The following is a 44,847-nucleotide window of genomic DNA, read 5'->3' on the forward strand; positions in this document are numbered from 1 at the left end:
TTGCGGTCGACGTAGCGTTTCCAGTTGCTGTCGGCGCCGAGCCCTCCGACTGGAACCCGGCGGTCGCCACGCCCCAGGAAAAGGGTTCGCCCGCCGCCGCGGGCTGGACGCCCACCAGCATCGTCCCCAGTACGAGCGCTACGCCCGCGAAGCGACGCCACCAGCGTTGTGTTCGCATCCGACACCCCGGGCAATCGTGAATGAGATTCAGATTTCCGGGGAGAGTAGCAGGAAAGCCACGCCCGACGCACACGCAGTCACGGAGAGTCAGCGAAATCGGGCGTAAAAGCCGTGAAGGACTCCTTACCAGCGCTGAGTGCCGGCAAGGAGTCCTTCACGGACTTGGGCGAATTCGGGAGACGAACCCTGGGTCAGTCGGCCTTCGCGGCCTTGTCGGGAACCTTCTCCTGCACGACAGAATCGGCGGGCGCGGCGGCCTCCACCTGCTGCTCCGCAGCGGCGGGCTGCTCGTCCTTCGCCCCGGGCTCGGCGGTGTCCTGCTGCTCGGCGGGCTCGTCGAAGCTCTTCGGGAGACGCTTGAGGTGCTTCGTCATCGACCGGACCAGCAACGCCACCGCGATCAGGAAAAGGATCAGCACCAGCAGACCGAGCGGGGACGACTTGCCGAAGTCCTCGCCCTGACCGCCGTTGTCCCCGTTGCCGGGCTGCTGCTGTGCCAGCACCAGCGCCGTCGCCGGGACGACGGCGATCGAGGGCAGGGGAAAGCTCATGACCTCACCTTACTCCGTGACCCCCGCGAACAGATCGTCCTCCGGCAGTGTGCTGTCCACCAGCGACCTGACCAGCTCGTACTCCTCGGTCGGCCAGATCTCCCGCTGCAACTCCAGCGGGACGGCGAACCAGCGGCTGGTCGGGTCGATCTGCGTCGCGTGGGCCTTGAGCGCTTCGTCACGCTGCTCGAAGTAGTCGGCGCATTCGACGCGGGTGGTGACGCGTTCCATGACGTCCGCCTTGTCGGGGTCCCAGGACTTGAGCCACTCGGTGTAGGGCGACTCCAGCCCCGCCTCCTCCAGCGCGGAGTGGAAGGCCAGCATCCGGGCCCGGGAGAACCCGTGCACGTAGTACAGCTTCAGCGGCTGCCACGGCTCGCCCGCGTCCGGGAAACGCTCCGCGTCGCCCGCGGCATCGAAGGCCGCCATCGAGACCTCGTGCGTGCGGATGTGGTCGGGGTGCGGATAGCCGCCGTTCTCGTCGTAGGTGACCACGACGTGCGGACGGAACTCGCGCACGACCTCGACCAGCGCTTTGGTCGACTCCTCCAGCGGGACCACCGCGAAGGACCCTTCGGGCACCGGCGGCAGCGGGTCGCCCTCGGGCAGGCCGGAGTCGATGAAGCCGAGCCAGCGGTGGCTCACGCCCAGGATCTTGGCCGCGCGAGCCATCTCGTCGCGCCGGATGTCGGCCATGTTGGCCAGCACCTCCGGCCGGTCCATCGCCGGGTTGAGGATGCTGCCCGCCTCGCCGCCCGTGCAGGTCACGACCATGACCTCGTGCCCCTCGGCGGAGTACTTCGCCAGTGTCGCCGCGCCCTTGCTGGACTCGTCGTCCGGGTGCGCGTGCACCGTCATCAGGCGCAGGCGTGGCTTGTGACCGTCGTCTGTCAGTTCGTCAGCTCGCACCATGCTCCGAACGACCCCTTCTCATTCCTTATTCCCGCCCCCAGTTCCGTGCCCCGGAACGGGTTCACGGATACTCGACCACAGACGCGCCCGCGATCGTCCCTCCATTGTCCTCGCGGGTACGACAAGACCGACCGGGAGGCCCGGGTTGTGCGCACAGACGAGGTAACGGCCGACGCCGGTGCCGTGGCGCCGCCCCCGGACCGCTACGGCAAGTCCCGGCAGACCAGGTCCCGGCCGTGGCGCCGGTGGCTCTATCTCGTGCTCGCGCTGGTCGTCGGCGGCGTGGTCGCGTATGTGGCGTACCTCAACCTCGGCTCGGCGCCGATCGAGGCCGAGCGGATCGGCTTCGTCCTCAAGCCGGACAGCGCGGAGATCACCATCAACGTGACCCGTGACGACGACAACCGCGCGGGCGTCTGCATCGTGCGGGTCCGCGACAAGTCGGGCGCCGAGAGCGGCCGCAAGGAGGTCCTGGTTCCCGCCGGGGCCAAGCACAGCAGGCTCACCACCGAGGTGAAGAGCATCGGGCAACCGGTCACCGCGGATGTCTACGGCTGCTCGTACGACGTACCACGCTATCTGTCAAGCCCCTAGCGGCCAACGGAGTGAAACGCGCGTCCAGCGCCCGCGCTGCGTGGAAAAACCGGCGTCGACTCGTCATGCCGTGATACCCTGAACCACCAGCACGGCCCCGGACGGGCCGTGTTTTTCCTTTATCTCAGCCACGCGGTAAGTGGAATTCCGCGTGGTGGCCGGCTTGTATACCCAAGCCTGGCAGGCCCGACGAGGAGATGGTGACCGTGAGTGACACGAAGGTGACCTGGCTGACCCAGGATGCCTACGACAGGCTCAAGCACGAGCTCGACGAAATGATCGAGAATCGGCCGGTCATCGCAGCGCGCATCAACGACAGCCGCGAGGAGGGTGACCTCAAGGAAAACGGCGGTTACCACGCGGCGCGCGAGGAGCAGGGGCAGGCCGAGGCCCGTATCCGCCACCTGCAGGAGCTGCTGCGGTCGGCGAAGGTGGGCGAAGCGCCCGCCAACGACGGCACCGCCGGCCCCGGCAAGGTGCTGACCGTGCGTTACGACGGCGACGACGAGCCGGAGAAGTTCCTGCTCGCGACCCGCGAGGAAGGCGCCGAAGGCGACCTCGACGTGTACTCCCCCGAGTCGCCGCTGGGCAGGGCCCTGCTCGGCGCCAAGGAGGGCGAGGAGCGCGAGTACGAGCTGCCCAACGGCAAGACCATGAAGGTCACGCTGGTGAAGGCCGTTCCGTACAGCGAGAGCTGACGAGACCGGCGCGCCCGGCCGGTCGCATGGCCGGGCGCGCATGGGTTCCGGCTAGTGTTCCCCCGGTACGTCTTACTGGGAGGGCTCACCATGAGTAGCGAACCGATGTGCGCGACCTGCGGGATGCAGTACGCGCAGCCGCGGGCGGACTGCCCCATCTGCGAGGACGAGCGTCAGTACGTCCCCATCGCGACGGGCCAGCGCTGGACCGATCTGGACACCGTCCGCGCGAGCGGCGACTACGTGCCGCGGATCGAGGAGCAAGGGCCGGGGCTCATCGGCGTCGGCTCGACGCCGAACTTCGCGATCGGCGAACGCGCGCTGCTGGTGAAGGCCGCGTCCGGCAACTTCCTGTGGGACTGCGCCGGATACCTCGACGACGAGCTGGTCCGCCAGGTCGGCGAACTCGGCGGCATCACCGGCATCGCGATCAGCCACCCGCACTACTACACGACGATGGTCGAGTGGTCCCGTGCCTTCGACGCGCCGATCTACCTGCACGAAAAGGATCAGCAGTGGATCGGGCGGCCGGATCCGGCCATCCGCCTGTGGTCCGGGACGACGCTCGACGTCGCGCCGGGCCTGCGGCTGATCAACCTCGGCGTGCACTTCGCGGGCGGCACGGTCCTGCACTGGCCCGACGGCGAGCACGGCCGCGGTGCGCTGCTGTCCGGCGACATCGTGCAGGTCGTCCCCGACCGCACGCATGTGGGCTTCATGTACAGCTACCCGAACCTGATCCCGGAGCGGCCCAGCGTCGTCCGGCGCGCGGCGGAGCTGCTCGAGCCCTACGCGTTCGAGGCGATCTACGGCGCCTGGTGGGACGCGATCGTCCGCTCCGACGGGCACGACGTCGTGCAGCGCTCGGCGAAGCGTTACCTGGCCTACGCGCTCGAAGCCTGATTCACGACCGCGCGGTGCGTTCCAGCAAGGGACGCACCCGCGGCGCCACCGGCGTCGACAGGGCGATCGACGTCGAGGTGCGCAGGACGTCCGGGACGCTGACGACCTCGTCGATGACGCGTTGCAGGTCGTCGTTGCCGCGCGCCACCATCCGGACGAACAGGTCGCCCTGTCCGGTGGTGGCGTGCACCTCGCAGACCTCGTCGATCGCGGCGAGCGCCTCGGCCACCCCGGCGCGTTTGCCCTGCGCGATCTCCAGCACGGCGAACGCGGTGAGCCCGTAGCCCATCGCGGCGAGGTCGACCTCGGGCGGGAAACCGCCGAGGATGCCGCGTTCGGTGAGCCGGTCGAGCCGCGCCTGCACCGTCCCGCGCGCGACGCCGAGGCGCCGTGCGCATTCGAGCACCCCGAGCCGGGGTGCGTCGGTGAGCAACAGCAACAGCCGCGCGTCGAGCGCGTCCAGGGTTTCCGACACTGCCGTTCCTCCTGCGCAGGTTGTCCAAGATGTCGCCACGTCACGGCGTTCAACTAGGCAGATTGTCCAGTCAAAACAACAACCATTGCACATCTTGCCGCATAAACGGATGCTTCGACCATGACCACAGTCGATTCCCCCGGTGCCCTCGACGACGTTTCCTACGACCAGCTCCGCCAGCTCGTCGGCCTCGTCGACCACGACGCCTCGACCGACCCGTTCCCGGTCAAGTCCATGGACGCGGTGGTGTTCATCGCGGGTAACGCCACCCAGACGGCCTGGTTCTACCAGGTCGCCTTCGGAATGCAGCTGGTCGCCTACTCCGGCCCGGAAACCGGCGACTTCGAGCGCAAGTCCTTCGTGCTGAAGTCCGGCTCGGCGCGCTTCGTGATCACCGGCGGGGTCAAGCCGGACTCCCCGCTGCTGGACCACCACCGCAAGCACGGCGACGGCGTCATCGACCTGGCGCTGGAGACCGACGACGTCGACAAGTGTGTCGAGCACGCCCGCGCGCAGGGCGCGACGATCCTCGAGGAACCGCACGACGTCTCCGACGAGCACGGCACCGTGCGCGTCGCCGCGATCGCGACCTACGGCGAAACCCGTCACTCGCTGATCGACCGCTCGCGCTACAACGGCGTCTACCTGCCCGGCTTCGAGCCGCGCGAGAGCACGGTGAAGCGGCCAGAGGGCGCGCCGAAGCGGCTGTTCCAGGCGGTCGACCACTGCGTCGGCAACGTCGAGCTCGGCAAGATGGACTACTGGGTCGACTGGTACCACCGCGTCATGGGCTTCGTGAACATGGCGGAGTTCGTCGGCGACGACATCGCGACCGAGTACTCGGCGCTGATGAGCAAGGTCGTCTCGAACGGCAACCACCGCGTCAAGTTCCCGCTCAACGAGCCGGCGGTGGCGAAGAAGAAGTCGCAGATCGACGAGTACCTGGAGTTCTACGACGGCGCGGGCTGCCAGCACATCGCCTTGGCCACCAACGACATCGTGGCCACGGTGACCGCGATGCGCGCGGCGGGCGTCGAGTTCCTGGACACCCCGGACTCCTACTACGAGGACCCGGAGCTGCGGGCGCGGATCGGCGAGGTGCGGGTGCCGATCGAAACGTTGCAGGAGCACAAGATTCTGGTCGACCGCGACGAGGACGGCTATCTGCTGCAGATCTTCACCAAGCCCATCGGCGACCGGCCGACGGTGTTCTACGAGATGATCGAGCGGCACGGCTCGCTCGGCTTCGGCAAGGGGAACTTCAAGGCGCTGTTCGAGGCCATCGAGCGCGAGCAGGAGCGCCGCGGCAACCTCTGACGCGTCATGCCGTTAAGGCCACCTTACGGGCGTCTGACGCCCGTAAGGTGGCCTTAACGGCATTACGCCGCGGGGGTCTTGAAGGGGTCGTGTTCGGCGAGCAGTTTGTCGAGCCGCGCCTGGTCGACCCGGGTGACCACGGAGTTCTCGTCCTGCCGGTCACGCACGCATTTGGCCAGCGTGAACGCCGAGGTGACCAGGTACAGCATGCCCAGCGCGAGGAAACCACGGACCCAGCCGTTCACCGGCAGGAACACGATCCCGGCGCTGACCGCGACCAGCGCGAGACCGAACGACAGCGCCGCCTGGGCGAAGAACGCCGCAGTGGTGGACGACGCGGAGGAGACGGTTTTTGTCATGTCCTCACGGTCGCCGACCGGCCCCGCGAAGTCTTGAGTACGACTACTCGACCACCGGTCTCGAACCGGACACGGCTCAGAGCTCGTAGACGTCCAGCACCGTCGGCGCCACCGGGCTCAGGTGGGTGTCGGGGCGCTCGTTCACCAGCCCGCGCGCCATCCGGAACACGCGGAACTCGTTGTCGTGCTCGGTGTCCTGGTCGTCCCAGACGTGGAGCAGGCCGTACGAGCCCGCCGCCAGCTCGCCGACCCGGGTGAACAGCTCAAGCAGCCGCGGCCCGATCGTGCCGCCGTGCTTGTCGAGCCCGCCGAGGTGCAGCATCGGCATCCCCGCGCTCCAGCGCAGGTCCACCAGATCGACCATGTCGGCATCACGGACGGCGCGATGTACTCGCTCGACGAGGCGCTCGAGCAGCGCGGCGTCGTCGTCCCCGCTCGCGGTCGCTTGGATCGTCACCCAGCCGTGGTATTCGAACACGCCGATGAAGGTAGCAGCGGACCTGCGCTTTCCGGGGCGCGGGCGGTCAGCTGGCCAGTGCGATCGGGGAACCGTTGCGGCGCAACACGTTCTTGAACACGCCCTCGCCGTGCCGCCCGAACGCGGTCAGCAGCGGCTCGCCGAACACGCACAGCGTCCGCTCCCACGGATGCCCGAGCGTGCCGAAGCGGAAGTCCTCGGCGAGGAACATGTGGTAGTCGACGCGGGGGAAGACCGGCACGGTCCAGTTGTCGGCGGCGGCCATCCGGTGCGGCCAGAACCGGTAGGACTGGTGCTGCCAGTGGAGCACCCACACCCACTCGTCGGGTCGCACGGACTCCTTCAACGCCGCGAGCGCGACATCGGCGACTTCGCGCTCCTCGACGGCGTACGGGCCTAGACGGAACTCGGGGGACGCGCGGTCGAGGTCGCCTGGCGAGAGGTCCCAGGTCTTGGACGGCGAGGGCTCGCGAAAGCCCGGCCAGGCGTGGGAGAACACGCTCGGCGCGAACCCGAGCTCGTCGTAGACCCAGTACCAGGCGGGCTCGTCGGCAACGCGGGAGAGGGGTTCCCAGGCAGCGTTCACATTCGACCTCGAAGCTTTCGGCCGGTTCAAGACTGCGGAAAGCTTCGTGTTCGTCGCCGAGATTGTCCAGTCCGGCTCCCGTCCCGCGCGAAATCCGTCACCCGTCCGGGTGCACCTCGCACGGTGACGGCCATGCCCTGATCGGGTCGTCGTACGAGTAAATCTCCAGCCAGGACAGGTAGCCGCCCTCGACGAACAGCACGATGCCGCCGCGAGGTGTCCCGTCCGCGGCTTCGATCCGCGCGGACGCGAACTCCCGCCGCGGCGCCTCGACCGGCGCCACCGCACCCTTGGCGACGTGCAGGTGCACGGTCGCGCAGCCGCATTCGCAGCCCGGCGACATGCCGGTGTGCGGCAGCTGCGCGCGGAGCCCTGCCGCGACCGGGTCGTCCGCGGGCAGCAGCCGGTCGAGGACGGCGAGTACCGCGCCACTCAGCGGGACCGGCACGGCACCTCCAGGTCTACGCGGCGTTCCACAGGGTCATGAACGCCGTGGCCTCGCTCTGCGCCCACGGCCGCAGCCGGGCGCGATCGCGGGGACTCAGCATGAACTCCTTCGCCCGCCGGACGTCGATGACCAGTGCTTCACCGCCCGGCAGCAGATCCGGCATGGCCTTCTCCATCAGCCAGAGTGCCAGCAGCGCGGCGTCCCTGGTGAGCGGCTCCTCCTTGAAGTACAGCCAGGTCGCGAACCGGCGGCCGTTGCTCTTGCGCAGGCCGAGCTGCGGGCTGATGCCGATCTCCAGCTCGCCGAGCACGCAGCGGGCCCGGCCGACCTCCACCAGCCGTGGGTTGCGCCGCCCCAGGTACCGCAGCCACCCCTCGGCGATGGCGGCGTAGTGCGGCTTCGTCCGGTCGTCGGCGGAATTGACCAGCGCGCGCAGGGCCACCTCGTCCTGCCCGGCCGCGCGCCCGGCGCGGACGGCGTTCGCCGCGCGGCGGTAGTAGTTGAACGCGGCCCGCGCCGGGTCCTCGTACAACCGGCGCTGACGGCGGACGAACGAAGATCGCGCCGGACCCGAGCTCGCGCTGTAGCCCACGAAAGTGGGCAGGGTGATGTAAGCCATGAGGCCGCCTTTCGCCGCTTCGCCACCCGGCGCCCTGGTTGACCGCCGAGCGACATCTCCCCTGGACAACGCCAATTTTAGAACATACGTACGACAGTTTCGGCGGCCTTGCGGGTGACGCGGGAGAGGTCTTGCGGGCGTCACTCCTCGGCGATCCAGCGGAGGATCTCGCGGGCGGTGCGGGCCGGGGCTTCCCGCGGGACGAAGTGGCCGACGCCGTCGATCACGAGGCGCTGATAACGCTCGCCGAACAGCTCGGCCTTGCCCTCGCTGGTGGCGGGCAGGTTGTCGCGATCGTCGGCGCCGTGCAGCACCAGCGTGCGTACCCGGACGGCCGGGACCTCGGCGAGCCGCTCCTCGATGTCGTCGTACGCCGGGTCTCCGGCGATCTCGCCCCAACGGTGCAGGTACGCGGTGACCGTGATGTCCGGCCAGTCGTCGTTGTCCCAGGCGCTGGCGGCCGTGTCGAACTCGGCGTCGGTGAAGTCCCAGCCCGGCGACCAGCTCTCCCAGAGATACCGGCTGAACCCGCGCCGGTCCGTGCGCACGGTTTCCCTGCCCCGGCGCGTCGCGACGAACCACTCGTACCAATAGGCGTGGCCGAGCGGATAGGGCAACGGCGCGTGCGGGCCGCTCGCCCCGTGGCCCGCCGACATCGCGACCAGCGACCGGACCCGATCGGGGAACAAGGCGCCCACCACGTACCCGGCCCGCGCGCCCCAGTCGTGTCCGGCGATGACGACGTCGTCGAGTTCGAGGGCGTCGAGGAAGTCACGAAGGTCAGCGCCGAGCGCGCCGGCCTGCCCACTGCGGGGTTTGCCGGCCGAGTGGAACCGGGTCGGCCCGAAGCCGCGCAGATGCGGCCGGTACACGCGGAAACCCGCGGCGGTCAGCACCGGCACGACCCCGTCCCAGCAGTGCACGTCGTCCGGCCAGCCGTGTACCGCCACTACGGCCTGACCGTCGGCGGGACCGTCCACTTCGTACCCGATCGCCAGATCGGCCGTCGTCACGAACTCCGTCATGTCGTCGGCCTACCCGACGGGAAAACGGCGCAAACCGGCGGTCAGGCGCCGCGCGGCGGCCACGTTCCGGCGAGCAGGGACCGGGCCTGCTGGAGCAGCTGGTCCTCACAGAACGACGTCGGCGTGACGTCGGTCGGGATCCACGTTTCGAGCATCGCCGCCCAGCGGACCAGCTCGCGCAGCGCGGCCGGGTCACCGAGCCGTTCGCTCGACACGCGCAGCAGCCTGCCGCCCGGCAGCGGGGCGAGCCCACCCTGGACGAGGTCGTGCAGATGGTCACGGACGAGCGCCCACTCGTCGGCGTTCGCCGAGGTCATGGGTACAGCTTGTCAGTGCACGGTGAACGTCACGAGATCCGCGGTCTCGGTCCTGGTGAGACGCAGGAGGTCGACGGGGCGCCTGAGAACCTCGGCGGACGGGCCCGCCGCCTTCAGCACGACGACCTTCCGGATGCCGTACTTCTGCAGCACCGCGATGCTGTGCGCGTCCGGGAAGGTCTTCGAGGCCGCGACGATTTCCTCGTACTGCGGCGGAAAGTTGCCGGAGTAGCCGTTGGCCAGCTTCGGGAAGCCGTCGGTGGACCACAGCAGGTAGGTGTACTCGCTGAACGTGTCGGGCGACAGGCTCACCGGCAGAACGAGCATCGGCTCCCGCGACTGGGTGAAGGCCTGATGGAGATCCGGGGGCATCTCGGGCGGCGTCACGTGGGGCTGGCTCGGGACGCCTTCGAGCAACGCCCCCAGCGCGGGCAGGAGCAGCAGGAACGCGACCAGGCGCTTTCGCCAGGCGGACGGCGTCGGCGAGCGCTCGGCCCACAACTGGCCGAAGCGGGTGACCGCACCCGCCGCGAGCAGCGCGAGCAGGAGACTCACCCAGAGGATCAGCCGTCCGGGAGTGCGGAGTGCCTCCCAGCCCGGAAAGTGCTTCCACAGCAGGAGATAGGTGAACTCGCCGCCGAAGAACGTCGTGCCGAGCGAGAGGATCGTCAGGACCGCCGTCGCGATGCCGAGACCGACCCGCACCCGGACCGGCCAGGCGCTCACCACCAGGCCCACCATCGCGAGCACCAGCACGACCAGCCCGGGGAACAGCAGTTTCTCCGCCGCGCCCGGCTCGGCGATCCAGGAGTGGTCGATCACGCCTTCGTGCCACATGTTGAACGGGGTGCCACGCCACACCGAGGTCTGGTTGGACGCGGTGAGCAGTCCCTCCGGCGGCGGGGAAAGCAGTTCGAGATCGTGCGCCGACCGTGTGAACCGGTAGCTGTCGACGACCCGTAGGTACGGTCGCGTCAGGAGGTAGGTGACGACGAGGAAGACCACGATCCCGACGCCGTTGGCGAGGTGGGTGCGGCGGCCGAGCTCGCGCCGCTTCACCACCCCGGCCACGACGATCACCAGGCCCACCAGCCCCATCACGTAGACGAACGGGATGCCGATGGTGAACCCGAGGGTGACCTGCCAGGTGGCCAGCAACCAGCCGGCGAGCACCCACCACGGCCGGGCCCGCTCCGGCCGCAGCCCGGTCCGGAACGAGAACCCGTGGCCACGGGCCAGCGCGAAGAGCGCCAGCGCGATCCCGCCGGTGGAGAGGATGTTGAGGTGGCTGGCGTGGGCGAGCCGCCATGGCGCCCACGCGAACACCACCCCGGCCAGCGCCGATGCCTGCCAGCTTCCCCCCAGCTGCCGCGTCAGCAGGTAGCAGCCGATGAACGCGAGCGCGTAGGCGAAGACGTACGCGAGGTTGTAGCGCATGACCGCGGCGTCCGGGCCGTCGCCGAAGACGCTGAGCGGCAGGTAGCCGAGCAGGGTGTCGGAGAAGGCGAAGTTGTCCGGCGCCGGGAAGAACATGTTGGCGGTCCAGAAATCGCCGCCCCCGGTGAGGAAACGGTGCTGCCACGCCATTTCCCAGATCTGCAGGAACGGGTCGCCGATCCCGCCGAGGACCGCGGACGCCGGGCGCACGACGATCGGCCAGTTGAACACCACCGAGATCGCCAGCCCGGCGAGGACGACGAGCGTCCCTTCCCGCGAAAACCACCGGCCGACGGCGGTGAGCCGGGAGCCACGGCCCGAACCGCGCTCGACCGGAAGCGTGTCGGTGGTCAAGGGCCCCCCTGCGCGTCCTGGCGGTCCCCGCGCCGCGACAAGGAAAGACGTGACCGTGCGCCGACCGCGCAGACGGACCTTAGTGGCTGTCCCGGTCAGCACTCCAGCCGGTCATCGCCCTACCGATTCAGCCCTGTGTGACCGATGCCCCACGCCGCATCCCTTGCTGCCCGGCCACACTCGACGTACAGTATTTTGTACGTCGAAGGGAGGGTGCTGATGAAGACCATGAGCTACTCCGAGTCTCGCGCGAATTACGCCGAGACGCTCGACTCCGTGGTGAACGACCGCGAAGAGGTCGTGATCACTCGCGCAGGACACGAGCCGGTCGTGATCGTGTCGCTCGAGGACTACCAATCACTCAAAGAGACCGCTTACCTGCTCCGCAGTCCCGAGAACGCGCGACGCCTGATCACCGCCATCGAGCGACTGGAATCCGGCGGCGGGACACAGCACGACCTCGTTGAATGAAACTGGTCTGGGACGAACTCGCCTGGAACGACTACCTCTGGTGGCAGACCGAGGACCGGAAGGTCCTCAAGCGAGTCAACGAGCTGCTCAAGGACATCCAGCGCAACGGCAACGAAGGAATCGGCAAGCCGGAGCGGTTGAAGGAAGGCCTCAGCGGCTACTGGTCGCGTCGCATCACCGACGAGCATCGGCTGGTCTACAAGATCGTCGGCGACGAGATCCGTGTGGCGCAGTGTCGCTACCACTACGGCAAGTAGCGGTAGCGACGCACCAGGCTAGGAACCCTGAATGTCGAGGCCGATCGGGCAGCTCACACCGGTGCCGCCGAGGCCGCAGTAGCCGTTCGGGTTCTTGGCGTCCGAGAGGTACTGCTGGTGGTACTCCTCGGCGTAGTAGAACTCGCCCAGCGGCGCCAGCTCGGTGGTGATCGTGCCGTGCCCGGACGCGGTCAGCGCCGCCTGGAACGCCTCGCGGGAAGCCTCGGCCGTCGCCTTTTGCTCGTCGTCGGTGTAGTAGAGCGCCGAGCGGTACTGGGTGCCGAGGTCGTTGCCCTGGCGCATGCCCTGCGTCGGGTCGTGGCCCTCCCAGAAGATCTTCAGCAACGTCTCGTAGGACACCTGGACCGGGTCGAACACGACGAGAACGACCTCGGCGTGCCCGGTCTGTCCACTGCAGACCTCCTCGTACGTCGGGTTCGGCGTGTGGCCGCCCGCGTAGCCGACGGCGGTGGAGTACACGCCCGGCGTCTGCCAGAAGATCCGCTCGGCGCCCCAGAAGCAGCCGAGCCCGAACACCGCCGTGCGCAGCCCTTCCGGGAACGGCGGGGTGATCCGCCGGTCGGTGAAGACCGCGTGCACGCCGGACACCGTGATCGGCTCCGCCCGACCGGGCAGGGCCTCGTCCGCACCCACGATTTGCGTCTTGTCTCGCCCGAACCACGACATACCTCAACTGTACGCAGTTCGCCGGGCACGGGCCGGTGCCGGAAAGCGTCCATTCCCGGCGACCCGCAGGTGTGCGGACAGTACGCATGTCACACTGGTGCCCCATACGGGTGGCAGGGGGTGCGGGATGAGCTGGCAGGACGAGCTGCGCAGGCTGGACGCGGAGCTGGCCGCCGGTCGCCTCGGTCAGGCCGAACACCGCAGGCTGCGCGACGATCTGCTCGCCGAGGCCTCCGGGCGCACCGTGCCGTCACCGGTCGCGTCGCCGCTGCGGCATCCGGGGAACACCTGGCACAGCACCAATCCGGCCGCCCCGCCGCCCGAGGCCCGGCCGTGGCCACCGGCGCCGGTGCACCAGCAGCCACCGTCCCAGCCCACGCCGGCGCAGCCGCATCCGTCCCAGCCCACGCCCGCCCAGCAGCCGCCGTCGCAGCCGACCCCCGCACAGCCAGGCCTGACCCGTCCGGTGCCCGCCCAGTCGGTCCCGCCGATGACGATGCCGCTGCGGTCCTCCGGCCACAACGGCATGGCCTACAGCACCGACCGGCCGACCACCGCGCCCAGCCCTGCCGACGTCAACCCGACCCAGTACCTCCGCGTCGACGGCACTCCCGCGCAGGTCAGGCCGGACACCAGCCCGCTGCCGAGCCGGTTCCCGCCGCTGGTTCCCGAGCCGGTCGACGCCGGGAACGAGAACCGCTGGGACGACGAGCCGGCGACGCCGGAGCGGTCACGCAAGCTGCCGACGTGGTTGTTCCTCGCCGCCGGTGTGCTGCTGGTGCTCGCGCTGATCATCGGCGGCACGTGGTGGCTCGGCAGGCCCACCGGCACCGATACGGCGTCGAGCACCGCGCCGACCGGAACGAACGCCAACGCCGCGACGGGCAGCAGCATCGAGGACAGGCTCCCCGTGCTGCCCGGCACGCCGAACCCGAACAACTCGACGATGTCGGTCGCGAAGGGGCTCGAGACGGGCCTCTACCCGAACCAGACCGCCGACACCCTGACGAAGAACGGCGCGAGCGAGGTCATCTTCCGCGGCTCGGCCGACGGTCAGTCCAGCTACCTGCTGCTGGTGATCCCGACCAGCGGCCCGACCGGGGCCAAGGCGGTCGTCGACACGCTGCTCCAGAACGCCGTCGCGGGCGGGTTCACCCAGGTGCCCTCCGAGCAGCTGAAGATCGTCACCGGGTTCGACGGCAAGAGCACGCTCAAGACGACGTGGTACGCCTCGGGCGGCACCGTCGTCTACTTCGGCGCCGGTTACCCGAAGACGTCGGACTCGCCCGAGATCACCGCACGTCAGGACCGGATCCTGGACGCGGTGAAGAAGGTCCTGCCCCCGGGCTGAGACGTCGTCACCCGGGCAGGTCACGATTCGACCCTCTGGGAGGGGCCCGAGGACGCTGAGTGCACAATGTGGGGGGTCTGTGCGGCTCAGGGCGCCGGCTCGAGGCGCTTCGTGAGAGAAGGGGGCCGGGTTTGTCCTGGCAAGAAGAACTTCGCCGGTTGGACGAAGAGCTGGCCGCTGGCCAGATCTCGGCCGATGACTACCGGGTCCGGCGGGACAACGTGCTGTCCTCGGCGGTCAGCTACGACCCCCAGGGTACCCCGCAGCAGGCGCCGGGGCAGGCGGACAGCACCCAGATCATCGCCCCGGTCGGCGGGCAGCCGCAGCAGGGCGCGCCCCAGGCCGGCCCGCCGCAGCAGCCTCAGCAACCGCAGCAGCAGGGGTCCACCGCGGACCGGACCCAGATCGTCAACGTGCCGGACAGCGCCGAGCGCACCCAGGCCGTCGGCCAGGGCACCTGGCAGGCCAACGCCGGTGAGGCGGAGCGGACCCAGGTCGTCCCGGGCGTCCCCTCCCCGCAGGGCGGCTTCCCCGCCCCGAACTCCGGTGGCTTCCCCGCGCAGCAGCAGCAACAGCCGCCGTACCAGCAGCAACAGCACCCGCAGCAGCCACCGCAGGCGCCGTGGAACGCGCCGAGCGGCGACAGCGTCCCGCCGTGGGGCGGCTCGGACTTCCCACCGCTCGCCTCGACCGACCACAGCTGGGTCGGCCAGGGCCCGGAGCCGTTCGAGACGACGCCGTCGAAGGGCAAGGGCAAGATCATCGGCATCGCGGTCGCGGTGGTCGTGGTCATCGCGCTCGGTGTCGGCGCCTTCTTCGTCTTCGGCAACAACGGCGACAACACCGCCCAGCCGCCCGCCAGCACCAGCCAGACCGCACCTCCGGCCCCGCCTGCGCCGAAGGACGATCTGGAGATCGCGAAGCTGCCCGGCACGCTCAAGGAGAAGACGGACTTCCCGTCGTTCGGCGACCTCGCGCCGCGGAAGGTCCTGACCGACGACGAGAGCGACGCGTACAAGGCCGCGGACGCCAGCAAGGCCCGGCTCGCCGTCTCGAACCTCCCGTCCGAGGTCCACGCGGTCGTGCTGACCGCCCAGACCTCGTCGCCGGCCGCCGCCCGCACCGCCGCCGACAAGCTCGCGCAGCTGCAGATCAAGTTCAAGATGCAGACCTACAGCGGCACCGTGCCGCCGGGCGTCGACGTCGTGCAGCTGGCCGGGCAGAACGGCGGCGCGTCCCTGATCCGGGCGCACTACGTCTACCGGAACACCGTCGTCCGCGTGCAAGTCGACGGCGCCGACCTCGCGTCGATCAGCAGCGTGTTCGACGAGATCCTCGCCGGGCAGCTGAAGGTGCTGCCGGCCAACACCTGACGTGTCCGGTAGCAAGCTCGGGGGGAAAAGCTTGCCGGACCGTCCGTATCGGAGCGCGGCCTGCACCGTGCTCACCCGGAGCCGGCTGGCCGCCGGTCGTGTGCTCGCCGAGAGCTATCTCGAGCACCATCCGGGCCACGAGTTCGTCGTCCTCGTGGTCGACGGCCCGTCGGACGGGACCTCGGGTCCCGCCGGGCTGCGGGTCGTCGGCCACGAGTGGCTCGACCTCGATTCCGACGAGTACCTGCGGCTCGCGACGTCCCACGCGGCCGACGGCCTGCTCGACGTGGTCAAGCCGCTGGCGCTGCGGAAACTCCTCGAAGACTTCGACGTCGCCGTGCTGCTCGCGCCGGAGATCGACGTCCACGCCTCCTTCGCCGACATCACCGCGCTCGCCGTCGAACACGGTCTCGTCGTGACGCCCTCAGTGCTCACCCCGTTTCCGCAGGACGAGCGCAAACCCGGCGACGTGCCGGGGATCTTCGACGGGTTCCTCGCGGCGGGCCGTGACGCCCGTGGATTCCTCGACCTGTGGGCCGAGCGGGCCCGGTGCCGGAAACCCCGCGCGCGGGTCCGGCACTGGTTCGACCTGGTCGCCGGGCTGTTCCCGCACACCATCGTCCGCGATCCCGGCCTCGCCCTCGGCTACTGGAATCTGCACGAGCGAGCCCTGGACGACGCTCCACCGAAGTTCGTGGCGTTCCGCGGTTACGACCCCGAAACCCCGTGGCTGCTGAGCGCGGACACTCCCGAGCGACCCCGCGTGACACTGTCCGCGAATCCGTCACTCAGGCACCTTTGCGACGCTTACCGCGAGAAGCTGCTGGCTGCCGGACACGGCGAAGAGGTCCCGTACGGCTTCGCGGAACTGCCGGACGGGACCCCGATCACCCCGCAGATGCGCCAGCTCTTCCACGCGGCGTGGGTGAAGACGGACGAGGACCCGTTCGGTCAGTCCGCCGAGGAAGCACCGCCGCATCCCTTCGGTGACGACGGTGGAAAAGCGTTCCAGGACTGGCTTTCCGCGCCCGCCACCCCGCTCGAAAAGACCGCCGGGTTCAGCAGGCTGACCATGCGGGTGTGGGCGACGCGTGTCGATCTGCAGGCCGTGTTCGCGCACCCGACGGGCCGGGACGCGCCGGGGTTCCGGCAGTGGTGCTCGACCCACGGCGTCGACGAGGGTCTCGTGCCGTCCTGGGCGGTGCCCACCGAACCGGCCGCGCCCACCGCCCCGGTCGACGAGTTCGGCGTCAACGTCGCCGGGTACCTGACCGCGGAACTCGGCCTCGGCGAGATGGGCCGGATCGTGCACCGCGTCGTGCGGGACTCCGGCATCCCGATGGTGTCCGTTGTCGAGAAGCGGTCGCTGGCGCGTTCGGTCCGGACCACGGCGCTGGCCGATCCGGACACCGTCGGCGACCCGAAGTTCCCGCTGAGCCTCCTCGCGGTGAACTCCGATTTCGCCGAGCTGCTGCTGAACAGCCACCCCGACATCGGCCACGAGCGGTATCGGATCGGCCTGTGGGCGTGGGAGCTGGAGGACTTCCCGGAGTCCATGCGGGACGGTTTCGCGTTCGTCGACGAGGTGTGGACGCCGAGCGAGTTCGCCACGAAGGCGATCGCCGAGCACGCCCCGGTCCCGGTGAAGACCATCCCGCTGCCCGTCCCCGACCCCGGCCCGGTATCCCGCGCGGCACGCGAACCCGGCGCGCCCGTCCGGTTCCTGTTCGCCTTCGACTTCAACAGCACGGGCGGCCGCAAGAACCCGTGGGGCGTGGTGACCGCGTTCCAGCGCGCGTTCCCCGGCCGCGACGACGTCCAGCTGGTCATCAAGGCCACCAACGGACATCTGCACGCGGCCACGGTGGAACGGCTGCGCTACGCGATCGGCGACGACACGCGGATCGAGCTGTGGGAGCGCTACCTCAGCGTCGAAGAACTCAACGCGCTGTACGCCGAAAGCGATGCGTACGTCTCCCTGCACCGCAGCGAGGGATTCGGGCTGACAGTCGCGGAGGCGATGATCCGGGGACTCCCGGTGATCGCGACGGACTACTCGAGCACGACGGAGTTCTTCGGCGCCGACGTCGGCTGGCCGATCCCGTACGAGCTGGTCGAGGTCGGCCCCGGCTGGGTGCCCTACCAGGAGGACGGCCACTGGGCCGATCCCGATCTGGACGCGGCGGCCGCGGCGATGTGTGAGGTCGCCGACAATCCGGCCGAAGCCCGGCGGCGCGGCGCGGCGGCACGCGACCATCTCCTGCGCACCCGGTCGATGGACATCGCGACGACGTGGGTGCGCGGGCAACTGGAGGAGGCGTACCGCACCTGGCGTGCCCGCCGGGAGCCCGCACCGGCACCACCGCCGCCTCCGCCGAGCCCGCTGCGCAGGGCGCTGCGCCCGGTGGCCCGGATCGTCCGCCGCGCGGGCGTGTTCGCGAACCGCAGACACGACACGGGAGCGACGGCATGACGACGAAGAACGACAAGCCGTCGCCGCTGCCCCCGGTGTACGAGGCCTGGCTGCCCCGCGAGCACTCGCTCTACCGGCCAAGACACGCGCGCAGACAGACCATCGCGCTGGCGTGCGCGGTCATCTTCTTCGCGACCCCGCTGATCACGGTCGCTTTCGGCGCCCGGCCGAGCGAGTTCGAAAACCGGGCACTGACCCCCTTCCCCAGCCCCGGCCAGGGCTGGTCGTTCTTCACCCAGCTGTCCGCGTGGGCCACCGATCACCTGATGTTCCGCGAGCAGGCGGTGCACGCCGCCGACGGCATCAGCCGCGGCGTCTTCGGCGAACCGCCGCCGCTGAACCACGAGAACCAGCAGGGCCCGCTGCAGTCCCCGCCGGTCAAGACCGATCCCCGCCAGTTCCCCCCGATCATCGAGGGCAAGAACGGCTGGCTCTACCTCGGCGACGAGGTGTCGAGCCACTGCGCGCAGGCGCATCCGCTGGCCGACACGTTCGGCAAGCTGCAGCGGCTCAAGGAGGGCATCGAGGCCTCCGGCCGTCAGCTCGTGGTGGTCGTCGCGCCGGACAAGGCGACCGTGGTGCCCGAGAACCTGCCCGACGCCTACATCGGCAAGGACTGCCACACCGCGATGGCCGCCGAGTTCTGGCGGATGGTCGACGCCCGGCAGGACTACATCCTCGACCTGCGCGGCCAGATCACGAGCTGGGGCGCCGGCAAGGGCCAGCCGATCTACGGACCCCAGGACGCGCACTGGTCGGACGAGGGCTCGGTGATCATGGCGCGCTCGGTGGCGGAGAAGCTACGGCCCGGCATCAGCGCGACGTGGAAGGTCACGCCCACCGCGGGCTGGCAGGTCCCCGCCGATCTGCCGCCACTCATCGGCCGGTCCGGTACGACCAGCGGCACCCACTACGCGCTCATGCCCGACGGCACCCAGGACATGACGCGCCCGACGCCGCCGGACTACACGACGCCGCTGCACCTCAACACCGCGTCCGGCCCGGGAACCTACGGGCTGAACGTCGCCCTGCTGGGCGACTCCTTCACCATCCGGACGCTGCCGTACCTGGCCGCGTCGTTCCGCAACCTCACCGCACTGCACGCCAGCACCGCCGACCGCGACCAGGGCGCTGCCGCGAGCGCGGTGCTGGCCCCCAGTAATGTCGTGGTCCTCGAACTGGCCGAACGCTCGCTGGTACGGGGAACCGTGGCACTCCTCGACAAACCGGGCCTGGACAACATCCTCGGCAGGCTCCCCCGCTGATCGATCCGGAAAGAACACCACATGCCTGAACATCGCGTGGCACAGGCGCTGGCCCGCCTCGGCGAGCACCAGCAGCTGCACCTGCCGCTGAAGCGGACCGATCTGCTCGGCAGGCTGGCCCTGCGGTTCCTCTGGCGCCGCCAGCTCAAATGGCAGATCGAATCCAACCTCGCGATCCACGACGCGCTGGCGGGCCTCGACGAGGCGGGCCGCGTCCAGCGTGCCCGGGTCGACCAGCTGGAAGGCGCCGACAGGGTGAGCCACGAGGAGCTGGCCCACGAGGTCGAGCTGCTCAAGCACAGCGATCAGAACCTGATGGCCGGGCTCAACCAGCGGCTTTTCTCCTCGCTGGGCCGGATCGAGTCGCAGCTGGGCGATCTCCGGCTCCGGCTGGCCGAGACGGCGGAGCACGGCGAGGACGCGGAACAGCGGATCAAGGCTCTCGAAGCGCAGATCGCCGCGCTGACCGGGGCGGCCCGCGACGTCCGGCTCCGGCACGCGCAGCTCGACGGCTTCCTCGACCAGGTCCGCGCGAACCGTCCCGAAACCGCGCCCACGACAGACGTCGCCGAGCGCGATTCGTTCCTGGAACTCGCCCTGTCCGAGCTGCTGGACGGGCCCGCCGATCACGTCCGCGCCGAACGCGGGCGGTACGTGCCCGCGGTGCGGAAGGCACACGAGAACGGCGCGAACGGCCCGGTCTTCGACGTCGCGCCCGCGCGCGGCGAATGGCTGGAAGTCCTCCGCGCCGAGAACCTGCCCTACCGTGCTGCGTCCGCGAACTCCTTGGTGCGGCGGCACATTGAAGGCCTCGGCCTGCGGGTAGAGGACGCCGACGCGTTCGAAACGCTGGCCACCGCACCCGCGCGTTCGCTCGGCGCCGTGACTGCGTTCCGCTACGCCGAGCGGCTCGAGCCGAGCGCGCTCGCCCGGTTCGTCGACGCCGCCGCGACGGCGTTGCAGCCGGGTGGCGCGCTGATCATCGAAACCCCGGCAGCGGACGACAACGCGAGCGGCGACTTCCGGGTCGACCCATACGCACGCAAGCCGCTGCACCCGGTTTTCCTCCGCTTCCTCGCGGAGTCCGCGGGGTTGACCGACGTCGAAATCGTCGGCGCGGGCGATCGCTACAGCCTGATCGCGTGGCGATGACCCGGTACGCGATGTGGACCCCGCTGCCGCCCCAGCGCAGCGGGATCGCCGACTACAGCTTCGAACTGCTCGAAGCGCTGTCCGGCCGGATCGAGATCGCCGCGGTCGACGACGACGACAACGCCGAGACTCCGGCAGGGATCCCGCTTCTCGCGCCGGATTCGTCCGAAGTGGACGATGCGCTGAACATCTACCACATGGGCAACCACGCCGGGATCCACGCGAAGATCTACCGGCGGGCGCTGGAAGTCCCCGGTGTCGTGGTGCTGCACGACCCGTCGCTGCTCGACTTCCACTCTGGCCTGTTCGGCGGCACGTCGACCGACGCGTTCCGGGAAGAAGTCCGGTACGCGCACGGCCCGATCTGGGGTCATCCCACCGATCCCGCGCTGCTCGACTGCTGGCCCGCGATCGAGGTCGACGGCGTCCGGACCATCGACTACGGCACGCTGACCCTGGAACGCCGTCTGGCGACCGCCAGCAAGGGCGTGCTCGTCCACGATCCGCACACCGCCGAGTTCCTGCGCGGCCGGTATCCCCAGATGCCGGTGCACGTCGTCCCGTCCGGGGCGCCGATCCGCGATGACTCCGGCCGCGCCGAGACCCGCGCGCGGCACGGCTGGCACGACGAGCACGTGGTGTTCGGGGTGTTCGGCGGGCTGGTCGGCATCAAGCGGGTGACCGTGGCGGTGCTGGTGTTCGCCGAGCTCCGCCGCCGCTGGCCGAACGCGCGTCTGGTGATCGCGGGCCACCCCGGCCAACCGGGCCTGCTGGACGACATCCGCCGCACGATCGCCGAACTCGGTGTCAGCGACTCCGTCCACTTTGTCCTGTCGCCGGAGAAGACCGAGTTCGAGGAGCTGATCAGCGCCACCGACGCGGTCGTCAACCTGCGCTGGCCGACAGCGGGGGAAACAAGTGCGACGATGATGCGCGCGTTCGGCGCCGGACGCCCGGTCATCACCAGCGATCTGCCGCAGCACCGCCATTTCGACGAGGCGTTCTGCTGGACGATTCCCACGGACGCGGCGCCGGAGGCCCAGGAGCTGTACAACGCGCTCGAACGCGCCGTGTGCTGGCCGGACGAACTCCGTGCAGCGGGGGCGAAAGCCCGCGAATACATGCGGCGCCACGCGTCGCTTCCGGTCGCCGCACAGTCCTATGTGGACGCACTCGCGGCGATCGAGCAGCACCGCCCGACGACCATCGAACGAACCCGGCCGGGTGTGAACGTCTTCGCCGACGCGCGGGCGACGACCGGGCTTTCCGAATCGGCCCGCCGCCACGTTCAGGCGCTCGCGTTGCCGAGCACCGGCGTCGAGGCGACCTTCACCGAGTTCAACTCGCAGGCCCCGTACCGCACGGTGCCGATCCCGCCGGACATCGCGGCGTTGCGCCGGGGCAAGGAATTCCCGCTCGACTTCTGGCTCGTCAACGTCAACGAGTTCCAGCTGATCCCGGAGCACGCCCTCGACCGCTACACGATCGCGATGTGGGCGTGGGAACTCCCGGACATGCCGAAGTACGCGCTGGCGCAGCTCCCCCGCATCGACGAGCTGTGGGTGCTTTCCACGTACGTCGCCGACGCCTGCCGCACGGCGACCGACATCCCGATCACCGTCGTGCCGAGCGTGGTCCCGCAACGACCCGGCATCCCGGGAGACAAGGCGCGGTTCGGGATTCCGGACGACAGGCTGATGGTGCTGTACACCTTCAGCGCCTCCTCCAGCGACGCGCGGAAGAACCCGTGGGGCGTCATCGAGGCGTTCCGTCGCGCCTTCCCGCCGGAAGAGCAGGGCACCAAGGCACAACTGGTCATCAAGGCCAACGACCTCGACCGCTTCCCCGAGCTGGCAACGCATCTGGCGCAGGCCGTCGCGAGCGTGAACGGGACGTTGTTGTCGCGGCAGATGTCGCGCGCGGACATGGACTGCCTGCTCGCCAGCTGCGACATCTACATGTCCCTGCACCGGTCCGAGGGTTTCGGGCTCGGCATGGCCGAGGCGATGGCCATGGAGAAGCCGGTGATCGCGACCGGTTACGGCGGCAACGTCGACTTCATGCCGCCCGGCGCCGCGGCCGTCGTCGGGTACGACATCCGGCCCATCACCGCGCGGGATCACCGGTTCGGCGCGGAGTTCGGCGACTGGTACACCGAGGGCCAGCTGTGGGCGGAGCCCGACGTCGACCAGGCCGCCCGCTGGCTGCGGTGGCTCGCCGAGTCCGAATCGCGACGGCGCGCGATGGGTGTCCGCGGCGCGGAAGCCGTTGCGGCGCGGTGCAGTCCGGAGGCCGTCGGGGCGACGATGGCGCGCCGGCTCACCGAACTCCAGCGGAACCTGTCACGGCCCGATCGGGCATTGGCTACCGTGTCGGACCATGACCGCCTTGAGCGCACAAGCACGGCAGGAAGCCGTTGACGCCGTTCCCTTCTGGTTCCATTCCGTCGACGTCGGCGAGGGCGTCGTCACGCCGGGCGCGAAGCCCGCGGACTTCAGCGTCAAGGAGTGGAACAGCTGGCAGGTCCCGGACCTGACCGGCCGTACCGTGCTGGACATCGGCGCGTGGGACGGCCGTTACTCCTTCGCCGCCGAAGAAGCGGGCGCGGAGAAGGTCGTCGCGCTCGACCACTACACCTGGTCGATCGACTTCCCGACCTACTACGCCGCCATCCACGGGATGCGGGAGCGCGGCGAGCACGTCCCCGACGCCATCGACGTCCCCGGCGCGTGGCGGCCGGACACGTTGCCGGGCAAGACCGGGTTCGACACCGCGCGGCGCCTGCGGGACAGCAAGGTCGAGGACATCGTGCTCGACTTCTCGCACGACGACGTGACTTCGGTCGGGCAGTACGACGTGGTGTTCTTCGCGGGCGTGCTGTACCACCTCGTCGACCCGATCGGCGCGCTGCGGCAGCTGTACAAGGTGACCGGTGAGATGGCGATCGTCTCGACGCACGGTGTGCAGATCGCCGGTTTCGAGGACCGCGAGTTCGCGCAGTTCTACCCCTTCGACGGCTTCCGCGGCGACCCGACGAACTGGTGGGTACCGAACATGAAGTGCCTGACCGGCTGGTGCCAGGCCGCCGGTTTCGACCGGATCGAGGTCGCGCTCGGCCCCGACGAGGGCAAGCAGATGGCGCCCGGCGAGGCGGAGACCTACACCGCGATCGTGCACGCCTACCGCTGAGCGCGCGCGGCCCGCAGTTCGGCTTCCAGTTCGGCGATGCGCCATTCGAGCGCGGCGGCCCGCCGCTGCGCCCGGGTGGCGTCCCGCTGGCTGTCGGCCAGCGCGGTCTCCACCTTCCGCACGTACTCCTCGCGGTCGGCGCGGGACTGCTGCGCTTCCTGCACCGCTTCTTCCAGACGCCGGATGTAGCCGACCTCGCCGGGCCGATTCGCCTGTGCCGCCCGCAACTGCGCGACGTCGTAGCGCTCGAAATCGTCGAAGACGTTGGCAGGGACGGCGAGGCGGCTCAGCGCCTCCTCGTCGTCCGCCGGAGCGTAGAACCGGTTGAGCCCGTCGAAAAGCGCGCACCGGTATCCGGCGTCGAGCAGGATCGGTTCCCATTCGCCGTGCGACGGCTGGGGCGAGCCGGGTTCGGTGGCCTCGACGACGACCACTCGCGGGCGGTGCCGGGTCCAGTCGGCGCCCTCGATCACGTCGCGTTCGGCGCCCTCGACGTCGATCTTGACGAAGTCGAGCGGGCCGGGGTGCTCGTCGAGCAGGTCGGCGAGCGTGACGACGTCGACCTCGACGTCGTGGGTCGGCCAGTCCTCGTCCGCGCGGTAGTGCGCGGCGAGGTCGTCGTCGAGCGTCGCCCGCCCCCACTGGCCCTCGACCACGTGCAGCACGGTCTTGCCCGGCTTCGCGCCGACGGCGATCGCGAGGTTGAGGTCCTCGGGCCGTTCGCACCGCAGCTGATCGAACAACGACGGCTCGGGTTCGACGTTGATCCCGCGCCAGCCGAGGTCGTAGAAGTGCTTGGTGACCGAGTCCTGGAGCGGGTATCCCGCCCCGATGTCGACATAGCGACCGGTGGCTCTGCCCGCGAACACCCTGGCGAGAACCACGTCCTCCGCGTTTTGCGCGTAGGAGATCATGGGAGATCTATTCCGGCCTTTCTGGCTTCGAGCTGCAGGTCGTTGTCCACCATCATGGACACCAGCGTTTCGAAGTCGACCTCCGGCTTCCAGCCCAGCTCCTCACGCGCCTTGGTGGCGTCGCCGACGAGCAGGTCGACCTCGGCAGGGCGGAAGAACCGCGGGTCCTGGGTGACGAAACGCTCCCAGTCTTCGAGGCCGACGTGCCCGAAGGCCGCGTTCAGGAAGTCGCGCACGCTGTGCGTCCGGCCGGTCGCGACGACGTAGTCGCCCGGCTCGTCCTGCTGCAGCATCCGCCACATCGCGTCGACGTAGTCCCCGGCGAAGCCCCAGTCGCGGCGTGGTTCGAGATTGCCCAGCGCGACCGTTTCCTGGAGGCCGAGCTTGATGCGCGCCACCGCGTTGGTGATCTTGCGGGTGACGAACTCGATGCCGCGGCGCGGGCTCTCGTGGTTGAACAGGATCCCGGAGCAGGCGAACAGGCCGTAGCTGTCCCGGTGATTGACGGTGATGTCGTGGCCGAAGACCTTCGCGCAGCCATACGGCGAACGCGGGTAGAACGGCGTCTCCTCGGTCTGCGGCGATTCGCGGACCTTGCCGAACATCTCCGAGCTGGACGCCTGGTAGAAGCGGATCTTGTGGTCCGGCCCGCCGACCATGCGGATGGCCTCGAGCAGCCGGAGCACCCCGAGCCCGGTGACGTTCGCGGTCAGCTCGGCCTGCTTGAAGCTCAGCGCCACGAACGAAATCGCGCCGAGGTTGTACACCTCGTCCGGCTGCACCTGCTCCAGCGCGCCGACCAGGCTGGAGAGGTCCTGCAGGTCCGCCGACACCAGCTCGACGTAGGGGTACTCCGCGCGGATCATGTCGATCCGCGGGTTGTTCTGCCCCTTGACCAGGCCGAACACCTCGTAGTTCTTCGAATGCAGCAGCTCTGCGAGATATTGGCCATCCTGACCGGTGATACCGGTGATCAACGCACGACGCACCCGAGCAGGATAGCCGTCCCGGCCCCGCCCCGAGCCGTTACGTGGTGTTTTGCGGGGAACTATGCGCCGTCGTCGTCATCGCGCAGGGAATGGATCATGCTCCGCAGGATCCGGAACGCGTTCGCCTGCTCGGCCTCGGTCAGGCCGGCCAGCATTCTGACCTCGACGGACCGGACCGCCGCACTCGCCTTCTCCAGGCTCCGCCGGCCGCGAGGTGTGAGCCGCGTCGGGAGAACCTTCCCGACGGGCGCCTCCGCGGGCCTGGTCACGTAGCCCTCTCGTTCCAGGGCCTGGAGCAGCACGTTCATCGACTGCCGGGTCACGAACGCGCCCCGCGCGAGCTCGGAGTTCGACAAACCCGGCCGTTGCGCCAGCAGTTCGAGGCAGGCGTAGCGCGTCACGTTCATCCCGAGCGGCCGCAGCACCTCCTCCATGGCCGCGCGCAGGGCGCTCGACGCCTCCTTCAGCAGGTAGCCCAGTGACTTCTCCAGGTCGACGCCGTCTTGACTCATGTCAGCATTCTGACATAGATTGGTGCATGTCAGAAGACTGACACGAAAGAAGGAGCATCATCTTGTCCGCCATCGGCCCCGACTTCATCTCGCTGCAAGCGCGTGACCTCGCCGCTTCGCAGGCGTTCTACGAGCAGTACCTCGGCCTCGTCCGCTCGCAGGCCGGGCCTCCGCACGCCGTCGTCTTCGAGACGAAGCCGATCGCGTTCGCACTCCGCGAGATCGTTCCCGGCACCGATCTCGCATCCGTTGCCCAGCCCGGCATCGGTGTCGCGATCTGGCTCCACGCCACAGACGTCCAGGCCATTCACGACGCTCTCGTCGCCGACGGTCACACCATCGTCTCCGCACCGATCGACGGCCCGTTCGGCCGGACATTCACCTTCGCCGACCCCGACGGCTACCAGGTCACCCTCCATGACCGCGCCTGAGGCGAGCACGCTGGTCTTCGGGGCTACCGGGGCACTCGGCGGCCACGTCCTGGACGCGCTGGCCGCCCGGGGAATCCGCCCCGAAACGATCACCGCGGCGGGCCGGAATCCCTCGCGCCTCGGGGAACTCGCTTCCGCCGGGTTCGGCACCGCCGCCGTCGATCTGTCGGATTCGGCCGGCGTCGCGGAACTGGTCGCCAGGCACTCCGACATCGTGTTGATCTCGGGCGGCGACCCGAATCGCCTTGCACAGCACGAGTCGGTGATCGAGGCCGCGAAGAACGCGAATGTCCGACACGTCTACTACACCAGCGGAGTCCGGGCCGACGATGACCGGTTCGAGATCAATGCCGACCACAGGGCGACAGAGAATGCTCTCACCGCTTCCGGTGTGACGTACACGATCCTGCGGAACACCTGGTACATCGAGAACTACATTCAGGCGCTGGCAGGCCCCCGCTACACCGGCGTTCTCGCCGCGGCGGCCGGTGACGCCGTCGTCGCGGCAGCCAGCCGGAAGGACCTGGCTGAGGCGTTGGCCGTCGTCGTCACCACAGAGGGGCACGACAACGTCACCTACAACCTCTCCGGCGACACGAACTTCACCTACGCCGACATTGCCGAAGCGATGTCGGTCGTGCTGGAGCGAGAGGTCACTTACCGGCCTGTCACTTCCGAAGAGTTGCAGGTGGCGTTCGTCAATTCGGGCATGGAGAGCGAGCTGGCCGGTTTCTTGGCAAGTCTCGACGAAACCATCGCCGCCGGGGTTTTCGCGCGGGTCGGTGACGATCTTTCCCGGCTCATCGGCAGGCCGACGACCGGTCTCGTCGAGGGCCTGACGGCAGCGTGAGCAGCGGGGCGGGCGAGCCGGCGATCTCGGCTCGCACCGCCCTTCTCCCGATCAGCGATTCTTAGCCCGAAAGTGTGAGCTGAGTCGTGTCGGCCAACGTCCTCCCACCCTCGGACGCCTTCTGATCGGAGCATCGGTTCGATGCGTCCATGAGAGGAGCCGAGATGGCCTGGCAGATCGTCGTGGTCGCCGCGGTGGCCGTGGTGTTCCTGGTCCGCCTCGTCCTGCAGTTCAAACGCGGCTAGCCACGTTTCGGGGTGACCAGGCCGGATTCGTAGGCGAGGACGACGAGCTGCGCCCGGTCCCGCGCGCCGATCTTGGTCATGATGCGGCTGACGTGCGTGCGCGCGGTGGCCGTCGAGATCACCAGGTGCGCGGCGATCTCGTCGTTCGACAGGCCGCCCGCGACCAGGCCGAGCACCTCGCGTTCGCGGTCGGTGATCTCGCGGACGGCGCTCGTGTCGATCCGCCGGTTCTCCGGGCGGCCGACGAACTCCGCGATCAGCCTGCGGGTCACGGTCGGCGCGAGCAGCGCCTCCCCGGCGGCGACCACGCGCAGCGCGCGCAGCAACTCGACCGGGTCGGTGTCCTTCAGCAGAAAGCCGCTCGCCCCGGACCGCAGCGCCTCGTAGACGTACTCGTCGACGTCGAACGTCGTCAGCACCAGCACCTTGACCCCGGCCAGTTCCGGGTTCGCGGTGATCCGCCGGGTCGCTTCGAGGCCGTCGGTGCCGGGCATCCGGACGTCCATCACCACGATGTCCGGTTTGTGCTCGACGGCCAGTGCCACGGCCTCCTCGCCGTCGCCCGCCTCGCCGCAGACCTCGAAGCCGTCCTCGGTCTCCAGCAGCACCCGGAATCCGGCGCGCACCAGGGCCTGGTCGTCGGCGAGAACCACCCGGATCGTCATGCTTCACCTTCCACAGGCAGTTCCGCGCGGACTTCGAAGCCTCCGGCGACAACGCCCGCGGTCACCTGGCCGCCGAGCGCGGCAGCCCGCTCACACATGCCCCGCAGTCCGTGTCCCGGCGTCGGTTCCGCCGTGGTCCGGCCATCATCCCGCACGGTCATCCGCAGCGCGCCCACCCGCCGCTCGAACCGGACGTCGACGGCGGTGGCGGCCTCGGCGTGGCGGACGACGTTGGTCAGCGACTCCTGCAGGATCCGGTACGCGGCGCCGTCGACGGGCGCGGGCAGCTCGCCGGGGTCGCCGTACACCCGGATCTCGAGGCCCGCCGCCTCGACGTGACACACGAGTTCGTTCATGTGCGCGAGGCTCGGCGCGGGTGCCTTGTCCTCCCCCGACCGCAACACCGCCAGCGTCGCCCGCAGGTCCTTCAACGCCGACGCGCTGGCCTCCTTGATGTTCAGCAGCGCCTCTTTCGCCTGCTCCGGCCGCCGATCCGCGACGTGCGCGGCGACCCCGGCCTGCACGTTGATCATGGCGAGACTGTGCGCGACGACGTCGTGCACCTCGCGGGCGATGCGCAGCCGCTCCTGCTCGGCCATCCGGTGCCGGTGCTCGGTGGCCTGCTCGCGCCGGGCCTGCACCGCCGCCCACTGGTACCGCACCGCGGTGCCGGCGCCGATCACCGCTGCGATCCACACCACCGCGAGCCCCGAGCCCGCGGTGATCTCCAGCGCGCCACGGCGGATGAAGAAGGCGGTGAACCCCGCGACCAGGACCGCGGCGCCGGTGATCCCCGCCGTCAGCGGACCGCGCAGCCGGGTGAGCATGAACAACGCGATGGTCGGGACGACGATCACCGGACCGCCGGGAAACCCGCTCGCGTAGTAGAGGTAGGCCGAGGTCACGGTCAGCAGGAACACCGTGAGCGGGAAGCGATGGACGACGAGCAGGGTCAGCGCCGTCGCGGCCAGCCACGCGTACCCGGCGAAGGTGAGCGGATGGGCGTGCGGCTGCCAGTGCGACGCGCTGGTGGTGACGCCGAGCACGAAACCCAGGATGAGCACGGTGCGCACGACACGGCCCACCCACGGGTTCCGCCTCTGCCACCACTCCGGTCTCATGCCGCGAAAACTACCCGCCGCCGAGCGTCGGCGCGTCCGTCCGCAAGCGACTCCCCGCCTACGCCGTACGCGGTATCCGCCGCAGCACCGCGACCATCGCCAGCACGCCGACCGTCACTTGGACGGCGTAGACAGCGGCCTGCACCAGGGTCGCGCCCTCGGCGAGCGGACCGCCGAGGACCGTGGTGAACAGCATCCACGAACCCCAGCCGACCATCGAACCCGCGCCGGTCCACACCACGACCAGCCGCGGCCAGAGCCGTCCACGGTGCAGCGTCAGCAGCGCGGCGACGGCGAGCAACGTCAGCACGCCGACCACGATGTCGAGGAAGCGCGAGGAAAGGCCCGCGGTCCGACCGGGGACCAGTGCGAACGTCGAACCGGCGGCCCACGCGAAGTGCAGCGCCGCGGTCCCGATCGCGGCCACTCCGGCGATCCGGCCCAGCACGCCGACGGGACGGGTTCGCGTGGTGGTCAGCACCGGCCAGCGATCCCGGACGTAGAAGACGAACGCCGTCAGCAGCGCGAGGCCCTGCCAGGTGAAACCGCCGTAGACCACGGCCCAGACCCAGTCGTGAAGTGGCAGCGTGCTGGTCGACGAGCTGAGTAAGTCGACGCCGATGACGGGGCTGCTCAGCACGATCGGCGCGAGCAGGCCGGTCGCGGCCCACGCCGGGAACAGCACCAGCGGCGCCGGGATCCGGCGGCCCCACGCGTAGGTCAGCGCGAAGGCCAGCGCGATCGCCACCGCGTCCATCCCGGCGGTGAGCAGATTCGCGAACACCATCGTCGGCGAGTCCACAAAGGACGGATCACGCAGGCCGAGCGTACCGCCGGTGACCCACGCGATCTTCAGTGTCAGATAAGGAAAAGTGCCGAGAATCGCGGCATAGCACGCGACGAGCCGCGCGTGCGGGATCGGCATCCGCGCCGGAGGAGCGAGTGTGGTGGTCATACCCGCAAGCGTCGTCCGCGCGACGCCGGATCAGTTCCCTCCACGGCGTTGTCCGGCTCCCTCTCGGGAGGGAACGGCCCAGGTCAGGGTCAGAACGACGTCGGCAGCTTCGCCGCCGTCTCCTCGTCGGCCGGGGTGTAGGCCGACAACGTGATCTCCGAATTCCGCCCGAAGTAGAGGTAGGTGAAGGTGAACTTGAGCAGGCCGACCTCGGGATGCAGGTACCGCTTGCAGAGGATCGGCTCGGCGTTGACGTCGTGCCGGGTCCACAGCTCCTCGAACAGCGGCGACTCCGCCTTCAGCCGCTTGACCAGCGACTTCCACGCCGGTTCGGCGACGTGTTCGGCCATCGACGCGCGGAACTTGGCGACCACGCGCGGGATGTTGCTGTCCCAGTCGAGCATCCGCGCCTTCCACTCCGGGTTGGTCAGGCACTGCACCAGGGTGTTGCGGTCCTCGAACGGGATCGCATCGACGTCACCCATCAGCCAGGTGTAACCGCGGTTGTAGGCCAGCAGATCGCAGCGGGCGTTGCGCACCGCCACCGGATAGGGCTCCAGCTTCTCCATCATGGTGAGCACGGGACGGGAGATCGAATTGCATTCCTTTTCGTAGCTGGGTTCGGGCGCACCGGCGAGGGTGAACAGGTGCTTGTGCTCGTACGGGTCCAGCTTGAGCGTGCGGGAGATCGCGGCGAGCACCTGCTCGGAGGCGTTGATGTCGCGGCCCTGTTCGAGCCAGGTGTACCAGGTGACCCCGACACCGGCGAGCTGCGCGACCTCCTCGCGGCGCAGCCCCGGCGTCCGGCGGCGCCCGGCTGTCGGCAGCCCGACCTGCTCGGGCGTGATGCGCTCACGACGGCTTCGCAGGAACGCGGCCAGCTCGTTGCGCCGCACGCGCTCTTCGACGGCGGTGGTCATGGTGCCAGGCTCCCATACTCCCGATGCTGTTACCAGGTAGTCCCAGTACCCGGATAAACACTATCTGGTACCAGGTTACGACGTCGTCGATCGTAGTACCCATGACCACGACTGAAACCGTCCCGGCGGTGCGCACCCGCGCCGCCGAGGCACCCGTCAGGCCGGGCCTCACCCCTGCCGGCCTGGTCACCGTGCTGCTGGGGGCGGCACTCACCATCATCGACTTCTTCATCGTCAACGTCGCGCTGCCCACCATCGACGCGGACCTCAAGGCGTCCACCGCGACCCTGGAACTGGTGGTCGCCGGGTACGGCATCGCCTACGCCGTGCTGCTGGTCGTCGGCGGCCGTCTCGGCGACTCGCTCGGCAGGCGCAGGATGTACACGATCGGGCTGGCGCTGTTCACGCTGACGTCGCTGGCCTGCGGACTCGCCCCGACAGCGGGGACGCTGGTGATCGCCAGGGTCGCGCAGGGCGCGGCCGCGGCCATGATGCTGCCGCAGGTGCTCTCGATCATCCAGGCCAGCACCGACGGCGAACACCGCTCGCGCGCGCTCGGCATGTACGGCGCGACCGGCGGCATCGCGACCGTCATCGGCCAGCTGCTCGGCGGCGCGCTCGTCGCGGCGAACGTGTGGGACCTGTCCTGGCGGCCGATCTTCCTGGTCAACGTTCCGATCGGCATCGTCGGCCTGATCATGGCGCGCAAGCTGCCGGAAACCCGCGCGCACAACCCGCTCGGCGTCGACCGCTGGGGCACCGTGCTGCTGGGCGTGGCTCTGCTCTCGCTGCTGGTCCCGCTGATGGAGGGCCACGCACTCGGCTGGCCACTGTGGACGGTCGCACTGCTCGTGCTCTTCCCGTTCGCCGCGTTCGCGTTCGTTCGCGTCGAACGTCGGCTGGAACGGCGCGGCGGACACCCGCTGCTGCCGCCGTCGGTGATGCGGATGCCGAGCGTCCGGCTCGGGCTGCTCGTCGGCGTCCCGTTCTTCAGCGGCTTCGGCGCGTTCATGTTCGTCTACGCCATGACATTGCAGGGCGGACTGCACCTCGGCCCGATGGGCGCCGGGCTCGCGCTGACCCCGATGGCGATCGGCTTCTTCACGATGTCGCTGATCAGCAGCCGGCTGGTGGCGCGGTTCGGCCAGAAGGTCGTCGTGACCGGCGGGGTGCTGTTGCTGCTCGGCGTGCTGACGCTGATCGGCTCGACGTTGCTGGCGTGGCCGGACCTGAACGTGCTGGACCTCGCGCCCGCGATGCTGCTCATCGGCGTCGGCAACGGGCTCGCGATGACCACGCTGTTCCGCATCGTGCTCTCGAAGGTCCCGACCGACCTGGCCGGTGTCGGCAGCGGCGTGATGACGACGAACCAGCAGACGTCGCTCGCTCTCGGGGTCGCGACTCTGGGGAGCCTGTTCGCGTCACTGAGCGCGCCGGATTCGCTGGGGATGAAGAGCGCTTTCGTCCTGGTGATCGGTTTGCAGGCGGTGCTGGTGCTGGCGGTGATCGTGGGCGCGCGGCGCCTTCCCGACCCACGAGGCTGACCGGGGTGGTCCGTTCCCGCGAGCGCACGCCGTGAAGGAGTCCTTCACGGACTTTGCGCCACCCCCGCTGGCGTGGCCGGAACGACGCGTAAGGGACGTTGAACGTCCCTTACGCGTCGTTCGGGACATGAGTCGGGCGGAGCTGAGCCCGGCCGGTTGCGACAAGGGCGTCCCTGGGTGCGTTGAGTGCCCATGCCAGGGACTTGACGGGTGCGGCCAGGCGCGAGTGAGCCGTGTGCGTGCAGGTCGCGACGGCCGGGCGGGCACGGCGTGGGCCTTCGCTCACCGTTCCCCGTGTCTTGGCGCACGGTGGTAAGCCGGAACAAGCAAGCCGGACAAACACGACACAACGAGAAGTTTTTCGGGGAGCCGTGATGCCGGTAAGGCCACCTTGAGGGCGTCAGACGCCCCCAAGGTGGCCTTACCGGCACGAGAGTCCTCTGTGGACACAGGCCGCGACCTGATTCAGCGGCCAGGCAGCGTTTGTTACATCCAGAGTGTAATAAACGCCGCATCAGGATGTAATTTTTGCTGCACTGATCGCGTTGTCGACCTCGCGGAGCCAGGAGGTCCAGGCGGCTGGGGCGAGGAGGAGGGCGCCGGTTTCGGGGGACTTCGAGTCGCGGACGGCGACCGCCTCCGGCACGAACGCCACCTCGACACAGTCGCCGTTGTGCCCGTCTCCGCCGCTGTAGCTGCTCTTCCGCCAGCCGAGAAACGCAACCTCCACGCAATCGCCGTTGGCCCCGGAACCTGCGCTGTAGCTGCTCTTCCGCCAAGTGACGTTCGACAGGTCCACGAGTGCTCGCCTCCGCCTCGGCTCAGGTCTCGGCGATCATCCGCTTGATCAGCGTGCAGGAGTCCTGCTCATCCAGCGCCAGATCGGCGAGATGGTCGAACAAAAGCCTAGCAGCGTAAACCTCATTCTCGTTCTCAACCTGCAGAGATCCGAACCCGTATTCGACGTAGGCCAAGTCGGGCTCAGCAGGATCCGGGAACCCGGCCAAGAGGAAATTGCCGCACAGGCCGTCGTGAGAACCCGCCGCCTCCGGGAGCACCTGCATAGTCACCGTAGGCAACTCGGCAAGCTGCAGCAGCTTGAGCAACTGACTACGGTCGCACGCGTCCCGGCGTAAGGCGGCCTCATCGATGATGGCGTGGAGGGTGAGCACGGGTTCCTCCACCAGCCTGCGCTGCCGCCGCAACCGCACGGCGACCTCGCGCTCCAACCGCTCGCCCTTGAACGGATCGCGCGCCGACGAGAAAGTCGTCCGCATGTACGTTTCGGACTGAAGAAGTCCCGGCACAAAGCCAAGCTGATAGGTGCGAATCCACGAGGCCTCGGCCTCCACACTGACAAAGCCACGATCGTCCAGGCCGAAGGCGTGCCACCAGCCTTTTTCCTTGGCGTGGTCGAACATCCGGATGTACTCGTCGTAGTCCGAGGTGATCACGCCATAGCGATCCAGTAGCGCCAGGAAGTCGTTGTAGCCCGGGATGTGGCCCTGTTCGATCCGGCTCAGCTTCGAGCTGGAGATGCGCAGCGGTTTACCGGCGTCCTCTTGGCTGAGTCCCGCCGCCTTGCGTAACTTCTGCAGAGTGCGGCCGAGTTGGCGCCGCCGATAGTTGGGCCTGCTCCGCCGGCTCATCCGTTCTCACCCCTCGCCATGGTTCGATCACGAATAGTAAGGCGGGCGGCGGGATGTGGGATTCCCCCATCGACCCCGTGTCGTGCGTATTCCCCACGCAAATCTGCTGGTCATGGATGTTTGGGGTTATCCGCACCAACTCGAGTACTACCGCGAGGTCGCCAAGGACCGGCGTGTGCACGAGTACACCGAACTCGTGGACGACATGGGGTTCATCCTCGAACATCACACCGAACGCTTGAAGAACTGGCGGGTCCGTTACGGCACCGCGTGTGCCGAGGACTTCCTGACCCGCAAGCGTGCCAGGCCCGGCAAGTTCGTCGTGCACATCTACCGGTTGTTCCCGGACAGCCGGAAGCATCTCGTCTCACTGCGGATGAAGTGGCAGCCGGCCAGGCCCAAGCCGTAAGTTGCGAGCATGAAGGTGTTCGTCACCGGTGCGACCGGCGCGCTCGGCAGCCACGCCGTCCCGGCGCTCGTCGCCGCGGGCCATTCCGTGACCGCGCTCGCGCGCACGCCGAGAAAAGCCGCCGCGCTCACCGAGCAGGGCGCGACGCCCGTCCAGCTTTCGCTGTTCGATCGAGCCGCCCTCGCCGACGCCATGAAGGATCACGACGTCGTCGCCAATCTCGCGACAGCGCTGCCGTCGATGGCGAAGTTCATGAGCACCAACGCGCACAAGTACAACGAACACATCCGCACCGACGGTTCGGCGGCCGTGGTCGACGCCGCGCTGGCCGCCGGGGTCGGGCGGCTTCTCCAGGAGTCCGTCGCCATGCTCTACCCGGATCGCGGCTCGAAATGGGTAGACGAAGACGCGCCCGTCGACAATTACCCGATGACGCGGGGAAATCTCGCCGCCGAAGCCAACGCGCGCCGCTTCACCGCGGCGGGCGGCACCGGCGTCATCCTGCGGTTCGGCTGGTTCTACGGGCCCGGCGCGACACACGCCGAGCAAATGCTCGCGCAGGCCCGCTACCACGTCGGCATGATGCCCGGGCCGCCCGACGGCTACCTCTCGGTGATCCACATGGCCGACGCGGGCAGTGCCGTCGCGGCCGCGCTCACCGCTCCTGCCGGGACGTACAACGTGGTCGACGACGAGCCGCTGACCAAACGCGAGTTCACCGACGCGCTCGGCCACGCCGCGGGCAAGAAACCGTGGCTGCGCGTGCCCGGGCGAGCCGCGCTGCTCTTCGGCGACAGGCTCACCTCGCTCAGCCGATCACTGCGCGTCAGCAACGCGCGCTTCCGCGAGGCCACCGGCTGGGCGCCGCGCTACCCCAGTGCTCGCGAAGGGTGGCCCGCCACCGCCGCAGACCTGCGGTCCTGAAGATTTCCGGTTCTCATCGCGCGCTTCCGAGGTTCCGATCCTCTTCGCCACCGGACAGCATGAGCGTGGTCTCCTCGATGCGGCGGAATCGCCCGTCGGGAGCGAACTCGGCGAAGACGTAGACCTCGGTGCTGACCGTGCCGCCGTCCTTCTTGGTGACGTCGATGGTGTGCCGGTCGGCATACAGCTTTCCATCAGTCAGTTCCTCGTGGACCTGGACGCTGCCACTGGCCACCACCTCGCGCAGGTGGGCGATGTGTTCGAGGAATCCGTCGCGGTCGGCCCACGTGCCGTCCGTGCGCTGACGGTAGTCAGGCGCGAAGTGACGGTCGGCGGCTTCTCGGAGATCGAGGTCCGGGGTCAGCAGGAGGTCACTGAGGGCGGCGGCGATGTTCGTGGTGCTCATGAATGTCCTCCGGTTGAGTCACGGATTTGCGTGCGCGGCGCACGCTTATCTGAAGCGTACACCAACTGCGTGCGCGACGCACGCTATTCTGGGGGCGTGGCGAACGAGATAGGGCACGAGATCGCGGACGCGCTGGGTGAACTGCTCAAACGCGGCTTCCGGGCGACCCTGTACCAGGCCCTGACCGAGAACCTCGGCGAGGCCGTCGACGAGGTCACCTACCCCGTACTCAGCGGGCTGGCCAGAACAGGGCCGCGCAGCGCCGCCGACCTCGCCGCCGATGTGGGCCTGGACCGCTCCGGTGTCAGCCGCCGGGCGTCGCGGCTGGAAGTGGCCGGTCTGGTGCGGCGAGAACAGGACCCCGCTGACGGACGGGCCGTTCTGCTGACCCTCACCGAGGAGGGCACCCACACGGTGTCGGTCATGCGGCGGCGCCTCGCCGCGCAGATAGAGGCGTCCTTGCGCTCATGGCCGAAGGAGGAGGCGCGATCGTTCGCCCGCAACCTGCGCAGGTTCATCGACGAAGGCCCCTTCGCGGAGTCTTAGACCGCGCCACCAAAAAAATCCCAAGTTCACCCGTCGGAGAAACGTGCTCCCGAGCGACGATGAGGGTGTGACGGAACCGCGGGTACGACCGGACCCGGCCTTCGCGCTGCTCGAGCTGTACGAGACGGCTCTGCCGGAGGTCTACGGGTACCTGCTGTCCCGGTGCGGAAACCGCACGATCGCCGAGGAACTGACTTCGGAAACCTTCCTCGGCGCGGTGTCCGCCTGTCGCAAGGAGTACGCGCCTCCAGTGAGCACCGGGTGGCTGATCGGCGTCGCCCGGCACAAGCTCGCCGATCACTGGCGGCGCAAAGAACGTGAGGAACGCGGGTTAAGACTGGTCCACGAGAGTGAACCCGATGTCACCGATCCGTGGGACGCACAGGTCGACGCGTTACGGGCCCGGCAGGTGCTCGCAACGCTGGGGGCGCACCACCAGGCCGCATTGACCCTGCGTTATGTCGACGGCCTCGGCGTGCCCGAGGTCGCCGCCCATCTCGGCCGCAGCGTGCACGCCACCGAGGCGTTGCTCGTGCGCGCCCGTGCCGCGTTCCGTCGCGCCTACGAGGAGAAGGAGGGTCGCGATGTCTGAGCCGTTCGAAGCGCTTCGCCGTCCCTCGACACCGGTCGATCCCGACCCCGCCTTCGCCGACGAACTGCGTGACCGCCTGCGTCGCGCGATCCTGAACGGAGCCGATATGACGACTACCGAAACGCCTGCGTCCACCGCCGAAGTGCGCTCGCTGACGCCGTACCTCGCGGTCACCGACGCCCGCGCCGCGATCGACTTCTATGTCGAGGTGTTCGGCGCCCAGCGCCGATCCGACCCGATCATCATGGACGACGGCCGCGTCGGGCACGCCGAAGTGGGGATCGGCGACACCGTGCTCATGCTGGCCGAGGAATTCCCCGAAATGGGCAACGTCGTGGCACCGGAGGGTGGTCCACTGGTCCGGGTCGAAGTGTCCGATGTGGACGCTGCGGCACAGCGGGCCGTCGAGCTGGGTGCCGAGCTGCTGCGCCCGGTCGAGGACCGCGGCTACGGCAAGCACGGGGCGATCAAGGACCCGTACGGTCAGCGTTGGCTGGTCGCCCAGGCCGCGCCGCGACCCGCCGAAGACGCGAAGCCGGTCCGACACGGCGAAGCCGGGTACTTCACCTTCCAGGTTCCTGACGACAATGCGGCGAAGTCGTTTTACGGTGCCGTACTCGGCTGGCAGTTCTCGCCGGGGCGGGTCGAGGGCGGCTGGGGCATCTCCGGACACGGTCTGCAGGGCGGGCTTTGGGGCGGTCCGGGACGGCAGGTCGGCTGGAAGCTCATGTACGCCGTCGATGATCTCGACGCCGCGCTCGCCCGCGTACGCGCGCAGGGCGGCCAAGCGGGTGAACCCGAGCACATGCCGTATGGCGTCACCGCGGAATGTGTCGACAACCAGGGCATCGAGTTCTGGCTGTGGCAGCAGCCCCGGTCGTGAGATAGGCCATTTGACGAGTAGCGACGTGGTCGTCCGGGGTCACACTGGAGCGCATGGCGGAGTGGATCCCGGGCGATCACGCCGAATTGACCGCGGGGTGGCGGTTGTGGCTCGCGCTGAGCTCGTCGGCATGGCCGGGCCCGGACTGGGACGGCAGCCCGTCCGACGCGGTCCGCGGGCTGCGGGAGTTCGTCGCGTCCTGTGACGACATCATGACCAGCTACCTCGCCGAAGGCGGCAAGAACGACACCACGGTGGTCGGGCTGCTCCGGTCGATGCACCTGGCGGCGAGCTGGATCTTCGAGCTGTGGAACGACGACACGCTCCCGCTCGACAGCGAGCGCGCCTCCTTGCTGCACGGCGACCTCGCCGGGTTCGCCGATCACGCGCAGGGGGTGCGCACGCTGCTCGCGGTCGGCGGCGGCTGGAGCGCGCTCCCGCTCTAGGAACACGCGAGATCTCCACTCCATCACGCCAGATCCCCGTTCCTTCACGCGAGTTCTCCACTCAAGCACACGAGGCGACCGAGTCACCATTCGTGCGCAAACGGAGACGTCACGTGATCAAGTGGCGAACTCGCGTGATTGGGCGGAGATCTCGCGTGATTCAGCGGCCGACGGCGTAGCCCTGCATGCCGCGGGGGTTGGCGGCGGCGCGCAGCAGGCCGTCACCGGTGCGGGACACGGCGGAGAGCCTGCCCAGGTTCCACGGGCCGGCGTCGACGACCTGGTGGCCGCGCGCGGCGAGTTCGTCCATTGTGGACTTTCCTAGGCGGGATTCGACCAGGATCTCCCCCGGCGTCCAGGAGCGCGGGTAGAAGGAACTGGGGAACGCCGAGGTGTGCCAGGCCGGGGCGTCGATGGCCTCCTGGAGGTTCAGCCCGGCGACGGTGTGCGCCAGCCAGAAGCAGGTCTGCCACTGGTCCTGCTGATCACCCCCGGGCGTGCCGAAGGCGACGACCGGTTCGCCGTGCCGCAGCGCCATCGACGGGGACAACGTGATGCGCGGGCGTTTGCGCGGCTGGAGCGAGTTCGGCAAACCCTGTTCCAGCCAGAACATCTGGCCCCGCGAATCGAGGCAGAAGCCCAGCTCGGGGATGGTCGGGCTGGACTGGAGCCAGCCACCGGACGGCGTCAGCGACACCATGTTGCCCGCCGCGTCGACGACGTCGAGGTGCACGGTGTCGCCTCGGTTCAGGCCGAGTTCTTCGAGCGTCGGTTCGCCGACGGCGCCTGATCCGGTCCCGCGTCCCTTCAGCTCGTCGAGGATCGCGGGCAGTTTCGCGGCGCCCCTGGCGTCCCCCGGACGGAGTTCGCCGCTGGCCTCGTCGGTGACCAGCGCACGACGCGCGTCGGTGTACGCCTGCGAAAGCAGGACGTCGAGCGGGACTTCGCCGGTGTCGCCGTACCAAGCCTCGCGGTCGGCGAAGGCGAGCTTCGCGCACTCGACGGCCAGGTGCACCGTACGAGCGGTCGGGATACTATCCACATAGGACAGTTCGTCGCGGAAGCCGTCGAGCATCAGCACCTGCTGGGCGAGCGCCGGTCCCTGTGTCCACGCACCCGCCTTGACCAGGCTCCACTCGCCGACGTCGACGATGAGCGCGTCCTCGTACGTAGCCTCCCAGCTCGCGAGGTCTTCGCCGGTGAGCAGCCCGGCGTGCTCGCGACGCGAGTCGTCGAGAAAAGCCTTGCGGCAGAAGGAATCCACGGCCTCGGCGATGAATCCCTCGGACCACGCGCGGCGCGCGGCCTCGATCTGGGCCTCGCGGCCGCGCACGGATTCGGCCTCGGCGATCAGCCGTTCCCAGGTGTCGGCGAGCACGGGATAGCGGTGCAATTCCCCGGCGACAGGCGGTTTTCCGCCGGGGAGCCACAGCTCGGCGGACGGCGTCCAGTGCTCGCGGAACAGCTGCTCGACGGTCTCGATCTTCTCGACGACCGGCGCGGCCAACGGAATTCCGTTACGCGCATAACCGATCGCGTACTGGAGGACGTCGCGCAGCGACTTGGTCCCGTGGTCACGCAGGAGGAGCAGCCAGCCGTCCCAGGCGCCGGGCACGGTCGCCGGGAGCAGGCCGCTGCCGGGGATCAGATCGAGGCCGAGCCCGGCGAAGTGTTCCGGCGTCGCCGCGGCCGGGCTGACGCCCTGACCTGCGAGAACGCGCGGCGTCCTGTCCTTGGCGGTGACGAAGATGCCCGGAACCTGGCCGCCCGGACCGCACATGTGCGGCTCGGCGACCTGGAGCACGAAGCCCGCCGCGACCGCCGCGTCGAAGGCGTTGCCGCCGTTCTCCAGCACCGCCATCCCGGCTGACGAAGCCAGCCAGTGCGTCGACGCCACCATCCCGAACGTGCCTTTGAGCTCCGGCCTCGTCGTGAACATGGCCCGATACTAACCATTGCTAAGGGAATCCAGATACTGCCGAAGGTACTGGTCCTCGGTGCGACTGTGCAGCGGGAACCGGAAACTCGAACCGTCCGGCCAGACCAGCGTCTGCCCGCGGAACCTGATCTCCGGAGCCTGCGGTTTGCGCGCCTGCCAGAGGATCTGCGGCGGCGGGGCGTCGGCCGGATCCCGGAAGGTCGAGCCGGTGTCCACCGCCGCGATGTACGAGGGTGAGAACGCCAGCCAGGGCCCGCTCACCGACCGGAGCCGGTCGACGAGGTCGAGCACCATCGCGTTCGCCGGGCCCCGGACGTGGACTTCCCGCTCTCCCTTGGGGCCGCCGCTGCCGCCCGAGCTGTTGGCCACGGCGAAGACGGCCGCCGCCGCGGTGCCGACGCCCCGCAGCGCGTTGCCGAAGAACCGGCCGACCTGGTTCTCCCCCTCGACCGTGCCGTCGCCACGCCGGCCGGGCACCTCGAACACCAGTTTGTTGTCGCTGAGCCGCAGCGCGATGACCGGCTCACGCCACTGGCCACGCAGGAACCCCTCGACCCGTTCCCGGAACCCCGGCCGCACCATGAGGCTTTCCTGCTGGGCGTCCAGCTGTTCCTGGTGGGCGAACATCTTCTCCGCCGCCTTACGACGGGCGTCGGTGGGCGCTCGGTTGACGAAGTCCTGCGGCGTGGCGCCTAGATGTCGAGGTTGCCCCGGGTCTCCTCCGGGCTCTTGTCCCCACCGATCTCGCTCTTGTTGAACCACGGCTCGTCTCCCTCGGTGCTGACCGCGTCCTTGCCCTCGTGGAAAGCGCCCTTTGCCGCGCCGGTACCGGCCTTGACGCTCGCGCCGACGACGAACGGTTTGACGCCGGCCGCGCCCCCGAGCATCGTGGTGGTCATCCGGTTGCCCGGTGTGAACGGGACCCTGGCCGTGTTCTCCAGCGTATCGAGGCCGAACCGCGATTCGCCGGCGTACCGGCCGAGGCGGAACTTCCTGGTCATAGCCACGATCTTGGTCGCGTACTTGGCCATGTACTCGATGAACTTCTCGAGCAGCTTGCCGAACTTGCCGAGGTAACGGGTGACCTTGGTGAGCACGCTGGCGGCCTTGGCGATGGATGCGGTCATCGCGGCGGCGACCGAGCTGCCGAAGCTGATCACCGACGCGGCGAGCGCGGGCAGCCAGAGAGTGATCAGCCAGGAGATCAGCTCGGTGATGATGCCCTTGATCAGCTCCTCGATGACCACCATGAGCATCGACCACATCTGCAGCACCTCGGCCACCGAACCGGCGGCCGAGCCGACCCCGCGGATGCCGGAGGAGAAGTCGCCGAGGGCTTCCTTCGCCACTTTGCCCGCCTCGTCCACCCATTCGGCGAGCGCGGTGTCACCGGTCTTCTCGAAGTCCTCTGCGAGTGCGACGAAACCGTGCGCGATCGCGGTGAAGTTCTCCGAGGCGTGCCCGATGGCGGGGCCGTCCCCGGTGACCTGGTGCAGCGCGTCCTGCAGCGGCTGGACCAGTTCGAGCAGCATGTTCAGGCCGTGACTGACCAGCCAGCCGATCGGGTCCATGGCGAAGGTGACCATGTCCATCGCGGCGCCCTGAACGAACTTCGCGCCGTCGCCGACCAGCGCGGCGCCCGCGGAGGCCAGTTCCTGCGGGTTGTCCGCCTGGGCCGCCTGCTGGGCGTGTTCGCCGATCGACTTGCCGGTCTTGTAGGCCGTCCCCAGCACCGGCACGTTCTCCGCCGCGCGATCGAGGTTCGCGCCCATGCTCTCGTCGTACGGCTTGACGTCCAGCGTGTCGGCGATGCTCTTCTTTTCCTCGGTCATTTGCCCGGCTTCCCGATCGCGTCGATTTCCGCCTCGTACTTGCCGAAGGTGATCTTCCCGGCGTCCTCGGCGCCCTTGTACATGTTGGCGGCCTTGTTCATCTTGTCGGTGAGCGCGTCGACGCCGTCCTTCAGATCGGTCAGCAGCGAACGCAGCTCGGTGAGGCGTTCGGTGTAGCCCTGCTTGGCGAAGATGCCGATGACACCCCACGCCTCGTTGGTCACGTCGGCGGCGTCGATCTTGGCACCGAACTTTTCCGCTTCCTGTTCGTAGAAGGGAAGTTTCTTCGAGTACCCGGAGATCGCTTCGATACTGGTGTGGATGTCTGGTGCCATCGGGGAGCCCCTCGGTCGGATCAGTCGCGGCGGAGGATGGAGTTGTCGTCGAAGTAGTCGTCGTCGTCATTCCGCGGGCTCGGCCGTCGCCGGGGTGGCGACGCCTGCGGCTGGGGCGGCTGCTGGTACGACGCAAATCCCTCCGCGGGGGTTCCCGGCTGTTGCAACGGCTGGTGCTGCTGCTGTTGTGCCGCGGGCGGTTCCGCGACGGCCCCGAACGCCTCGGTCTGGGCCTGCCGGACCTGCGCCGAGACGTCGACGTTGAACGCGTCGCCGAACGCGTCGTCCACGATTCCGGCCTGCTTCTGGACGGCACCGGCGACCGCCTGACGCAGGGTGTTCATGATGATCCCGGCCAGCTGGCCCGCTTCGAGGCGGGTGGCGCCCGCGGCGAGCCGGAGATCGGTGACCGTCCCGCCGGCACCGGCGGTCACCGTGACGTTGCCGTCCGGCGAGCGCACGGTGTTCTCGACCTGCGCGATCCGCTCCTGCATGTCCTCGACACCGGCGAAGCGAGCCTCGGCCTGCCGCACCTTGGTCTGGAAATTCTGGAACTGAGCGATCAGCTCGTCCATATGGGCGGACATCGCGTCTCCCTTGCGCGGTCGGCAAATCCAAATGTCCGGATTATGGCAGCCGGGTGTGTCCACCGTCCGGCTTTTGGCGAGTTCTCCACGGAACGGCTCCGTGCGCTGGGCAAATGCCGTTAAGGCCACCTTACGGGCGTCTCTTGCCCGTAAGGTGGCCTTAACGAATTTACCGCGGGAGAAGCTTTAGGCCTGACTCGTGGTGAGGGGGCGGTGGGCGGCGCGCGGGCGGCCGACGCCCTGCCAGTTCAGCCCGGCGTCGAGAATCCGGTGCGGGTCGAGGAGATTCCGGGTGTCGACCACGGTGTCCCCCTCCATCAGCTCGGCGAAGTACGTCCAGTCGAGACGCTTGAACTCGTTCCACTCCGTCAGCACGACGACGGCGTCCGCGCCCTTCGCGACCTGATAGGGATCGTCGACCACGATCATTCCGGCGATTTCGCCGCCGACGGCCGGGTCGTACGCGGTCAGCTCGGCGCCGAGCGCGCCCAGCACCGACGACACCGCCAGAGCGGGCGAGTCGCGCAGATCGTTCGTCCCCGCCTTGAAGGCCAAGCCCAGCACGCCGATCCGCGCCCCGGCCAAAGTGCCCCCGACCGCGCCCGCGATCTTCGCGACGATCCGGTCCCGCTGCGCGATGTTCTCCTCGATCGCCGAGGTCAGCATCCGGAAGTCGTACTGCACCGACTCGGCAACCCGCACCAGCGCGCTGGTGTCCTTCGGCAGGCACGAACCGCCCCAGCCGGGGCCGGGCTTGAGGAACGTCCGGCCGATCCGCCGGTCGTAGCCCATGCCCGCGGTCACCAGGTCGATGTCCGCGCCGAGGCGTTCGCACAGCTCGGCGATCGAGTTCACATAGGACAGTTTCATCGCGAGGAAGCAGTTCGCCGCGTACTTCACCAGCTCCGCGCTCGCGGCGTCCGAGACGACGACCGGCGCGTCCAGATCCTCGTAGAGGTCGCCGACCCAGCGGGCGGCGTCGAGGTCGTCGGAGCCGACGACGATGCGGTCCGGGCCGAGGAAGTCCGAAACCGCGGTGCCCTCGCGCAGGAACTCGGGGTTCGACACCACTGGGATGTCGGTGCGGCCGAGCATCGCGCGGATCCGCCGCGCCGTCCCGACCGGCACGGTCGACTTGGTGATCAGGGCACAGCCGGCGGGCAGGACGTCGCCGATCTCCGACGTCACGGCCTCGACGGCACGCAGGTCCGCCGAACCACCCGCGCCCATCGGCGTCGGAACGCACAGGAAGACGCCCTCCGCGTCACGCACGGCTTCCCGTGCTCCGACGACGAAACCGAGTCTTCCGCTCGTGAGCCCGCGGGTGACCAGTTCGGCCAGTCCCGGTTCCAGAATGTCCACCCGTCCGGCGGACAGCCGCGCGATCTTCGTCTGGTCGACGTCCACACAGGTGACGCGATGCCCCAGGCTGGCCAGGCACGCTCCCGTGGTCAGTCCGACGTAACCGGTCCCCACCACCACGATCCGAGCTGCGGTCATGCAGCCGAGGGTGACGGCCGGAGTTGACCACCGTGCTAACGGAAGGGGGCACCCCCGAATACTCCTCGCGTCTACTCCTGCCCGAAGTGGGGATTTTTCATCCTGGTTTGTGCTGGTGGGGTGGGGTTGACGGGGTGGGGTAATGGTCAGGTTGTGGTGTCGCGGACGTGCTGTTCGTGCTG

At 69.0% G+C, this 44,847-nt stretch carries 51 protein-coding genes (1 of these 51 running past the window's edge); 22 read left to right on the forward strand and 29 right to left on the reverse strand.

Annotated elements, in window-relative coordinates; translation table 11 throughout:
- The 3 genes from ACFWY9_RS04490 to mca form a co-directional block, all read right to left on the reverse strand.
- Positions 1-185: the 5' portion of a family 1 glycosylhydrolase gene (locus ACFWY9_RS04490; RefSeq protein WP_378331151.1), read on the reverse strand. It extends 1,138 nt beyond the left edge of the window; the window shows 185 of its 1,323 coding nt (coding positions 1-185); the start codon lies at positions 183-185; its stop codon lies beyond the left edge, outside the window.
- 186 nt (positions 186-371) lie between these two features.
- On the reverse strand, positions 372-731 hold the full coding sequence (locus tag ACFWY9_RS04495) for a hypothetical protein (RefSeq protein ID WP_378331150.1): 360 nt from the start codon (positions 729-731) through the stop codon (positions 372-374).
- A 9-nt stretch (positions 732-740) separates the two neighbouring features.
- Positions 741-1,643, reverse strand: coding sequence for a mycothiol conjugate amidase Mca (gene mca, locus ACFWY9_RS04500; RefSeq protein WP_378331149.1), 903 nt, complete (start codon positions 1,641-1,643; stop codon positions 741-743).
- Positions 1,644-1,790: 147 nt separating this feature from the next.
- Here mca and ACFWY9_RS04505 point away from each other — a divergent pair, with 147 nt between their 5' ends.
- The 3 genes from ACFWY9_RS04505 (at position 1,791) to ACFWY9_RS04515 (ending at position 3,838) form a co-directional block, all read left to right on the forward strand.
- Positions 1,791-2,237, forward strand: a complete 447-nt coding sequence (locus ACFWY9_RS04505) for a DUF4307 domain-containing protein (RefSeq protein ID WP_378331148.1) — start codon at positions 1,791-1,793, stop codon at positions 2,235-2,237.
- Positions 2,238-2,434: 197 nt separating this feature from the next.
- Positions 2,435-2,935, forward strand: a complete 501-nt coding sequence (greA, locus tag ACFWY9_RS04510) for a transcription elongation factor GreA (protein WP_378331147.1) — start codon at positions 2,435-2,437, stop codon at positions 2,933-2,935.
- A gap of 90 nt (positions 2,936-3,025) precedes the next feature.
- Positions 3,026-3,838: an MBL fold metallo-hydrolase gene (locus ACFWY9_RS04515; protein ID WP_378338140.1), complete on the forward strand. Its 813-nt coding sequence runs from the start codon at positions 3,026-3,028 to the stop codon at positions 3,836-3,838.
- A gap of 1 nt (position 3,839) precedes the next feature.
- Here the strand turns inward: ACFWY9_RS04515 and ACFWY9_RS04520 are convergent, their stop codons facing one another.
- Positions 3,840-4,313, reverse strand: a complete 474-nt coding sequence (locus tag ACFWY9_RS04520; RefSeq protein ID WP_378331145.1) for an Lrp/AsnC family transcriptional regulator — start codon at positions 4,311-4,313, stop codon at positions 3,840-3,842.
- Between the two features lie 120 nt (positions 4,314-4,433).
- On the opposite strand from ACFWY9_RS04520, the gene hppD reads away from it, so the two are divergent.
- The gene (hppD, locus tag ACFWY9_RS04525) at positions 4,434-5,630 is read left to right on the forward strand and encodes a 4-hydroxyphenylpyruvate dioxygenase (protein WP_378338141.1); all 1,197 of its coding nucleotides are present in this window, start codon (positions 4,434-4,436) and stop codon (positions 5,628-5,630) included.
- Positions 5,631-5,692: 62 nt separating this feature from the next.
- Here hppD and ACFWY9_RS04530 read toward each other — a convergent pair whose 3' ends face one another.
- The 8 genes from ACFWY9_RS04530 to ACFWY9_RS04565 all read right to left on the reverse strand — a co-directional run bounded on the left by ACFWY9_RS04530 (position 5,693) and on the right by ACFWY9_RS04565 (position 11,253).
- Positions 5,693-5,989: a YiaA/YiaB family inner membrane protein gene (locus tag ACFWY9_RS04530; protein WP_378325907.1), complete on the reverse strand. Its 297-nt coding sequence runs from the start codon at positions 5,987-5,989 to the stop codon at positions 5,693-5,695.
- A 76-nt stretch (positions 5,990-6,065) separates the two neighbouring features.
- Positions 6,066-6,467, reverse strand: a complete 402-nt coding sequence (locus ACFWY9_RS04535) for an immunity 7 family protein (protein WP_378325908.1) — start codon at positions 6,465-6,467, stop codon at positions 6,066-6,068.
- Between the two features lie 46 nt (positions 6,468-6,513).
- Positions 6,514-7,053, reverse strand: a complete 540-nt coding sequence (locus ACFWY9_RS04540) for a DUF2716 domain-containing protein (RefSeq protein WP_378325909.1) — start codon at positions 7,051-7,053, stop codon at positions 6,514-6,516.
- Positions 7,054-7,150: 97 nt separating this feature from the next.
- Positions 7,151-7,501: a hypothetical protein gene (locus ACFWY9_RS04545; protein WP_378338142.1), complete on the reverse strand. Its 351-nt coding sequence runs from the start codon at positions 7,499-7,501 to the stop codon at positions 7,151-7,153.
- 13 nt (positions 7,502-7,514) lie between these two features.
- Positions 7,515-8,120, reverse strand: coding sequence for a hypothetical protein (locus ACFWY9_RS04550; protein WP_378325911.1), 606 nt, complete (start codon positions 8,118-8,120; stop codon positions 7,515-7,517).
- A 140-nt stretch (positions 8,121-8,260) separates the two neighbouring features.
- A complete protein-coding gene (locus ACFWY9_RS04555; protein ID WP_378325912.1) occupies positions 8,261-9,145 on the reverse strand; it encodes an alpha/beta fold hydrolase in 885 nt (294 codons plus the stop codon).
- Between the two features lie 41 nt (positions 9,146-9,186).
- Positions 9,187-9,462, reverse strand: coding sequence for a hypothetical protein (locus ACFWY9_RS04560; protein WP_378325913.1), 276 nt, complete (start codon positions 9,460-9,462; stop codon positions 9,187-9,189).
- Between the two features lie 12 nt (positions 9,463-9,474).
- Complete coding sequence (locus ACFWY9_RS04565) at positions 9,475-11,253, reverse strand: hypothetical protein (protein WP_378338143.1); 1,779 nt, start codon at positions 11,251-11,253, stop codon at positions 9,475-9,477.
- A 219-nt stretch (positions 11,254-11,472) separates the two neighbouring features.
- Between ACFWY9_RS04565 and ACFWY9_RS04570 the strand changes: the two genes are divergently transcribed.
- Together ACFWY9_RS04570 and ACFWY9_RS04575 are read left to right on the forward strand one after the other, a co-directional pair.
- Positions 11,473-11,724, forward strand: coding sequence for a type II toxin-antitoxin system Phd/YefM family antitoxin (locus tag ACFWY9_RS04570; protein WP_378325916.1), 252 nt, complete (start codon positions 11,473-11,475; stop codon positions 11,722-11,724).
- Positions 11,721-11,981: a Txe/YoeB family addiction module toxin gene (locus tag ACFWY9_RS04575; RefSeq protein WP_378325917.1), complete on the forward strand. Its 261-nt coding sequence runs from the start codon at positions 11,721-11,723 to the stop codon at positions 11,979-11,981. The genes ACFWY9_RS04570 and ACFWY9_RS04575 overlap by 4 nt, the downstream gene beginning before the upstream one ends.
- Positions 11,982-11,999: 18 nt before the next feature.
- Here ACFWY9_RS04575 and msrA read toward each other — a convergent pair whose 3' ends face one another.
- A complete protein-coding gene (gene msrA, locus ACFWY9_RS04580) occupies positions 12,000-12,668 on the reverse strand; it encodes a peptide-methionine (S)-S-oxide reductase MsrA (protein WP_378338144.1) in 669 nt (222 codons plus the stop codon).
- A gap of 127 nt (positions 12,669-12,795) precedes the next feature.
- Here msrA and ACFWY9_RS04585 point away from each other — a divergent pair, with 127 nt between their 5' ends.
- From ACFWY9_RS04585 to ACFWY9_RS04615, 7 genes are all read left to right on the forward strand, one after another.
- Entirely contained in the window at positions 12,796-14,019 is a 1,224-nt protein-coding gene (locus ACFWY9_RS04585; protein WP_378338145.1) for a hypothetical protein, read from the forward strand.
- Between the two features lie 131 nt (positions 14,020-14,150).
- Entirely contained in the window at positions 14,151-15,392 is a 1,242-nt protein-coding gene (locus ACFWY9_RS04590; protein WP_378338146.1) for a hypothetical protein, read from the forward strand.
- Between the two features lie 31 nt (positions 15,393-15,423).
- Entirely contained in the window at positions 15,424-17,865 is a 2,442-nt protein-coding gene (locus tag ACFWY9_RS04595; RefSeq protein ID WP_378338147.1) for a glycosyltransferase, read from the forward strand.
- Positions 17,862-19,130 (forward strand): hypothetical protein, encoded by a 1,269-nt coding sequence (locus ACFWY9_RS04600; protein WP_378338148.1) that lies wholly within the window; start codon positions 17,862-17,864, stop codon positions 19,128-19,130. The genes ACFWY9_RS04595 and ACFWY9_RS04600 overlap by 4 nt, the downstream gene beginning before the upstream one ends.
- 21 nt (positions 19,131-19,151) lie before the next feature.
- Positions 19,152-20,282 carry a methyltransferase domain-containing protein gene (locus ACFWY9_RS04605; protein ID WP_378338149.1) on the forward strand — a complete coding sequence of 377 codons (1,131 nt, stop codon included), beginning with the start codon at positions 19,152-19,154 and terminating at the stop codon, positions 20,280-20,282.
- The gene (locus ACFWY9_RS04610; RefSeq protein ID WP_378338169.1) at positions 20,279-22,702 is read left to right on the forward strand and encodes a glycosyltransferase family 4 protein; all 2,424 of its coding nucleotides are present in this window, start codon (positions 20,279-20,281) and stop codon (positions 22,700-22,702) included. The genes ACFWY9_RS04605 and ACFWY9_RS04610 overlap by 4 nt, the downstream gene beginning before the upstream one ends.
- Complete coding sequence (locus ACFWY9_RS04615; protein ID WP_378338150.1) at positions 22,662-23,471, forward strand: DUF1698 domain-containing protein; 810 nt, start codon at positions 22,662-22,664, stop codon at positions 23,469-23,471. Before ACFWY9_RS04610 ends, ACFWY9_RS04615 begins: the two co-directional genes overlap by 41 nt.
- On the opposite strand, the gene ACFWY9_RS04620 is transcribed toward ACFWY9_RS04615, so the two are convergent.
- The 3 genes from ACFWY9_RS04620 to ACFWY9_RS04630 are packed head-to-tail and all read right to left on the reverse strand — an operon-like array spanning position 23,462 to position 25,886.
- A complete protein-coding gene (locus ACFWY9_RS04620; RefSeq protein ID WP_378338151.1) occupies positions 23,462-24,385 on the reverse strand; it encodes an FkbM family methyltransferase in 924 nt (307 codons plus the stop codon). The two genes, ACFWY9_RS04615 and ACFWY9_RS04620, sit on opposite strands and share 10 nt — an antisense overlap.
- Positions 24,382-25,374 (reverse strand): GDP-mannose 4,6-dehydratase, encoded by a 993-nt coding sequence (gmd, locus tag ACFWY9_RS04625; RefSeq protein ID WP_378325926.1) that lies wholly within the window; start codon positions 25,372-25,374, stop codon positions 24,382-24,384. Before gmd ends, ACFWY9_RS04620 begins: the two co-directional genes overlap by 4 nt.
- 59 nt (positions 25,375-25,433) lie before the next feature.
- Complete coding sequence (locus ACFWY9_RS04630; protein ID WP_378325927.1) at positions 25,434-25,886, reverse strand: MarR family winged helix-turn-helix transcriptional regulator; 453 nt, start codon at positions 25,884-25,886, stop codon at positions 25,434-25,436.
- 62 nt (positions 25,887-25,948) lie between these two features.
- Here ACFWY9_RS04630 and ACFWY9_RS04635 point away from each other — a divergent pair, with 62 nt between their 5' ends.
- Both ACFWY9_RS04635 and ACFWY9_RS04640 read left to right on the forward strand, forming a co-directional pair.
- On the forward strand, positions 25,949-26,317 hold the full coding sequence (locus ACFWY9_RS04635) for a VOC family protein (RefSeq protein ID WP_378338152.1): 369 nt from the start codon (positions 25,949-25,951) through the stop codon (positions 26,315-26,317).
- Positions 26,304-27,167 (forward strand): NAD(P)H-binding protein, encoded by an 864-nt coding sequence (locus tag ACFWY9_RS04640; RefSeq protein ID WP_378325929.1) that lies wholly within the window; start codon positions 26,304-26,306, stop codon positions 27,165-27,167. Before ACFWY9_RS04635 ends, ACFWY9_RS04640 begins: the two co-directional genes overlap by 14 nt.
- 241 nt (positions 27,168-27,408) lie before the next feature.
- On the opposite strand, the gene ACFWY9_RS04645 is transcribed toward ACFWY9_RS04640, so the two are convergent.
- The 4 genes from ACFWY9_RS04645 to ACFWY9_RS04660 all read right to left on the reverse strand — a co-directional run bounded on the left by ACFWY9_RS04645 (position 27,409) and on the right by ACFWY9_RS04660 (position 31,073).
- A complete protein-coding gene (locus ACFWY9_RS04645; RefSeq protein WP_378325931.1) occupies positions 27,409-28,077 on the reverse strand; it encodes a response regulator in 669 nt (222 codons plus the stop codon).
- Positions 28,074-29,198: a sensor histidine kinase gene (locus tag ACFWY9_RS04650; RefSeq protein WP_378338153.1), complete on the reverse strand. Its 1,125-nt coding sequence runs from the start codon at positions 29,196-29,198 to the stop codon at positions 28,074-28,076. Before ACFWY9_RS04650 ends, ACFWY9_RS04645 begins: the two co-directional genes overlap by 4 nt.
- A gap of 58 nt (positions 29,199-29,256) precedes the next feature.
- On the reverse strand, positions 29,257-30,153 hold the full coding sequence (locus tag ACFWY9_RS04655; RefSeq protein WP_378338154.1) for a hypothetical protein: 897 nt from the start codon (positions 30,151-30,153) through the stop codon (positions 29,257-29,259).
- Positions 30,154-30,242: 89 nt separating this feature from the next.
- Entirely contained in the window at positions 30,243-31,073 is an 831-nt protein-coding gene (locus ACFWY9_RS04660) for a helix-turn-helix transcriptional regulator (RefSeq protein WP_378325935.1), read from the reverse strand.
- 101 nt (positions 31,074-31,174) lie between these two features.
- Between ACFWY9_RS04660 and ACFWY9_RS04665 the strand changes: the two genes are divergently transcribed.
- Positions 31,175-32,617 carry an MFS transporter gene (locus ACFWY9_RS04665; RefSeq protein ID WP_378338155.1) on the forward strand — a complete coding sequence of 481 codons (1,443 nt, stop codon included), beginning with the start codon at positions 31,175-31,177 and terminating at the stop codon, positions 32,615-32,617.
- A 514-nt stretch (positions 32,618-33,131) separates the two neighbouring features.
- On the opposite strand, the gene ACFWY9_RS04670 is transcribed toward ACFWY9_RS04665, so the two are convergent.
- Both ACFWY9_RS04670 and ACFWY9_RS04675 read right to left on the reverse strand, forming a co-directional pair.
- Positions 33,132-33,416 carry a DUF397 domain-containing protein gene (locus tag ACFWY9_RS04670; protein WP_378338156.1) on the reverse strand — a complete coding sequence of 95 codons (285 nt, stop codon included), beginning with the start codon at positions 33,414-33,416 and terminating at the stop codon, positions 33,132-33,134.
- Between the two features lie 22 nt (positions 33,417-33,438).
- Positions 33,439-34,266 (reverse strand): helix-turn-helix domain-containing protein, encoded by an 828-nt coding sequence (locus ACFWY9_RS04675; protein ID WP_378338157.1) that lies wholly within the window; start codon positions 34,264-34,266, stop codon positions 33,439-33,441.
- Positions 34,267-34,378: 112 nt separating this feature from the next.
- On the opposite strand from ACFWY9_RS04675, the gene ACFWY9_RS04680 reads away from it, so the two are divergent.
- Positions 34,379-34,675 carry a hypothetical protein gene (locus tag ACFWY9_RS04680; protein WP_378338158.1) on the forward strand — a complete coding sequence of 99 codons (297 nt, stop codon included), beginning with the start codon at positions 34,379-34,381 and terminating at the stop codon, positions 34,673-34,675.
- 9 nt (positions 34,676-34,684) lie between these two features.
- Positions 34,685-35,599, forward strand: coding sequence for an NAD-dependent epimerase/dehydratase family protein (locus tag ACFWY9_RS04685; RefSeq protein WP_378338159.1), 915 nt, complete (start codon positions 34,685-34,687; stop codon positions 35,597-35,599).
- A 13-nt stretch (positions 35,600-35,612) separates the two neighbouring features.
- Here ACFWY9_RS04685 and ACFWY9_RS04690 read toward each other — a convergent pair whose 3' ends face one another.
- The gene (locus tag ACFWY9_RS04690) at positions 35,613-36,005 is read right to left on the reverse strand and encodes a nuclear transport factor 2 family protein (RefSeq protein WP_378325942.1); all 393 of its coding nucleotides are present in this window, start codon (positions 36,003-36,005) and stop codon (positions 35,613-35,615) included.
- Between the two features lie 96 nt (positions 36,006-36,101).
- Between ACFWY9_RS04690 and ACFWY9_RS04695 the strand changes: the two genes are divergently transcribed.
- The 4 genes from ACFWY9_RS04695 to ACFWY9_RS04710 all read left to right on the forward strand — a co-directional run bounded on the left by ACFWY9_RS04695 (position 36,102) and on the right by ACFWY9_RS04710 (position 38,472).
- Positions 36,102-36,551 (forward strand): MarR family winged helix-turn-helix transcriptional regulator, encoded by a 450-nt coding sequence (locus ACFWY9_RS04695; RefSeq protein ID WP_378325943.1) that lies wholly within the window; start codon positions 36,102-36,104, stop codon positions 36,549-36,551.
- 67 nt (positions 36,552-36,618) lie between these two features.
- The gene (locus ACFWY9_RS04700) at positions 36,619-37,143 is read left to right on the forward strand and encodes an RNA polymerase sigma factor (protein ID WP_378325944.1); all 525 of its coding nucleotides are present in this window, start codon (positions 36,619-36,621) and stop codon (positions 37,141-37,143) included.
- Positions 37,136-38,026, forward strand: a complete 891-nt coding sequence (locus tag ACFWY9_RS04705; protein WP_378325945.1) for a VOC family protein — start codon at positions 37,136-37,138, stop codon at positions 38,024-38,026. Before ACFWY9_RS04700 ends, ACFWY9_RS04705 begins: the two co-directional genes overlap by 8 nt.
- Before the next feature lie 53 nt (positions 38,027-38,079).
- Positions 38,080-38,472: a hypothetical protein gene (locus tag ACFWY9_RS04710; RefSeq protein ID WP_378325946.1), complete on the forward strand. Its 393-nt coding sequence runs from the start codon at positions 38,080-38,082 to the stop codon at positions 38,470-38,472.
- 160 nt (positions 38,473-38,632) lie between these two features.
- Here the strand turns inward: ACFWY9_RS04710 and ACFWY9_RS04715 are convergent, their stop codons facing one another.
- From ACFWY9_RS04715 to ACFWY9_RS04740, 6 genes are all read right to left on the reverse strand, one after another.
- A complete protein-coding gene (locus tag ACFWY9_RS04715; protein ID WP_378338160.1) occupies positions 38,633-40,411 on the reverse strand; it encodes a gamma-glutamyltransferase family protein in 1,779 nt (592 codons plus the stop codon).
- A gap of 9 nt (positions 40,412-40,420) precedes the next feature.
- Positions 40,421-41,038 carry a hypothetical protein gene (locus tag ACFWY9_RS04720; protein WP_378325949.1) on the reverse strand — a complete coding sequence of 206 codons (618 nt, stop codon included), beginning with the start codon at positions 41,036-41,038 and terminating at the stop codon, positions 40,421-40,423.
- A gap of 65 nt (positions 41,039-41,103) precedes the next feature.
- On the reverse strand, positions 41,104-42,243 hold the full coding sequence (locus tag ACFWY9_RS04725; RefSeq protein ID WP_378325951.1) for a hypothetical protein: 1,140 nt from the start codon (positions 42,241-42,243) through the stop codon (positions 41,104-41,106).
- On the reverse strand, positions 42,240-42,578 hold the full coding sequence (locus ACFWY9_RS04730; RefSeq protein ID WP_378325952.1) for a hypothetical protein: 339 nt from the start codon (positions 42,576-42,578) through the stop codon (positions 42,240-42,242). The genes ACFWY9_RS04725 and ACFWY9_RS04730 overlap by 4 nt, the downstream gene beginning before the upstream one ends.
- A gap of 20 nt (positions 42,579-42,598) precedes the next feature.
- Positions 42,599-43,165, reverse strand: a complete 567-nt coding sequence (locus tag ACFWY9_RS04735; protein WP_378338161.1) for a YbaB/EbfC family nucleoid-associated protein — start codon at positions 43,163-43,165, stop codon at positions 42,599-42,601.
- A 186-nt stretch (positions 43,166-43,351) separates the two neighbouring features.
- Entirely contained in the window at positions 43,352-44,665 is a 1,314-nt protein-coding gene (locus ACFWY9_RS04740; protein ID WP_378338162.1) for a UDP-glucose dehydrogenase family protein, read from the reverse strand.
- Positions 44,666-44,847 lie beyond the last annotated feature (182 nt).

It is taken from the genome of Amycolatopsis sp. NPDC059027, assembly GCF_042739735.1.
GTDB lineage: Bacteria > Actinomycetota > Actinomycetes > Mycobacteriales > Pseudonocardiaceae > Amycolatopsis.

Excerpts from the sequence above, each read along its gene's own strand:
- ACFWY9_RS04495 (WP_378331150.1), bottom strand. The coding sequence starts at position 731 with ATGAGCTTTCCCCTGCCCTCGATCGCCGTCGTCCCGGCGACGGCGCTG.
- mca (WP_378331149.1), bottom strand. The coding sequence starts at position 1,643 with ATGGTGCGAGCTGACGAACTGACAGACGACGGTCACAAGCCACGCCTG.
- greA (WP_378331147.1), top strand. The coding sequence starts at position 2,435 with ATGGTGACCGTGAGTGACACGAAGGTGACCTGGCTGACCCAGGATGCC.
- ACFWY9_RS04515 (WP_378338140.1), top strand. The coding sequence starts at position 3,026 with ATGAGTAGCGAACCGATGTGCGCGACCTGCGGGATGCAGTACGCGCAG.
- hppD (WP_378338141.1), top strand. The coding sequence starts at position 4,434 with ATGACCACAGTCGATTCCCCCGGTGCCCTCGACGACGTTTCCTACGAC.
- ACFWY9_RS04530 (WP_378325907.1), bottom strand. The coding sequence starts at position 5,989 with ATGACAAAAACCGTCTCCTCCGCGTCGTCCACCACTGCGGCGTTCTTC.
- ACFWY9_RS04550 (WP_378325911.1), bottom strand. The coding sequence starts at position 8,120 with ATGGCTTACATCACCCTGCCCACTTTCGTGGGCTACAGCGCGAGCTCG.
- ACFWY9_RS04555 (WP_378325912.1), bottom strand. The coding sequence starts at position 9,145 with ATGACGGAGTTCGTGACGACGGCCGATCTGGCGATCGGGTACGAAGTG.
- ACFWY9_RS04560 (WP_378325913.1), bottom strand. The coding sequence starts at position 9,462 with ATGACCTCGGCGAACGCCGACGAGTGGGCGCTCGTCCGTGACCATCTG.
- ACFWY9_RS04570 (WP_378325916.1), top strand. The coding sequence starts at position 11,473 with ATGAAGACCATGAGCTACTCCGAGTCTCGCGCGAATTACGCCGAGACG.
- ACFWY9_RS04575 (WP_378325917.1), top strand. The coding sequence starts at position 11,721 with ATGAAACTGGTCTGGGACGAACTCGCCTGGAACGACTACCTCTGGTGG.
- msrA (WP_378338144.1), bottom strand. The coding sequence starts at position 12,668 with ATGTCGTGGTTCGGGCGAGACAAGACGCAAATCGTGGGTGCGGACGAG.
- ACFWY9_RS04585 (WP_378338145.1), top strand. The coding sequence starts at position 12,796 with ATGAGCTGGCAGGACGAGCTGCGCAGGCTGGACGCGGAGCTGGCCGCC.
- ACFWY9_RS04600 (WP_378338148.1), top strand. The coding sequence starts at position 17,862 with ATGACGACGAAGAACGACAAGCCGTCGCCGCTGCCCCCGGTGTACGAG.
- ACFWY9_RS04605 (WP_378338149.1), top strand. The coding sequence starts at position 19,152 with ATGCCTGAACATCGCGTGGCACAGGCGCTGGCCCGCCTCGGCGAGCAC.
- ACFWY9_RS04610 (WP_378338169.1), top strand. The coding sequence starts at position 20,279 with ATGACCCGGTACGCGATGTGGACCCCGCTGCCGCCCCAGCGCAGCGGG.
- ACFWY9_RS04615 (WP_378338150.1), top strand. The coding sequence starts at position 22,662 with ATGACCGCCTTGAGCGCACAAGCACGGCAGGAAGCCGTTGACGCCGTT.
- ACFWY9_RS04620 (WP_378338151.1), bottom strand. The coding sequence starts at position 24,385 with ATGATCTCCTACGCGCAAAACGCGGAGGACGTGGTTCTCGCCAGGGTG.
- ACFWY9_RS04630 (WP_378325927.1), bottom strand. The coding sequence starts at position 25,886 with ATGAGTCAAGACGGCGTCGACCTGGAGAAGTCACTGGGCTACCTGCTG.
- ACFWY9_RS04640 (WP_378325929.1), top strand. The coding sequence starts at position 26,304 with ATGACCGCGCCTGAGGCGAGCACGCTGGTCTTCGGGGCTACCGGGGCA.
- ACFWY9_RS04645 (WP_378325931.1), bottom strand. The coding sequence starts at position 28,077 with ATGACGATCCGGGTGGTTCTCGCCGACGACCAGGCCCTGGTGCGCGCC.
- ACFWY9_RS04650 (WP_378338153.1), bottom strand. The coding sequence starts at position 29,198 with ATGAGACCGGAGTGGTGGCAGAGGCGGAACCCGTGGGTGGGCCGTGTC.
- ACFWY9_RS04655 (WP_378338154.1), bottom strand. The coding sequence starts at position 30,153 with ATGACCACCACACTCGCTCCTCCGGCGCGGATGCCGATCCCGCACGCG.
- ACFWY9_RS04660 (WP_378325935.1), bottom strand. The coding sequence starts at position 31,073 with ATGACCACCGCCGTCGAAGAGCGCGTGCGGCGCAACGAGCTGGCCGCG.
- ACFWY9_RS04665 (WP_378338155.1), top strand. The coding sequence starts at position 31,175 with ATGACCACGACTGAAACCGTCCCGGCGGTGCGCACCCGCGCCGCCGAG.
- ACFWY9_RS04675 (WP_378338157.1), bottom strand. The coding sequence starts at position 34,266 with ATGAGCCGGCGGAGCAGGCCCAACTATCGGCGGCGCCAACTCGGCCGC.
- ACFWY9_RS04680 (WP_378338158.1), top strand. The coding sequence starts at position 34,379 with ATGGATGTTTGGGGTTATCCGCACCAACTCGAGTACTACCGCGAGGTC.
- ACFWY9_RS04685 (WP_378338159.1), top strand. The coding sequence starts at position 34,685 with ATGAAGGTGTTCGTCACCGGTGCGACCGGCGCGCTCGGCAGCCACGCC.
- ACFWY9_RS04690 (WP_378325942.1), bottom strand. The coding sequence starts at position 36,005 with ATGAGCACCACGAACATCGCCGCCGCCCTCAGTGACCTCCTGCTGACC.
- ACFWY9_RS04705 (WP_378325945.1), top strand. The coding sequence starts at position 37,136 with ATGTCTGAGCCGTTCGAAGCGCTTCGCCGTCCCTCGACACCGGTCGAT.
- ACFWY9_RS04710 (WP_378325946.1), top strand. The coding sequence starts at position 38,080 with ATGGCGGAGTGGATCCCGGGCGATCACGCCGAATTGACCGCGGGGTGG.
- ACFWY9_RS04715 (WP_378338160.1), bottom strand. The coding sequence starts at position 40,411 with ATGTTCACGACGAGGCCGGAGCTCAAAGGCACGTTCGGGATGGTGGCG.
- ACFWY9_RS04720 (WP_378325949.1), bottom strand. The coding sequence starts at position 41,038 with ATGTTCGCCCACCAGGAACAGCTGGACGCCCAGCAGGAAAGCCTCATG.
- ACFWY9_RS04725 (WP_378325951.1), bottom strand. The coding sequence starts at position 42,243 with ATGACCGAGGAAAAGAAGAGCATCGCCGACACGCTGGACGTCAAGCCG.
- ACFWY9_RS04730 (WP_378325952.1), bottom strand. The coding sequence starts at position 42,578 with ATGGCACCAGACATCCACACCAGTATCGAAGCGATCTCCGGGTACTCG.
- ACFWY9_RS04735 (WP_378338161.1), bottom strand. The coding sequence starts at position 43,165 with ATGTCCGCCCATATGGACGAGCTGATCGCTCAGTTCCAGAATTTCCAG.
- ACFWY9_RS04740 (WP_378338162.1), bottom strand. The coding sequence starts at position 44,665 with ATGACCGCAGCTCGGATCGTGGTGGTGGGGACCGGTTACGTCGGACTG.